This window comes from Salinicola acroporae (assembly GCF_003206615.1).
GTDB lineage: Bacteria > Pseudomonadota > Gammaproteobacteria > Pseudomonadales > Halomonadaceae > Salinicola > Salinicola acroporae.
In genome coordinates, this window is record NZ_PZJW01000006.1 from 688,818 (window position 1) to 734,116 (window position 45,299).

Here is a 45,299-nt window from a genome sequence, read left to right on the forward strand (position 1 = left end):
ACTCGCCGATGAACGGGTTTCTCCCCACCTCGTTGATCAGCCGCCCCCACTTGAGTATTTCCATCTCGTCCAGCCCATCCGCGCCGTGCAGCACCGCCGGGAATCCCAGCGCAGCCCACTTGTCCATGGGGTGCAGGATATGGAAAGTCGTCAGCCCCAGATCCCCCGGCATCTGCGCGTCCGCCACCACGTTGTCGCCGATGTGCAGGTGGCGATCGATACCCTCATTGGCCAGGTCCTGTTTCACCTTGACCCACATCGAACCGTTGTCCTTGCGCGCCTGCTCCTCGCTGGAGACCATCAGGCGGTAAGCCGCGGCGACACCGGCCTTGCGCAGCATCAGTCCGACCTGCTCGCGGTTGTAATAGCTGTCGGAGATCACCCACAGGATGTGTCCCTGCGCGGCGAGATGATTGAACAGCTCGACCATCTCATCCTTGGGCTGGATCATCTCCAGGTCGAGCTCGTACTCGAGCTCCATCCACTCCTGGGCGATGTCCGGAGCGACATCCAGTTGGTCCGCCAGCTCGTCGTAGACCGCCTCGATACGGACGTCGCCCTTGAAGTTGGCGCGCTGGCGAAGCGTCGATTCCGCCTCGTTACGCAGCTTGACGAAAGCCTGCGCCGACGGGACGAATCCCTGCTCGGCCAGCGTCTTGCCCAACTTCAGCTTGGCGTAGTCCGGCACCGTGTACTCGCGACGCACGAGCGTGTCGAAGACATCGAAGCTGATGCAGGCATGCGCCTGGATGCTGGCGATATGCTGTTCCAGGCGGCCGTGGTAACTCGCGGTGATATAGCCGTTGTCGGTAGTGAACTGGCCGGTGGGCGGGTAGAAGAACAGCTGGCGAAAGCCGTGGTGTTCGGCCAACGGCCCCAGGACGCGCTCGAGGGCATGCAGCATCGAGTTGTCGTTGGGCAGCGGCTCCTCGGGAAAGTCCTCGTAGGTCCAGGATTGATCCAGGACGCCCTGCATCGCCTGCGGACGCGACCAGAACATGCCGCCGGCGGGATAGCTCAGGAACTCGGGGATATGTCCGAGGCCGAGCTTCTGCTGCCATTCACGCATGAAGCCCTTGTTCATGGTCTGGTGATTGACCCAAGACGGCATCATCCAGAACGTGGTCGGATAGTAGAGCCCCAGCGAATCGTCGGCGGCGAACGCATTCAACAGCCGGGTCACCACCGAGACGTCGCGCAGCAGGTACTCGATCAGATACTCCGCCCACTGGGTCTGTTCCTTGCCGGAGTAGAGCGACTTCTTCGAATGCAGATGGCAGAAGAGGTCGTACTCCTGCAGGGCCTGGCCATACTCCACCAGCACCGGGCCGAAGTTTCGGCCGCGGTTGGGCACGACTCGCGTCTCCAGCTTGTTCACCCGCGCATGCTCGCCGAACAGTTGCCGCGCCCGCGTCTCGAAACTGGCGTCCGCCAGCGTCAGGTAGACGTCCACGGTCACCGGGAACCGCTCGATGGCCTTGGCGAAACGGTCCAGGAAATCGACGTAGAAGACATGCAGGCAGAGCGCGACCTTCAGCTTGCCGGCCGCCGGGGTCAGCGTCTTGCGGGGCGCGACGATCTCCCGGGGATACCACCGCACCGTCGCGGGTACATGCTGTCGACCCTCGCTCCGCCCGTGCAGCAAGTAGTGTTGCAGCGGGCTCTGCTGGGCGTGAAAGACATCGATGTACATCCGGTGGTAGGTTTCGCTGTCGAATTTCGGCGACGGGTTCACCGGCGCGAAGCGCGACTTGCGAACGTAGTCGTCGAACGCCTCCCGCTGGGTCGCGAAGCGCAGGCCGTAGGTGGCCTGATACCACTTGGGATCGAACAGGCCCGTGTTCAGCCCATCCATGAACGCCTGGCTCATCATCGCGGCGTGACCGCCGCCGTCGTTGGCGGTATTGCCCAGCGGGAGATCGACCACCTCGGGCTCGGCGGATTCCGACTCCGCACTCGGGTCGGTATCGACCGGGGAGACGGGAGACACCGCTGTCGCCGGAGCCTCTTCGTCGACGGGGGCGAGATCGTCGTTGACCGCGTCGCCGTCGGTGACGACGAAGGTCTCCGTCACGGTCACCAGGTTCTTGTCGTCGAGAGCCGGCTCCTTGCGCGGCTGATCCTCGACACCGCCCTCGGGTACGACGATATTATCGTCCATCCCCACCACCTCTTCCGCCGCCAGACGCCGCTTGCGCGCCTGACTCGCAAACTGGGTCTGAAATAGCCACGGTAGCAGCGATATCATCTTTCCCGTCGGTTTCATGTGGCCCCCGCCTCTCATTTATATTGCGAACATTTGCATCGGATTGACGATGCCATTGCCAGTAATGTCATCGTCGACACTGAAAAGGTGCCAGACATCGTGCGGAATACAGTTGGGTCGGGTCGCGAAAACTTCGTAGAGCGCCTGGACGTCCTGCTTCGTGTAAGTCACACCATGGCGCCGACACATCACGACGTGATCGATCGCACCATCGAAAACCGTCTTGAGATCCTGAAAATGGCGCTGGGTCGCGGCCTGTCTGCCGTAGAAATACTCGAATTCTCCGTTGCTTTTCTGCCGGATATCGACCATCTGGCCATGGGGCGCCGTCAGCAGACATTCGAATAACAGCGAGCGATCGAGCATGGTGCAGCCGTTTCGCCATCCCACGCCCTCATGGAAAACGCCTTTCAACAGCGCATGATGTCGGCTGACTTCCGCGTCGCCCGGTTTGGTGGCGATGAAATAGAGGCCCGTTGTATCCCGCTCCAGGATATGGGTCAGAATCTTCTGAATGGTCCCTGAATATCCCAGATCCAGCATCAAGGGACGTTTTTCCGGGTCCGCCAATCCGGATCTCCGCAAATAGGCGACGAGCGCTTTTCGGGTCGGAGATACCACTTTATTCAACGCTTCAAGATGGGGAGACAGCCACTGGAAGACCAGTTCCTTGTCCTTGGGAAGCTCGCAGTTGAACCGAAGCAGTTCGAACGGCAACGCCGCGAATATCTCGTGTAGCTGGAGACCGAACCGCTTGCGCATCAGATCCAGCACACTGCCCGAGAAATCATTGCCCAGTGCCATCGGGGTGATCGTTTCCGAGCCCAGCATGGCGCGGAACAGCAACGTCCTGGAAACCCGAAGATAGACAGGATCGTTGGCAAGCTCTATCGAGGATTCTTGCTGCAGACGGGTCAGTAGACGATGAAAGCACCACCCCTCTCGCGCCAGGCAAACCGGCAGATGACCATCGGCCTCGACTTCTATGGACTCGGCGTAGACGTGCAGCGCGGGACCGAGGAAGGTCGCCCCGAATTCATATAATGCTCGGCTCTTGGCTTGCATGATGGTGCCTCATCTCACATTTGATTTGTCACGATGAGTGACGCTTATCGTCTTCTTCGCGATCATCCGACACTGCCGGACTTAATAACATCGACATGTCTTGGTATAAGGTTCGCCGATTGACAATCGATCGCCCCTATCTTTGGCCAACTCCACACTGACCAAATGGGAAACTTTTCTATATTAATTCGGCAAAAGTCGTGCTTAGAGACAACCCCTCATTAAAACAAGGCCGCCTCCAGGAAATCGTTATTTAAACGGCAATGCTGTCGCCATATGACGACAAAGCAACAGAAAAATGACAATATCGTTTTATTATCGTGAAGCCGCCGCTCGCTGTTGCTTCGACAATCACCGTTAAGACTTTAGTCAGAGTAATCTCGACTCAGCTTCCGGTGAAGATGATTTTACTCATCGATATTCACCACCCTATTCCCCATGATTCCGCCGTCTCGGTGAAAACATGAAAAGCTTCATCACCTCGGGTACTAGTCTTGATTAATATCGATATTGAGTATTCTCATGCCATTCCAAGAGCGGACCTTTTCACAATCGCTCGAGGGCTTCCCTGCCCAGCGATTTCCAAGCCTCATGGCCCGTCGAATCCGGTAAGGATGGGTGTCAGGCAGTGATCGGGGATTGGCTGTTCTTGCCACGTCCCACGGCGTAATAGTCGATCCCGGCCGCCGACATGATGTCCGGGTCGAACAGATTGCGACCATCGATGACTATCGGCCGGGTCAACTGACCTCGAATCCATTCGCCATCCAGTGTGCGGAACTCTTTCCACTCGGTGCAGATCACCAGCGCGTCGGCCCGCTTGACCGCCTGGACGCGATCGGCCACCAGCACCAGGTCGTCCCGCTCGCCGTAAAGACGTCGGCACTCCTTCATCGCTTCGGGATCGTAGGCCTGTACCGTCGCACCGTGGGCCCACAGGGTCTCCATCAGTTCCCGGCTCGGGGCATCGCGCATGTCATCGGTCTCGGGCTTGAACGCCAACCCCCACACCGCGATCGTCTTGCCTTGCAGCTCGCCGCCCAGGGCGTGCGAGAGCTTCTCGAACAGCGTCGACTTCTGGCGCTTGTTGACCGCCTCGACCGCCTTGAGCAACTCGGCCTCGTAGCCGACCTTGCTGGCGGTTCGCGCCAGCGCCTGGACGTCTTTCGGGAAGCAGGAGCCGCCATAGCCGCAGCCCGGGTAGATGAAGTGGTAGCCGATACGCGGGTCGGAGCCGATACCTCGCCGGACATCCTCGATATCCGCCCCGAGGCGTTCCGCCAGATTGGCCATCTCGTTCATGAAGCTGATCTTGGTCGCCAGCATTGCATTGGCCGCGTACTTGGTCAGCTCGGCCGCGCGCACGCTCATCAGCATCAGCTTCTCGCGATTGCGGTTGTAGGGGGCATAGCACTCCCGCATCAGCTCGCTCACGCGGTCGGAGTCAGTACCGACGACAATCCGCGCACCGCGCGTGAAGTCCTCGAGCGCCGATCCCTCCTTGAGAAACTCGGGATTGGAACAGACATCGAACGCCAGCTCGACGGCGCGTTCCTGGAGGATGCCGGCGATGCGATCGCGAACCTTGTCGGCCGTGCCGACCGGCACCGTCGACTTGTCGATGACGACCTTGTAGCCGTTCATGTACTGGCCGATGGTGGAAGCCACGGCCAGCACGTACTGGAGATCGGCACTACCATCCTCGTCGGGCGGGGTGCCGACGGCGATGAACTGCAGAACCCCATGCTCGACTGCCATGCTCGCGTCCGTGGTGAACTGCAGGCGCTGCCCCTCGACGTTGCGCAGGACCATCGACTCCAGGCCCGGTTCGTAGATGGGGATCTCCCCCTGGACCAGGCGTTCGATCCGACTCTGATCGATATCGACGCAGACCACGTCGTGACCCACATCCGCCAGACAGGCGCCGGTCACCAGGCCAACATAGCCGGTGCCAAAAACGGTGATTTTCATACGGGCAATCCCCAAGAATGATCGAAGCCGCCCCCCACGGGCAGCACAGTTGAGTCCAAATGGCCTCGGCGCGCGGTCCAGCAACCCGCAGGTTGGCAGGCGCCAGGCCATGCCTGAAAAGTCCACGGGCGATGGCCATGCCGGGGCGTGTAGCCAGGGCAAGAATTGACGACAAATCGTCAGGATTGGCGATCTGGACAGCGCCGCTGCATGAGGCGCGAACGGCAAGGATGTCGTGAGTCAAAGAACGGTGCGGGCTGGCGTACCCGCTTGCGGGGCGTCAGTGAGCCCGTGAATCGCTCCACTCGCCCCTCAAGCCGCCCTGAGAAAGAGCTGAACGAGATTCAACGGGCCGATTTTCAACGCCCTGTGACCTAGCACGGTGCTTTTCGGCCATGACCTAGGCGAAGACGGCCGCGTCGGCCAGCGCACTGCCCGCGTCATCCTTCTCCGATGTCACCGGCCTGCCATTTACCAGCGGCCACTCGATGGCCAGTTGCGGATCGTTCCAGTGCAGGCTGTACTCGTCGCCCGGTGCGTAGTAGTCCGTGCATTTGTACTGGAACTCGGCCACGTCGCTGGTGACATAGAAGCCGTGCGCGAATCCCGGCGGGACCCATAGCATTCGTCGGTTGTTCTCGCTCAGCAGCGCACCGACCCAGCGACCGAAGGTGGGCGAGCTGCGGCGAAGATCGACCGCCACGTCGTACACCTCGCCCCGCGTGACGCGCACGAGCTTCCCCTGGGGCTGCTGCAACTGATAGTGGAGGCCGCGCAGGATGCCCTGGCCGGACTTGCTGTGGTTATCCTGCACGAACCGGTAGTCGCCGCAGTGTTCGACGAATTCGCTGTGGCGGAAGGTCTCGAGGAAGAATCCCCGCTCGTCGCCGAAGACCTTCGGCGTCATCAACACGACATCGGGGATGGCGAGCTTTTCGTAGTTCATGTCGTCCGTCTCTCGGGCTGCGATGATTGTCTTCGGAGGGTCAACGGTTGCTGCGGAGGCCGGCCACGGCGGCCTCGCCGACCGTCGCACCGCGCTGGGCGTCCTCGAGACGCTTCAGCAGGTACTGGCCATAACCGGTCTTTTTCAACGCGTTACCGCGTTCGGCCAGCGTTGCGTCGTCGATCCAGCCCTGGTTCCAGGCGATCTCCTCCAGGCAGGCGACCTTGAGACCCTGGCGGTGCTCGATCGTCTGCACGTACTGGCCGGCTTCCAGCAGACTGTCGTGGGTGCCGGTATCCAGCCATGCGAAACCGCGTCCCAGACGCTCCACGTGCAGGTCGCCCCGCTCCAGGTAGGCGTTGTTGATACTGGTGATCTCCAGTTCGCCGCGTTCGGAGGGCTTGACCTGATGGGCGATCTCCACCACGTCGTTGTCGTAGAAATAGAGTCCGGTAACCGCATAGGGCGACTTGGGCTTGATCGGCTTCTCCTCGATCGACAGCGCCTTGCCGGAGGCGTCGAACTCCACCACGCCGAACCGCTCCGGATCCTTGACCAGATAGCCGAAGACCGTCGCGCCCTTCTCCACGTCCGACGCTCGCATCAGCTGCTCGGAGAAATGTTGCCCGTGGAAGACGTTGTCCCCCAGCACCAGGCAGACCGAATCGTCGCCGATGAACGACTCGCCGATCAGGAATGCCTGGGCCAGTCCATCCGGTGACGGCTGCTCGGCGTACTCGAAACGCAGGCCGAACTGCGCGCCATCGCCCAGCAGGTACTGATACTGCGGCAGGTCGGAGGGCGTCGAGATGATCAGGATCTCGCGAATCCCGGCCAGCATCAGCACCGAGATCGGGTAGTAGATCATCGGCTTGTCGTACACCGGCAGCAGTTGCTTGGAGATGCCCTGGGTGATCGGATGCAGCCGGGTGCCGGAACCGCCGGCCAGGATGATGCCTTTACGTGCCATGGTGAAACTCCTTTTCGATCCCAAGATCGAGTCAGACATTCAAGATAACGGTATAAAAGCGGCCTCTCTCAGGACTCGCTTTTACGAGAGGACGCCTTCGCGCCTTGCGGCCTGCTACGCGGTCTCGAGCCACTCCGCCAGCGTCAGCCGTAACTGGGATTCCCAATCCGGCAGCGTGACGCCGAGCGCATGCTCGATTTTCTCCAGGGACAGTCGTGAATTGAGCGGTCGGCGGGCGGGCGTGGGGTAGCTGGCGGTGGGGATCGATGCCACCCCCTCCGGCCCCAGCCTCAGGGGCTGTCCGAGCGCGGCCGCATGCCGGAATATCGCCTGGGCGAAACCGTGCCAGCTGGTTTCGCCACGCGGTGCGAGGTGATAGATACCGGGGTCCAGGCGCCCTGCGCCCTGCTGCCGAACGGCCAGCAGGGTCAGATCGGCAATCAGCCGGGCGGGCGTCGGCGCGCCGATCTGGTCGCCGACGACACTCAGGGCGTCACGCTCCTTGGCCAGGCGCAGCATGGTCTTCATGAAATTGTTGCCACGCGCGCTGTAGACCCAACTGGTGCGGAAGATCAGGGCGTCCGCTCCGCTGCCCAGCACCGCGTCGTCGCCGGCGAGCTTGCTCTCTCCGTAGGCCGAGAGCGGACCTGTTTCGCTGGACTCCTGCCAGGCAGCGTTGCCGCCACCGGGATAGACGTAGTCCGAGGAGTAGTGGACGAGCCTCGCCGAGTGCGTGGCGCAGTAGTCGGCCAGTTGGGCCGGCAGTTCGGCATTGAGCCGGAAGGCTTCCCCCCGCGCCGTCTCCGCGGCGTCCACCGCGGTCCATGCCGCCGCGTTGGCGATCAGCTTCGGCCGGGTCTGGTCGAGCAGACGGGCGACGGCGTCGGCATTCATCAGATCGAGCGAACGACGAGCCGGGGCGACACACTCGCCAAGCGGCGACAACGCACGCTGCAACTCGAATCCGACCTGGCCGTTGCCACCAAGAATCAGCGTGCTCATGCGGTCGCTCCCAGACGCTCACCCTGATAGCTGCCGTTCTGAACCCGGCGCCACCAGGTGTCGTTCTCGAGGAACCACTGCACGGTCTTTCGCATGCCGCTTTCGAAAGTCTCGCGGGGGCTCCAGCCCAGCTCCCGCTGGATCTTGGAAGCGTCGATGGCATAGCGCTGGTCATGGCCCGGCCGGTCGACCACGAAAGTGATCAGGTCGCGATAGCGGACGACGCCATCGGGCTTGTTCGGGGCAAGCTCCTCGAGCAACTCGCAGATCGTCTCGACGACCTGGAGGTTCTGCTTCTCGTTGTGGCCACCGATGTTGTAGGTCTCGCCGATCACCCCTTCGCTGGCGACCTGCACCAGCGCTCGCGCGTGATCCTCGACGAACAGCCAGTCCCGAATCTGCTTGCCATCGCCGTAGACCGGCAGCGGCTGTCCCGCCAGCGCGTTGAGAATCGTCAGCGGGATCAGCTTCTCCGGGAAGTGGAACGGGCCGTAGTTGTTGGAGCAGTTGGTGACCACGGTCGGCAGGCCGAAGGTCCGATGCCAGGCACGGACCAGGTGATCGGAACTGGCCTTGCTGGCCGAATAGGGCGAGCTCGGCGCGTAGGGCGTGGTTTCCATGAACAGGTCGTCCACGCCATGAAGATCGCCATAGACCTCGTCGGTGGAGATATGGTGGAAGCGAAACGCCGCGGCCCTGGCCGGGTCGCTCTCCTGCAGCCCTTTGAAGTAGCCGCGGGCTGCCTCCAGCAGCACGTACGTGCCCACGATGTTGGTCTCGATGAAGTCGGCCGGTCCGTCGATGGAGCGATCCACGTGGCTCTCCGCCGCCAGGTGCATCACCACGTCCGGCTGGTACTCGTTGAAGATCCTGGCCATGGCCACGCCGTCACAGATATCGGCGAGGCGAAACTCGTAGCGTTCGTCGCTGTCCACCCTCGCCAGCGACTCCGGATTGCCGGCATAGGTCAATTTGTCGACATTGATGACGCGATGCGGCGTGTGCTCTATCAGTTCGCGCACCACTGCCGAGCCGATGAATCCGGCGCCACCTGTTACCAGAAATGTCTTGCTCATGGTGATTCCCCCGTCGAGCCTGTTGCGCCCTGCCTGAATACGCTCGTGTCTCGCCGAGCGGGGTCCAGACAGCGCTGGGTGGATCGATCGTGCGATCCATGGTTGGTCGTTGTTTGCTGCGGACGGCATGGCCCGGGGCGCGGCGACAGCCGGCCCCGGCCATGCCGGTCCGGTCAGTCGCGGTGATCCTTCACGATCAGGATCAGCATGTTGAGGATCAGGGTGATGAACAGCGCGATGACCGCGAATACCACCGAGTTGTAGAGCCGCTCGGGCTGTTCGGGGTATTCCGGCATTGTCGGCGTCTGGAGCACGGAGACCTGCTTCAGCTTGCGCGCCGCCTCGATCCGAGTGTTCTCGAGCGCGCCCAGCGCCCCGGAGTAGCTATCCTGGGCAAACTGCGCCCGCAGCATCAGGGTCTGGTATTCCGAGGAGATGCTGTTGAGCGCGTTGCCGGACTGCCTGGCCAGGCGAGCCTGCTCCTGTGCGATCTGATCGGTCAGCGCCTTGATCTCGCTATTGATGCGAACGATCTCCGGCGAACGGACGCTCTGGTAGCTGGCCAGCGCACTCTTGCGCGCCTTGGCAATGGCGAGTTGACCTTCCAGGCTCGACACGACCGAACTGAGGCTCTCCACGGTGCCTGTCGGCGAGACCAGCCCATTGGCGTTCTGGTAGTCGAGCAGTGCATCCCGCGTCTGCTGGAACTTGTCTTCCAGCAACGCGACCTGCTGTTCGAGGAAGCGCACCTGCTCCTCGGCCAGGCGCTGGCCCATCAGGTTCATGTGGCGCTCCCCCTCTTCCAGCAGCAGTCGGTTGATCTTGTTGGCTTCTTCGGGGGTGAAAGCCTCGACATCGACTCGCAGCACGCCGGCATAGTCATCCAGCTCCACCGACACCCGGGAAAGGTAATAGTCGTGCAGCTCTTCCAGCGGTGCGTTCTCGTCGCCCAGGGCGCTGAAGAAATCGGCACCGGAGTTGGCGTAGTGGTTGCGGAAATCCGCCTCATCGATGAGCAGCTTCAGCATGTCCACGGAGCGCATGTAATCGCGCAGCAGCAACATGTCCGCGAGATTGCTGGTGGCGCCGCCGCTGAGCAGTGAGCTGACGCTCAGAGTCGGCGCCGCGAGCTGCGGGCTCTCGAGCACCACATTGGCGTGAGAGACATAACGGTCGCTGGCCCACAGCGCCCAATAGAGCGACACCACCACGATCGCGATCAGGCACACGATCCAGTGGAGCGACTTGCGCAAGCGTGACTTCTTGTTGAGAGACGATGAGTTGTTCATGGCCGACCTGTCTTTTTCGTAGTCTTTGTCGTTCGTTTGCGAGGCTTGGCTTTCGCCTGCGACTGGAACTGCTGAACGTAACGGCGCGCCTCGTGCATCCGCTCGCGGGACTCCTCCACGCGCCAGCGCAGCGCGTCATCGGGATCGTTCCGGGCGGGGTCATCACTGGCTATCTGGTAGTCGAGGCGAGCCTGCTCGAACTCGAGATTCGCCTGCATCAACTGCTGCTTCGCTTCGGAGAGCGAGGTCGGCACCTTGGGAGGCTCGATCTTCTTGCCATCGGTTGCCTGGTGATAGGCGCCGATGGCCTCCTCGATATCGTCGAACCATCGCGCCTGCCCCTTCTCCAGCACGATGCCGGCCTCGCAGAACTCGCGCAGGACACCCTCGCCATGGGAGACCATGATCAGGCTGGCCTTGCCGACACGCGCCTTGAACGCTTCCTTGGCCTTGGCCTTGAAGGCGCGATCGCCGACGGCGGTCGCCTCGTCCGACAGGTAGACGTCGAAGTCGAACGCCAGGGAGAGACCGAACGCCAGCCGCGAACGCATCCCCGACGAGTAGGTCTTCACCGGGTCGTCGAAGGCGTTGCCGATCTCGGCGAAGGCCTCGACCTCCCGAACCACACGTTCGATCTCCTCCTCGGCGCCATGGATCCGGGCCACGAACTTGACGTTCTGACGACCGGTCATCGAGCCCTGGAAGCCCCCCGCCAGACCGATCGGCCAGGAGACCCGGCTATTGCGGACGATATCGCCACGGTCGGGGGAGTCCATGCCACCGATCAGCCTCAGCAAGGTGGACTTGCCGGCACCATTGCGCCCCAGCAGGCCAACGCTGACCCCGGTCGGGATGGTCAGGTTGATGTCCTTGAGCACCCAGGGGCTGTCATGATGGTTGTGATAGCGCTTGTAGAGATTGCGAATCTCGATCATGGGGCTGTCCTCCTAGTGCGCTTTCAGTTGATCGCGAAAACGCATGTGCAGGACCAACCCCAGCGATATCAGCGCCAGCGCCCAGAACCACAGGTAGGTCATGTCGATGCCATCGATCGTGTGGTAGCCGCTGAAGAAGTTCATCCGCATGCTCTCCAGGCCATGCACGATCGGGTTCATCAGCAGGTATTCCCGGTACTGATGCGGCACGTAGAGGACCGGGAAGATAACGCCGGAGAGCAGCAGCAGAGGCAGGTTGAGGATGCGTGCCACCTTGCCGATCTCAGGGACTAGATCGCCGAGCACCGACAGCGTCAGCCCCATGCCCCAACCCAGCGCCCACAGCGACAGCCAATCCATCATCGCGCCGAACGGATAGTCCGGCATCAGCTCGAACTTGAGCAGGCTGCCTATGGTGATGAACAGGATGAAGATCAGCGACTTGAGCATGCCCTCGAGAAAGCAGCGCACCAGCACCGGATCGATCGGCTTGACCTGGCGGTAGGCGAACAGGCCGCGATTGGCCTCGATCGCACCGATCGAGCGCATCATGTTCTCGCGGAACAGCATGAAGCCCATCAGCCCGACCACCATCCAGGCGACATAGTCGGCCCCTGCGATATGGCGGCCGGACATGAACAGCCCTCGCACGGAGACCATCACGCCGATGATCGCCAGCGGTTCGAAGATCATCCAGAACCAGCCCATGCGGTCGGCCATGGTGCGCGAGATCGTCTCGCGCATGAACAGGGCAAACCAGACGCTCCTGGCCACTCTCCACGAGGAACGGGCTCGTCCTCCGGACGGTCCTGCGAAATTCGGTTGCGATGAATCCGATCGTGAAATTTCCATAGCCATGGCGGATTACCCTCGAGAAGGCGCGCGCGACGCGTGCATCAGGTCAACGAGCCGACGATCGGATACGTTCACAGGTCGAGCGCCACGCGAGTCGCCACGGCGACCTGGAACAGGATCTGGGTGATCGCGGAAGCCAGTTCGATGTTGCTGGTGGGTGCGGCAGGTAGCACGATGATCTCGTCGCCGGCGCGCATTCGCGTCTGCCCTGCCTGGATCACCGCCCCGTTGCGATGCACCACCAGCACCTGGTCCTCGTCGGCCCTGGGCGTGAAGCCGCCGGCCTGACGGATGTAGTCCAGCGCGCTCATGCCCGGCGTGTAGACCATCGCCTGGGGAATGATGATTTCGCCGCTCAGCAGAATGGAGTCGGTGTTCTCGGGGATCGTCACGATATCGCCATCCTGCAGTCGGATATCGGCGACGTTGCCGTCCCTGGCGACGACCAGCCGGCCGGTCGGCTTGACCTGCGAGGCTTTCTTGACGAACCGTTCGATCAACTCCGCCTGGCGAACCTGGATCTCGCCCTCCTTGGCCGTGCGAGCCGGATAACCGAGGTAGGTCGTCTCGAGCCGGCGCAGGCTGTCCTTCAGCGACGACGCCTGCTGCTCCGCCACGCTGATCCGGCGAATGGAGACATCCTGATAGCTGGTCATCTCCTGGGGCACGCTGATCGCGTTCAGGAACTCACCCAACCGGGCATCCCGCGGCAGTGCATAGCGCGACGGCCCGTAATAGCTGCCCTCGACCTGGACCACGATGGTCTCGTCGCGCTGGTCGGCGCTGAACAGCACCTCATCGCCGCGACGAACCTCGGCGCCACGGAATTCCGCCAGCGGCAAATAGCGCGAGATCGGCCCCGACGGGCGGCTGCCGCGCAACAGCACGTGGGACACGCCCGACTTGAGGCGGGCCAGGTTGATCACGTCCTGCCCGGTCAGTGCGTCACCGATCAACTCGTAGCGGTAGTTCTTCTGGACGTCGCCGACGACGCTGATGGCGGGCCCGCGTTCCTCGACCACGATGGTGTCGCCATCCCGGAACTGCGGCCGCGCGATATCGCCGTTGATCAGGAAGTTGTAGAGATCGACGACATTGATGACCTGGTTGCCACGCTTGATCACGACCTGGCGATAACTGCCCAGCGCCTGATCGATGCCGCCCGCCTGATCGAGGAAGTAGAGCACCGAGTCGTTCGGCGTCCCGGAGTAGCGCCCGGGATTCATGACGTAACCGGTGACGAAGACGCCCACCGGCTGCACGCCCTGGAGATTGGTGTAAACGCTGACGTTCTCGGGATAGACGGACTGGATCGCGCCGCGTACCCGGGCGTTGAGCTGGGCGTTGGAGATCCCCTGGACCTGCAGCGGACCGATCCGCGGCAGGAAGATATTGCCCTGGGCGTCCACCGCCAGTACCCGGTCGATCTCGACCCCGCCCCAGACCCGGATCGTGATCTGGTCACCCGGCTTGATCAGATAGTCCGGATTGAGACCGTCGGCCATCATGCCCCGGAAGCCTCCAGAGAACAGATTTTCGCCGAACGGTGGCAGCGTGTCGGGGTTGACCATGGCCTGGACCCGGGGGTCGACCGGCCCGTAGGTGCCGCTGTCCCAATCCGCCCGCGGCGATGTCTCGATCGAATTCGCCTCGTCGGACTGCGAGGTCATTGCCTCTGCCTGCTGGTCACTGCCCAGCAGACCACCGCTGCTCAGCCCGATGTCCTGGCCGTGAGCAAAGTTAGCGTTGAGGCACGCTACCGCCACCAGGCACATGGCCCGGAAAGTCACTGATAACCGCTTCATGATGGTTCCCTTCCCTCACGTGTTTTTCAGGCCATCGAGTGCCGGCGTTCGCTCATGAGAGCGCCGGCGAAATGCCTTGGGGCATTTGTCGATTCGGTGGCGATCAGGTCGTTCCGGCATGGGGAACGACGGGTTTCGACGGCGCCGCCGAGAGGGTGTTCGGAATCCTCCCGAACCCCCTCTAGCGAATGATTTCCGTCACCAGGCGCTGGGCGTACCAGCCTTTCCCCGGGACCAGGCAGCTCACCTGACCCACCGGGACACCGGCCGGCGCCACGTTGCGGGTCACGTCGAGGCGAATACACCGCCGACCGCTGGCCGAGAAGTAGCGCTCGCGGGCATGAATGGAGACATTCGGCCCCCAGGGCGTGGTCGCCAGATTCGTCACGCTGCCCGTGGCGGCGCTATCGAGAAACGTTGCCAGCGGGCCATTGACTGGCATGGCGTCGTTCATGGGCATCACCGCCCCATCGCCGAAGCGTTGCTGGGACGAGGTTGCGCACCCCGACATGGCGGCAAGCATCAGCGCCAGCGCCAGCCAACGGGACGCACCATCGACCCTTCTGCGTTTTCTGATTTCGTTTTTCATCGTGCCCACCCTTCCCTCCGTTTCCCGCGCGTTATCGCCGGGAGCCTTGCTGCCTTTCGCCATCGGCCCGCCAACGCGGATGCCGTTCGGCGAATCGATTCGAACTGTCGTCAGATAATCCGGTGACGCCGCAGGGCGGCGATGAGCTGACCCACGGTCTCCTCGAGGTCATGGATCGAAGTGTCGATCTCGATTTCCGGTGATTCCGGAGCCTCGTAAGGAGAAGTGATGCCGGTAAACTGATCGATCTCGCCGGTGCGGGCCTTGCGATAGAGGCCCTTGGGATCGCGCCTTTCACAGACCGAAAGTGGCGTGTTGACGAAGACCTCGATGAACTCGTCGGCCTCGACCATGTCGCGGACGATGCGACGATCCTCACGGAACGGCGAGATGAACGAGACCAGGGTGATCACGCCCACGTCGACCATCAGCTTCGCCACTTCGCCGACCCGGCGAATGTTTTCCTGACGGTCGCGGTCGCTGAAGCCGAGATCGCGGCAAAGCCCGTGGCGAACGTTGTCCCCGTCCAGCACGTAGGTGTTGTAACCCATGCCGAAGAGCTGTCTTTCCAGGGCATCCGCAACGGTGGACTTACCGGCGCCAGACAGCCCCGTGAACCAGATGACGCTCGGCTTCTGGCGGTTGCGTTCGGCGCGTCTTCGCTTGTCGACGGCCATGTCGTGCCAGACCACGTGGCCGATATTAAGAGCATCGACGACCATGCCGGCGCCCACGGTCAGGTTGCTCAGCTTGTCGATGAAGATGAAATTGCCCGTCTCGGGGGAGCGCTGGTAGCTGTCCAGCACCAGCGGTTGCGTCACCTCGATCTGGCATCGGGCGATGCCATTGAGGGGCAACGCGTCGGTGGCGCTGCGCGCCAGGGTATTGACGTCGATCTGATAGACGATTCGCGTCACCCGGCCGGAAACGATCCGGGTACCGGCCTTGAACTCGTACTCCTGTCCCGGCGCCAGCGGGGTCTCGTGCATCCACACCACGTCGGCGGTGAACACCGAGCTGGGTTCGATATCGCTGTTCGCCGCCACCAGCATGTCGCCACGAGAGATATCGAGTGGGTCGCGGAGCGTGAGCGTTACCGACTGGCCGGGATAGGCAACGCTCAGGTCACCGTCGTTGGTGACGATTCGCTCGATCGTCGAGCGCTTGCCGGAGGGCTCCACCCGGATTTCGGTGCCCACCTCCACCGCGCCGGCGGCCAGCGTGCCGCTATATCCACGGAAGTTGAGATTGGGCCGATTGACGTACTGAACCGGAAAGCGCAGTTCATGCAGGCTCGGTGCCGACAGGATCTCGATCTGCTCGAGCTGGGCCAGCAACGGGGCGCCTTCGTACCAGCGCATCTCGCTACCGGGATTGACGACGTTGGCACCGGTCAAGGCCGAAATGGGCAAGAAACGCACGTCGTTGACGTTCAGCTTGTCGGCGAAGTCACGGTAGTCGGCGACGATCTCCTGGAATCGCGCTTCGGAGTAACCGACCAGATCCATCTTGTTGATCGCGATCACGAAGTGGCGGATCCCGAGCAGATCGCAGATGAAGCTGTGCCGCCGGGTCTGCAACTGCACCCCGTAACGCGCGTCGATCAGGATGATCGCCAGGTCCGCCGTGGAGGCGCCGGTGGCCATGTTGCGAGTGTACTGTTCGTGCCCCGGCGCATCGGCGATGATGAACTTGCGCTTGTCGGTGCAGAAGAATCGATAGGCGACATCGATGGTCATACCCTGCTCGCGTTCCGACTGCAGGCCATCGACCAGCAGCGCCAGATCGACCTGGCCGATCCGACTGCCGGGTGCCCCCGATTCGCGCACCAACGCCGCCAGTTGATCCTCCTGGACCGTCAAGGCGTCGTGCAGCAACCGGCCTATCAGCGTCGACTTCCCATCGTCGGCCCCACCGCAGGTCAGAAATCGCAGCAGCCCCTTGCTGGCGTTCGTCTTGAGATAGCGCTCGATGTCGTCGGCGATACGCATCATCTGGAGAGGCATCAGAAGTACCCCTCACGTTTCCTGTTCTCCATCGGGCCGGCGCCATCGTGATCGATGGCGCGGCCGAGTTGCTCGCTGGTGCGAGTCAGCAGCATCTCCTGGATGATCGCGGGCAAGGTGGTAGCGCGTGACTCGATGGCGCCGGTCAGCGGGAAGCATCCCAGTGTGCGGAAGCGGATCCAGCGCTCCTGGGGCACTTCACCGGCCGCCAGCGGCAGTCGCTCGTCGTCCACCGCCAGCAGTTGGCCGGCACGAAGCACGGTCGGTCGTGGGGCCGCGTAGTAGAGCGGCACGATGGGGATCGACTCGAGATGGATGTACTGCCAGACATCCAGCTCGGTCCAGTTGGAAAGCGGGAAGACGCGAATCGACTCACCCGGATTGACCTTGCCGTTGTACAGACGCCACAGCTCGGGGCGCTGCCGCTTGGGGTCCCAGCGGTGATGCCGGTCGCGAAACGAGTAGACACGTTCCTTGGCGCGGGAAGCCTCTTCATCCCGGCGTGCGCCCCCGAACGCGGCGTCGAAGCCGTACTTGTCGAGCGCCTGTTTGAGCGCCTGGGTCGTCATGATCTCGGTGTACGTGGCGCTACCGTGATCGAATGGATTGATACCTGCGGCTCGCCCCTCTTCGTTGACGTACTCGATCAGCTCCATGCCGACCTGCGCCGCGGTACGATCGCGAAACGCGATCATCTCGCGGAACTTCCAGGTGGTATTGACGTGCAGCAAGGGAAAGGGCGGCGTTCCGGGATAGAACGCCTTTCGCGCCAGGTGAAGCATCACCGACGAATCCTTGCCAACCGAGTAGAGCATCACCGGATTGCGAAACTCCGCTGCCACCTCCCGGATGATCTGAATCGACTCCGCCTCGAGCTGCCTGAGGTGAGTGTGAGCCGTGACTGTCAGTTCGCGCATAACGTTCCCGTGCACCCGATCGAGAGTAACGAAACAAAAGGTTTCCAACGGCGAAGATCGAATGGAGACCTTTGCAACGTCGCTTCCAGTTATTGTTTTCGAGACTCTTTTTCGATCAGTTACGGGGTCGAAGTCAAACCTTTAAAAGGGGGCAGGTAAAGTCCTGTAAAGGGCAAAATCGGGATTTAGAAAGGATGCTAAATAAAGTTACAAACCAGTGAATCACACAAAAATACGAACGCCTAATACTTAAGTCAATTTATTGTTTTTAAATGATAAAACAGAAATTCTAAAGTCAATTTAGGTCGATGACGGCGCTGCCGACGTCCTGGCTTGACGAAAGGTTTTTACTTTCCTGAACGAGAAATGCGTCATCTAACTCATCATTCGACCCGGAAACTCCTGAAGTAAATACCTCGAATACAAAACTGAAAGTCTGATTTTATTAATACCGCGATCATCGACTTTTCCCGCAGAAAAGTTTGTTTACATTTGCCATATTTACGCTTCGATCTTCGCTTACGCAAAATCCCGGCGCTTAGCAATTCGACACAGCCGAAAAGCGCCCCCGACTCGCGGGATGCGTTACACTGCGCCTCGGACTGCCTTGCACACCCCGGACTCGGGCCGGTGGCGTCGGACCAGCGCCCAGGGCAGTGACATGACAATTCTTCGACGGACCGCACCCGCTCTCTGTGACCCATGCATAACGATTCGACAGTCCTGCGACCGTCCTCCCATCGCGTAGCCGGTTATCTTTCCAAGGGCCTGGCCCGCTGGAACATCATCCGCTGCCTGCTGCCGGAGTATTCGCGCCAGATCCGCCTCAAGCCCGGTAGCCGCCAGCCCGTCGACGCCATTCTTGGCTGGGGCCTGAAACCGACGTCGAAACAGGCGCGTCGCCTGGCCACGCGCCGGGGACTGCCCTACATCGCGATCGAGGACGGCTTCCTGCGCTCGCTGGGGCTGGGGGTCAACTACTCCCAGCCCCACAGCCTGGTCGTCGACTACAGCGGCATCTACTACGATGCGACCCGCCCATCGGACCTGGAGACGCTTCTCGCCGAGGCGACCTTCGGCTCGGAGGAACTGGCGCGGGCGGACCAGGCCATGCAGCGCCTGCGGCGATTACGCCTATCGAAGTACAATCACGCCCCGGACCGGCCGCTCGCGCCCGCCGACCGCCCTCGCGTGCTGGTCATCGACCAGACCCGCGACGATGCCTCGATTACCCATGGCATGGCCGACGCCAGCTCGTTCCAGCGCATGCTGGAGAGCGCCATTTCCGAGCACCCCGATGCCGAGATCCTGATCAAGACCCATCCGGACGTGATCGCCGGACGCAAGCAGGGCTACCTGACCAAGGCCTCGTCACATCCGCGCTGCCGGCTGATCGGCGACGATATCAATCCGTGGTCGTTGATCGATGCCGTCGACGCGGTCTACGTGGTCACCAGCCAACTGGGATTCGAGGCACTGATGGCGGAAAAGCCGGTCCACTGCTTCGGTATGCCGTTCTATGCCGGCTGGGGCCTGACCCGGGACGCGCTGCAGTGCGAGCGCCGCCAACGCCCACGCACGCTGCTGGAACTGTTCGCCGCGGCCTACCTGCGCTACTGCCGTTATGCCAATCCCTACACCGGGAAGGCGTCGACACTCGAGGCCACCATCGACCTGATCGCCGACCAGAAACGTCAGCGGGATCGCCTGGCCGGACACTGGGTGGCCGTGGGATTCTCGAGCTGGAAGCGCGCCTTCATTACCGACTTCCTGGGTCCGGCCTCCAGCGTGCGCTTCATTCAGAGCGACCTGCCGCAGCCGCACGAGCTGGAGGGCCGCGACAGCCTCGTCGTGTGGGGACAGAAGGCCACCGACGAGCTCAAGGCCCGCTGTCGCCAACACGGTCTTGACCTGTGGCGGATGGAGGACGGTTTCGTCCGTTCGGTCGGGCTGGGAGTCGACCTGATCCGGCCGTTGTCGCTGGCGTTCGACTCCCGGGGGCTTTATTACGATGCCCATCACGACAGCGATCTGGAGCGACTGCTTGCCGAGACGGACTTCGAACCGGAGCTGCTGGCGCGCGCCGACCGCCTGCGCCAGCGCCTCATCGAGCTCAAGCTCTCGAAATACAACGTCCAGGGCAAGAAGCGCCCCTCACTGCCGACGGAGGCGATCGGCTCGCGCCCGGTCGTGCTGGTACCCGGCCAGGTCGAGAGCGACGCCTCCATTGCCCATGGCTCCCCCGAGATCAAGACCAACCAGGCACTGCTCGAGGCGGTCAGGCAAAACCGTCCCGATGCCTTCGTCATCTACAAGCCACACCCCGACGTCGTTTCGGGGGCCCGGGTCGGTCTGCTCGACAAGACGGCGCGAACACTCTACGACCTCGAACTGGTCGACTGCGACATCATCGACCTGATCGAGCTGGCCGACGAGATCCACACCATGTGCTCGCTGACCGGCTTCGAAGGTCTGATGCGCGGCGTCGAAGTGCATACCTACGGCCTGCCCTTCTATGCCGGTTGGGGGCTGACCCACGATCGGTTATCCTCCCCGCGGCGTCAGCGACGGTTGACGCTCGACGCCCTGATTGCCGGCGCGCTGCTGCTGTATCCGACCTATGTCGACCCGGATACCGGCGAGTTCTGCAATGCCGATACCGCCGTCGAACTGATGCAGCAGCAGCGTGACCAACGCTCGGGATTGCCCCTTCGCGTCCGCTTCTACCGGCTGTACCGCAATCTGTTTTCCAAAAGGCAATGACTTGAGCACGACGCGCAAACACTTTCTTCTGTTACAGGGTGTCTGCTCACCTTTTTTCGACCGGCTCGGCGCGCGATTGCGGGACGCCGGACACTCGGTCGTCAAGGTCAACTTCACCGTCGGCGACAGCGTCTACTGGCGTCAGAAGAACACCTACGCCTATCGCGGCCAGGCCAAGGACATTCCCGAATATCTTTCCGGCATCTGGGACCGACACGAGATCACCGACCAGATCGTTTTCGGCGACCGTCGCCCCGTTCACCGACGCGCGATCCTCGCCGCCAGGCGCCGGGGCATTCGCAATCACGTGTTCGAGGAAGGCTACTTTCGGCCCTACTGGGTGACGCTCGAGCGCGAGGGCGTGAATGCGCATTCCCTGTTGCCCCGGGATCCCGACTGGTATCGCGAGGCCGGCGAGCGCTTGCCCAGCGCCGGCCGACCCCACGCCTTTCCCAACCAGTTCCATATGCGGGCACGTCACGACGTGCTCTATCACCTGGCCGGGGTCGCCAACCCGTTCCTGCACCCCCATTACCGCAACCACGCCCTGGTGACCGCCCCAGTGGAGTACGCCGGCTTCGTGCTGCGCAAGGTCCGAATGCCCTACCTGAAGCGCCGGGACGAACAGCGCGTCAACGCGCTGATGGCCTCCGGACGTCCGTTCTATCTGCTGCCACTGCAGTTGAAGAGCGATGCCCAGATCCGCTATCACTCGGACTACAAGAACATGCAGGAGGTGATCGGGAAGGTCGCCGCGTCCTTTGCCTACCACGCGCCGCGAGACGCCCTGCTGGTGATCAAGAACCACCCGCTAGACATGGGCCTCGCCCAGTACGCGCGGCTGATCAAGGTCCTCTCCCACGAGTACGACCTGGCCGAGCGCCTGGTCTATCTCGAAGGAGGGAGCCTCGAGGCACTGCTCAAGCACGCCAGTGGCCTGGTCACGGTCAACAGCACCGCCGGCAACGTCTCGCTGGGCTTCGGCTGCCCGACCCACACCCTGGCCTCGCCGATCTACGACATGGCAGGGTTGACCCATCAAGGCACGCTGGACGATTTCTGGCACAATACGCCCGCCCCGGAAGCGGAGCTCTTTCGGGCCTATCGGCGAACCGTCGCCCAGACGGTTCAGATCAACGGCGGGTTTTACTGTCGCCCGGGGATCGAGCTAGCCTCGGAGAACGCCCTGCACACGCTGCTGCGAGAGCGCTCTCCGCTGCAACAACTCATGGATGAGATCGCATCATGACCCGAATCGTCATTACCGGTGCCACCGGCGCCATCGGCCAGGCGCTCGCTACCGGCTATGCCAGGCCCGGCAACCGGCTGGTGCTGCATGGTCGCCAGCGCGAGGTGCTCGAGTCACTGGTCGCCGACTGTCGCGGCGCCGGTGCCGAGGTCGAATGCAGTAGCGTCGACCTGGGCGAAGACGGGGCGCTGTTCGCGTGGCTGGAGTCTCTCTGCGATCCCACGCCACCGGACATCGTCATCGTCAACGCCGGCATCAACATCAACATTGGCGAAGACGGCAGCGGCGAGTCGTGGGACGACGCCAGCCGCCTGCTGGAGATCAACCTGCGCGTCCCGATGGCGATAGGCAACTTCCTCGGCAAACGCATGCGGGCGGCGGGCCGCGGCCAGCTGGTGCTGATGAGTTCGCTCGCCGCCTATCACGGCCTGCCGGTCACGCCGAGCTACAGCGCCAGCAAGGCCGGCGTGAAAGCCTACGGGGAGGCGCTTCGCGGCTGGCTGGCACCTCACGGCGTCGGCGTCACCGTCGTCATGCCCGGCTACGTCAGCTCGAAGATGTGCCACGAGATGCCCGGCCCCAAGCCGTTCCTGTGGCAGCCTGAGCGCGCCGCCCGGGTCATTACCCGAGGCATCGAGAGGAATCGCGCTCGGATCAGCTTCCCGTTTCCGCTCGACTTCGGTTGCTGGTGGCTGGCCGTGCTGCCGGCCGCGATATCGCAGCGCCTGGTCAAAGGGTTCGGCTACCACATCGACCCGCATGACGGAGCCAAGCGATGAGTCATGGATTCTGGAACGGGTTCTGGGCCGTGGTGGCCTCGCTGTTCATCACCAGCCTGTTCGAGCTGCTGCTCAAGCCGCGCCCCCAACCGCTGTGGCAACGGGCACCGGCGGCAGTGGCCGTCCACCTGGCCACTGCCACGCTCCATTTCGCGTTCTGGCTGCTGGTGGTACAACGCCCCTGGTTCGCGCTGGTGATCGCCGCCTCGCTGCAAATGGTGGTCATCCAGGTCAACAACACCAAGTCGACCTCCCTGCGCGAGCCTTTCCTGTGCCAGGACTTCGAGTACTTCGTCGATGCGGTTCGCCACCCCCGGCTCTACATCCCGTTCTTCGGCATCGGCCTGACCGTTGCGGCCAGCCTGGCCGGCGCCATTGCCATCGCCATCGGCTTCTGGCTGGAGCCCTCGCTCTATGGCCGTGCCGACGCACCATGGTCGCTGCTGGGCACGCTGGTGCTGGTCGCGGCGTCCACGGCCACGCTGGCCTGGCAGTTGCCCCGGCTACCCGCCTGCACACTGGAACCCAACGACGACCTGGTCCGGCTCGGTCTCTATCCCTATCTATGGGCCTACGGCCGCCTGACCCGGCTGCCCATCGATCGCCAGGAGAACGATGGCGCCTTCGCCCCGCCGGCCGATCTCGACCCGGCTGAGCTCGACCCCGCCACGCTGCCGAACGTGGTGCTGGTCCAGAGCGAATCGTTCTTCGACCCCCGCGACTGGCACCCGGCCATTCGCCGCGAACTGCTCGGCACCTACGACGCGCTCATGGCCGAAGCGCTGCAGGCCGGCCGTTTCGACGTGCCCGCCTGGGGCGCCAACACCGTACGCACCGAGTGCGCGGTACTGACGGGATTCACGCCGTCCCGGTTGGGTGTCCATCGCTTCAATCCCTACCACCAGCTATCGAAGCTGCCGGTCAACAACCTGGCCGGCGCGCTCAAGCGACTGGGCTACCGGACGGTCTGCATCCACCCTTATCCCGCCAGCTTCTATCTGCGCGACCGGGTCTACCCCAACCTGGGCTTCGATACCTTCGTGGATATCGCCGACTTCGATATCACCGAGCGCGACGGCCAGTACACCGGCGATCTCGCACTGGCGGAACGGGTGCGCACGCGGCTGGCGGAGACCGATGAGAAACCGCTGTTCATTTTCGTGATCAGCATGGAGAATCACGGCCCGCTCCACCTGGAGACCGCGGATCCGGCCGTCGCCGAACGCTGGGTCGAGGGCGGCGTTACCGACGGTTGCGAAGAGCTGACGGTTTATCTGAGGCATCTACGCAACACCGATAGTATGCTGGAGCGACTCAGGGACTCTCTCGACCAGGGCGGACGACCCGGGATTCTGGGTTTCTACGGAGATCACGTGCCGATCATGCCGAAAGTCTACGCACGGCACGGCGAGCCGGATGGTTTCACGAACTATTTCATCTGGCGGACCGCGCCCCGTTCGGGGGATAACGTGCGGATGACGCTCCCAGCCGATAAGCTGGGAACAACAATCTACGACAGGATTATCGACCACGCTGGAAAGCGCGGTGCGAATTGAGAAAGGCGTAGCCCGTGCTACGAAGCAAGGAGTCCCAATGACCAAACGCGTTGCCATCATCGGCGCGGCTCACCGGTTCCCGAGCGCACCGACATCACAACGTTTCTGGCAAGCGCTCAAGACCGGCGAAGACCTCGTCACCACGGTCGCAGAAGACCGTTGGGGCCTGGAAGCCTATCGCCACCCGGACAAGCAGCATCCCGGCACCAGCTACACCTTCGCCGCCGGCAGCCTCGGCGACATCTCCGGCTTCGATGCCGGTTTCTTCGGCATCTCGCCGCGTGAAGCCGCCCAGATGGACCCGCAGCAGCGGCTCCTGCTGGAGATGACCTGGGAAGCCATGGAAGACGCCGGCATCCCGCCGCAGATACTGCGCGGCAGCCAATGCGGCGTGTTCCTCGGCATCGCCAGCCTCGACTACTCCTATCGCATGGCCGACGACATGTCGGTCATCGATACCTCGACGGCGACCGGCAATACCTCGAGCATCGCCTCGAACCGCATCTCCTACGTGTTCGACCTGCATGGCCCGAGCATGTCGATGGATACCGCCTGCTCCTCCTCGCTGGTCGCCTTCCACCAGGCGTGCCAGTCGATCCGTAGCGGCGAGACCGATATCGCGCTGGCCGGCGGCATCAGCCTCCACCTGCACCCGTTCGGCTTCATCATCTTCTCCAAGGCGAGCATGCTCTCGCCCACCGGACGCTGCCAGGTGTTCGACGAATCCGGCGACGGTTACGTGCGCTCCGAGGGCGGCGGGGTCTTCCTGCTCAAGGATTACGACAAGGCGGTCGAGGATGGTGACCGCATCCTGGCCGTCGTCGCCGGCAGTGGCGTCAACACCGACGGCTTCAAGAAGGGCCTGACGGTGCCCAACCCCGACGCCCAGGTCGCGCTGATGACCCAGACCCTGGATCGGGCCGGCCTCACCCCGGACGACCTCGACTATCTCGAGGCGCACGGCACCGGTACCGCCGTCGGCGATCCGCTGGAGACCCGCGCCATCGGCGCGGCGATCGGTCAGTTGCGCCAGACGCCGCTGCCGATCGGCTCGGTCAAGAGCAACCTCGGCCACCTGGAAACCGCCTCCGGTATCGCCGGGCTGGCCAAGGCGCTCTATGTGCTGCGTGAACGCGAGGTGCCCGCCACCATCGGCATCCGCAAGGTCAATCCGCGCATCGACCTGAAGGGCTGGAACCTCGACATCGTCGACCAGCCGCGCAAGCTGAAGGCCGAGGGCCAACTCACCATCGGCATCAACTCCTTCGGTTTCGGTGGCGCCAACGCCCACGTCATCCTGCAGTCGCCACCGGAAGCGCCTCCGGCCGAGCGCGTCGAGACGCCCGCGCGGCGACTCCCGCTCTGCCTGAGCGCTCGTAGCCCGGAAGCGCTGCGCGAGTTCGCCGCGCGCCTCAGCGACAACCTCACGGCTGGCGACGTCACGCTCTATGACACCGCCTACAGCCTCGTCTTCCGCCGCGAGCGGCATCATCACGCCGCGGTGCTGCTGAGCGACAACGCCGCCGACGCGATCACCCGCCTGGACGCCCTGGCCGCCGCCGAAAGCGTGCCCGGCGCCGCCCTCGGCGAGCGCGTCGACACCGGCTACGGCCCGGTGTTCGTCTACGACGGCAATGGCTGCCAGTGGACGGCGATGGGTCGTACCCTGCTGCAGGAGTCCCCGGTCTTCGCCGCCGCCGTCGACGAGGTCGACGCCCTGTTCGCGAACCACGCCGACTTCTCGCTGCGGGCCGAACTCGATGGCACCAACCAGCAGGCAGCCGCGGAAGGGGTCGATCGCCTGGCCCTCACCGAGATCGCCCAGCCCGCGTTGTTCGCGCTGCAGGTCGGCGTGACCCGGCTGCTCGAATCCGAGGGCGTGCGCCCCGCCGCCGTCACCGGCCACAGCGTGGGTGAAGTCGCCGCGGCCTGGGCCTGCGGGGCGCTCAGCCTGGCCGACGCCGTCAGCGTCATCTACTACCGCAGTGCCGGTCAGGGCCGCACCCGTGGCAGCGGTGAAATGACCGCCGTCGGCCTCGGCGCCGAAGCCATGCAGCGCTGGCTGGACGACCCGGCTCACGCGGAGATCGTCATCGCCGGCGTCAACGGTCCCAAGGGTGTCACCCTGGCCGGCCCCGCGGCGGCGCTGGAACGCCTGGAGGCAGCACTTTCCGCCGAGCGGATCTTCGCCAAGCGCCTGGCGCTGGACTACGCCTTCCACAGCCCGGCCATGGACCCGATCCGCGATGAGGTCATCGACGCCCTCTCGCACCTGAAGCCCTCCGCCGCCCGGATACCGTTCATCTCGACCGTGGCCGGCAAGTCACTGGACGGCCGTGAACTGGGCGCCGAGTACTGGTGGCTCAACATCCGCGAACCGGTGCAGTTCGCGCCGGCGGTCGATGCCTTGATCGAAGCGGGCGCGCGCGCCTTCGTCGAGATCGGTGCCCAGCCGATCCTGCGCCGCTACCTGAGCGACGCCCTCTCCGCACAGTCGGTCACCGGCAGCGTCATCGGCACGCTGAGTCGCGATCACGACGACGCCACCGCCATGGAAGCCAGCCTCGCCGCGTTGCTGGTCAGCGGTGCGGTCTCCGCCGAGGCGTGGTTCCCGGTGACCGGCCGCTTCGTCGACCTGCCGCGTTATCCATGGCAGCGCGAGCGGTACTGGGTCAAGACCACCGGCGACTCCCAGGGCCTGATGGGGCGCCACTACGAACACCCGCTGCTGGGTTATCGCCTGGCACGCCAGGGGATGGCGTGGGAGAGCCAGCTCGATACCCGCCGCCTGCCCTGGCTGGCCGATCACCGCGTCGGCGACGCCACCGTCTTCCCGGGGGCGGGCTTTGCCGAACTGGCACTCGCCGCTGCGGCGGCGGCCAAGGCCTCGCCGGTGCTCGATATCGAGGCGCTGGAAATTCTCGGTCCGCTGCTGCTAGACGCCACTCACGGCAAGAAGCTGCAGTTGGAGATCCAGGATGCCGACGGCACCCTGACCATGAAGAGTCGCGAGCCGGCCAGCGAGGACGCCTGGACACTCAATGCCCGCGCCCGGATCACCGCACAGACCCGCGGCCTGCTGCTGACGCGACGTGGCTCGCCGCTGCCCGACCGGCCGGCGGACTTCACTCGCGATCAGCATCTGGCGATGGCCGCTCACGTCGGGCTCGAGTACGGACCGGGCTTTCAGGCGATCAGCGAAGTCTGGGTCGAGGACGACCGGGCGTTGGGTCGCATCGATCTGCCCGCCGCCATCGCCGAGGACCAGCGCGACTGCCTGCTGGCCCCGGGCATTCTCGACAGCGCCTTCCAGCTGTTCATCCCGCTGCTGGCCGACGAGCTCGCCAAGGCGGGCGGTCTGGCCTTCGTGCCGGTGCGCCTCGAACGGCTGCAGCTGCAGGTCGATGCCGCGCCGCCGGCCTGGATGGAAGTACGCCTGACCAGCCGCGCACCGCATTCGCTGTGCGCCGACGTGGCCCTGTTCGATGCCACCGGCAATGCCGTTGCCGTGGTCGAGGGCGCCCGTTTCAAGGCCGCCCGCCTGCGCCACGCGGTGCAGCATCGACTCAGCTATCTCGACCACCGCCTGGTGCCAGCCCCCCGCGAAGCCGCCTTGCTGCCGCTGGACGAGACCACCGCCGAGCTGGCGCTGGCACAGCTGGTCGACAATTATCGCAGCGTTACCGACAGCCGCTATGGCGACGAGGTCGAACCGCTGCTGGAAACCCTGGTCTCGGCGTTTCTCGACGAGGCATTGCGCGGCCACGCCGACAGCGATGGGCAACTGCTGGCGGGCCATTTCGATGCCGGCGCGAGCGAGGTCCGCCAGCGTCGCCAGGCGCTGGTCGAACTGGCGCTTGCCACCGGCATCGTGACCGAAACCCCGGCCGGTTGGCAGTTGCAGGAATCGCCGGAGATCGACGCGGCCACGGTCTGGAATCTGTTGATCCGGGACTACCCGGACTATGCCGCGCTGACCCACAGCATCGGTCGCTTCGGCCTGCACCTGACGGACTGGCTCGAAGCGCGTCTCGACGTCACCTCGCTGGGTCTGGATGCCCCCCGCCTGACGCGGCTGGTCCAGACGGCCGTCGGCGAACGCGGTTGGCACGCCCTGGCCGACACCTGGCTGTCCCAGTACGCCATGTCGCTCGAACTGCTGCCGCCCCACCAGCGGCTGGTGATGCTCGAAGCCTCGGCGCTGCGCCCGCAGCTCGGCGAGCGGCTGATGAGCGGATTGAGCGGCGACCGCGCCGAGTACCGCTTCGTCGCCCTGCGCGACAGCGCGCTGAATGACGCCGAATCGCTGGCGGAGCACGACCCACGGGTCGATCTGCTGACGGTTGACGCCGCTATCCCCGCAATCGGTGCCAATGTCGCGCTGGTCACGCTGGACGGTACCCAGGACGAGATCGACGCGCTGCTGCAGTGGTTGCCGGGGCAACTGGCGGACGACGCCCAGATCGCGCTGCTGGCGCTGGGTGACACCGACTGGCAGTCGTTCCTGTCACTGGCGGTGGCGACCGATTCGCGCCCCGCCGATCTCGAGACGACCCGCCAGCGCCTGGAAACGCTGGGCTATCGTCAGCTCGAGCGCCATGCGCTGGAGAACGACCAGGGCGGCCTGCAGTTGCTGACCGCCCAGGCTCCGTTGCCCTCCGCTGCAGCGGCGGCGTCCGGCAGCGATCGCGACGACTCGACTCACGATGACCAACAGTGGCTGGTGATCAGCGACGACGGTGCCCAGTGGCTGGCTTCAAGACTGGTCAGCCGTTTCGAGACCCTGGGCCAGGCCGTCCATCACCTGGCCGGCAGCGAGCTGCCCCCCCGGGAACTGCTGCCGCTGGCGCTGGAGTCCTTCACACCGACCCAGATCGTCGACCTGCGCGGCCTGGCCAGCGCGGCCGAGGATCGCTGCGTGCTGGCCGCCCAATGGCTTCAGATGCTGGAGTCGGCGGAATGCGATGCCGCGCTGTGGTGGCTCACGCTCGGCGTGGGCGCGCATTTCTCTACACTGTCCGGGGCCGCTACCGACCCGGCTTCGCGGTCTGACGCTTCCGGGCAGTCCAAGCTGCCCGAAGACGCGGCGCAACGATCCAAGCTGCCCGAAGAGGCAGCGCAACGATCCAAGCTGCCCGAAGACGCAGCGCTTTGGGGCTTCGGCCGGTCGCTGCAGAACGAGGCCGGTAGCCGCCAGGTCCGGCTGCTCGACCTGCCGCTGTCGAGCCGCGACTCGCTGTCGAGCGAACTGCTGGATGCGCTGCTGTTGGAACTGAGCGTGCCGGATGCGGAAACCGAGATCGTGCTCGATGCCGACGGCCAGCGCTGGGTCCCCCGCCTCGGCCTGGCGCCGGCACCGGGTACCGGCACCGGCGAGACGCAGCCCGAGCACGACCGCGCCGTCAGCCTGGGCTTCGAGCTGCCGGGGCAACTGCGTCATCTGCGCTGGCAGCCCCATGCCCTTCCCGCGCCGCAACCCGGCCAGGTCGAGATCGCGGTCAAGGCCACCGGCCTCAACTTCCGCGACGTCATGTATGCGCTCGGCCTGCTCTCCGACGAAGCGATCGAGAACGGCTTCGCCGGACCGACGCTGGGCCTGGAGTTCGCCGGGGAAGTCGTCAGCGTCGGCGACCCGAGCGGCTCGCTGCGTCCGGGCGATGCCGTGGTCGGCTTCGGCCCGGCGAGCTTCAGCGACCGGCTGATCGCCGACGTCAACGCGGTGGCACCGATTCCCGCCGAGATCGGCTACGCCGCCGCGGCAACGATCCCGACCACCTTCTTCACCGTCTACTACTCGCTCAAGCACCTGGCCCGCGTGCAGCCCGGCGAGCGGCTGCTGATCCACGGCGCCGCCGGCGGCGTCGGCCTGGCCGCGATTCAGGTCGGGCGCTGGCTGGGAGCGGAGATCTACGCCACCGTCGGCTCGCCGGAGAAGCAGGACTTCCTGCGCTTGATGGGCGTCGACCGCATCTACGACTCGCGCAGCCTGACCTTCGCCGAGGAGATCCTCCATGACAACGCGGCCGAACGTCAGGCCTCGGACGATGGCAGCAACGGGCAGCGCCTCGGCATCGACGGTGTCGACGTGGTACTCAACTCGCTTGCCGGCGAGGCGATCAACCAGAACCTGCGGGTACTCAAGCCGTTCGGCCGCTTCATCGAGCTCGGCAAGCGCGACTTCTACGAGAACACCAAGGTCGGCCTGCGCCCGTTCCGCAACAACCTGAGCTACTTCGGGGTCGATTCCGACCAGCTCATGAGCGAACTGCCCGACCTCACCGGCGAGCTGTTCAGCGAGATGATGACCCTGTTCGCCGACGGCACGCTCGCGCCGCTGCCCTATATCGCGTTCGGCAGCGATCGCGTGGTCGAGGCCTTCCGCTACATGCAGCAGGCGCGCCAGATCGGCAAGGTCGTCGTTACCTACGAACGGCCGCCAACCATGGCGCCCGCGCCCGCCAGGGACATTCCGTTGACCCTGGACGCGGCGGGTAGCTACGTGGTGACCGGCGGGCTCGGCGGCTTCGGCCTCGCCACCGCCGAGTGGCTGGCCGCCAAGGGCGCGCGCCGGCTGCTGCTGCTGAGCCGTCGCGGTGCGGTCACCGAGGAGGCCAAGGCCGGCATCGAGCGGCTGGAAGCGCTCGGCGTGACGGTCGCCGCTCGCGCCTGCGACGTGACCGATGTCGCGGCGCTCGAGGCAGTGCTGGACGAAGCCCGGCAGGACCTCGGCCCGATCTTCGGCATCGTCCATGCCGCCACCGTCATCGACGACGGCCTGATCCGTAACCTCGACGAATCGCGCATCCGCCAGGCGATGGCGCCGAAGCTCGAGGGCGCCCGTCACCTGGACTCGCTGACCGCGAACGATGCGCTCGACTTCTTCGTCGTCTACTCCTCGGCCACCACCCTGTTCGGCAATCCCGGCCAGGCCAGCTACGTGGCCGCCAACCACTGGCTGGAGGCCTTCACCGCCAACCGCCGCGCCAATGGGCGACCGGCGACGGTGGTGCGCTGGGGCGCGATCGAGGATGTCGGCTTCCTGGCGCGCAATACCCAGACCCGCGACAGCCTGCAGGAACGCCTCGGCGGCCAGGCGTTGACCTCCAGCGACGCGCTGGCCGTGCTCGAGCGGATGCTGGTGGCCGACGTGGCCTCGCTCGGCGTGTTGGAACTCGACTGGCGAGCACTGGCGCGTTTCCTGCCCACGGCGGAAGCGCCACGCTATCGGGAAATCGCCCGTACTGCCGAGGACGACGGCAGTCAGGAAGGCGACGATGACCTGCAACAACTGCTGGCCAGCCTATCACCGGAAGCGCTCCACACGACCCTGATCGAAGTCCTCAGCAAGGAGCTCGCCAAGATCCTGCTGATCGACGAGGAGAAGATCGATATCCACAAATCCGTCTACGACATGGGGTTCGACTCGCTGATGGGTGTCGAACTCGTCACCGCCCTGGAAGCCCGCCTGGGCATCCAGGTGCCGGTGATGGTGCTCAGCGAGGCCGGCACGCTGGCCAAGCTCTGCGACTACCTGATGCTCAAGCTGCGTGGCGACGGTACCGAGACCGACAGCGACGAGGACGCGCTCAGCGGCCTTGCCGCCCAGCACGGGGTCGACGCGTTGCAGAACGGTGACGGTTCCCGGGGCGATGGCGAAGCCGACGGGGGCCGATCATGAGCCAGCCCCGCGACGCCCTCAAGCAGCGACTGCTGCAGGAAGCGCGCCAGCGCCGCCAGCAGCGGCCGGAGGGGGACACCGCTCCCAGGCCCGCCGCCACCAGCGTCGACGAGCGCTTCACCCGCTTCGACCGCCACCCGGGCTACCAGCAGCTCAAGATGATGCGCGAGGGCGGCAAGCGGCTGGGTATCCCCGACCCATTCTTCAAGGTCCACGAAAGCACCGCCGGCGCTACCACGGTGATCGGCGGGCGGGAGTGCATCAATTTCGCCAGCTACAACTACCTGGGGCTGGCGCACCATCCCCGGGTGATCCAGGCAGGTATCGACGCCCTGGAGCGCTACGGCAGCTCGGTCTCGGCCAGCCGCCCGGTCTCCGGCGAGCGCCCGATCCACCATGAACTGGAGCGGGCGATCGCCGAAACCTACGAAGTCGAGGCCGCCGTGGCCTTCGTCAGCGGCCACGCCACCAACGTCTCGACCCTGGGCTACCTGCTCGGGCCCAAGGATCTTCTCCTCCACGACGAGTACATCCACAACAGCACCGTGGTCGGCGCGCAGCTTTCCGGCGCGCGGCGGATGAGCTTCGCGCACAACGACCCGGTGGCGCTCGAGACCCTGCTGGCACGTCATCGCCGCCAGTTCGAACGCGTGATCGTGGTGATCGAAGGGCTCTACAGCATGGATGGCGACGCCCCGGACCTGAAGCGCTTCGTCGAGATCAAGCGCCGCCACCAGGCTTGGCTGATGGTGGACGAGGCCCACTCCTTCGCGGTGATGGGCGACCGGGGGCTGGGGCTGCGAGAGTACTGTGACGTGGCGCCCACCGATGTCGACATCTGGATGGGCACGCTCTCCAAGACGCTCTCCGGCTGCGGAGGCTACATCGCCGGCTGCCGGGAGCTGGTGGAGATGCTGCGCTACTTCGCGCCGGGTTTCCTCTACAGCGTCGGCATGCCTGCCCAGGTCGCCGGGCCATCCCTCGCCGCGCTCCAGGTGATGAAGGACGAACCCGAACGATTGAAACGGCTGCACGACATCTCGCGCTACTTCCTCGAGCAGGCCAGGCTCAAGGGCTTCGACATCGGCGAGAGCATCGGCGTCGCCGTGGTGCCGATCATCGTCGGCAGCTCCGTGCTCGCCGCCGGCCTGTCCGATGCCCTGCTCCAGCACGACATCAACGTGCAGCCGATCCTGCACCCGGCGGTACCCGAGAAGAGCGCGAGGCTGCGGTTCTTCCTCAACTGCGACCATACCCGCGAACAGATCGACCAGACCCTCGACGTGCTGGAAACGGAGTGGAAGGCGCGGGCCAGCTAGCCAGGCCCTGTTCACACTAGCCTCACGGAAAACCGGCTCCATCGCGGCGGTGTGGGTAGTGTGAACAAGCCGTCAGTAATGGTATCGGAGCTGGGCGAGAAGCAAGGCGTCCTCCATGACCTTGTAGACCATGCGGTGCTCGTCGTTGATTCGGCGAGACCAATAACCAGCGAGACTGTGTTTAAGGGGTTCCGGTTTGCCAACACCCTCGAATGGCTCTCGTTTCGTCTCCTGGATTAATTTATTGATTCGGGTAACGAGCTTCTTGTCGGTTTTCTGCCAGTACAGATAATCTTCCCAGGCATTCTCGGAGAAGATGAGTTTCATTCGAGAAGTTCCCTTTCCTGGCCGCCGCCGTGCTCCAGCTCGGCGACGGATTCCAATAGGCGACGGGCGTTCTTAGGTGCGCGCAGGAGATAAGCGGTTTCTTGCAACGCCTCATAGTCTTCAAGAGAGATCATGACGACGGACTGCGACTTGCTTCGGGTTATGATGACCGGCGAGTGGTCCTCGCAGACCTGCTCCATGGTTTTTGCCAGGTTGGTTCTGGCGGCTGTATAGCTGATGGCATCCATTTGACCTATCCTGTACATAATATTGAACATGATCAGGATATCGTACACGGTCGGATTCAGCAATCGGCTGCGCGGCGATCGAGTTTCCGCCGCCTTGCGGCTTCAAGATGGCGCGTGAACCGGGCGATCGCCGGCACCCCGAATACGGCCTCACCACCTGACGGGTGACAAGGCCGTTTGCGTGTCGGGCGATAGTCAAGACCCAGGGCGAGATGATCGCGAGGCGGATGGGGTTTCAACCCTGCTGTTGCCCCGCCGCCTGTTGAATGCTGTCGATCAGGTCCTCGCCGTATTCATCGATGAAGCCCTGCCAGACTGGCTGCACCGCTTTCTGGAACGCCTCGGTGTCGACGTCGCGATTGACCTCCATGCCATCGGCCTCGAGTTGCGAGATCATCTGCTCGGCCTGATCGATGTTCATCTGCCGCTGCATCGCGGTGGCGTCGTCGGCGGCCTTCTGCACGATCTGCTGCTGCTCGGGCGTCAGGCTGTCGAAGCGATTCTTGTTCATCGCCAGCAGCAGCGCCGCATAGGCGTGATTGGTCATCGACAGATACTTCTGCACCTCGTCGAAGTTGAACGACACCACGATACCCAGCGGGTGGTCCTGGGCGTCGACTACCCCGGTCTCCATGGCGGTATAGAGTTCATTGACCTGGATCTGCTGCGGGTTGGCGCCCAGCAGCTCGAACATGTTGTTGAGCACGATGGAGTTGTTGACCCGCATGCGCAGCCCTTCCAGATCCCCGGGCTCGCGGATCGGCCCCCGGTTGTTGGTCATCTCTCGGAAACCGTTCTCGGGAAACGCCAGGCCCTTGAGGCCGGCGCTCTCGAGCTCGCTCATGACCCGATCCCCCGGTTCGCCATCGAGGGCGTTGAAGGCGGCCTGATGGTCGGAGAACATGAATGGCAACGTGAAGGCGGCAGCCTCGGGCACCAGCCCGGTGAAGTTGTTGAGTCCCGAAAGCGTGATGTCGATGATGCCCGAGCGCGTACCGTCGATCATCTGCGAGTCGTTGCCCAACTGGCCGTTGGGAAAAATCTGCACCTTCAGCTCGCCATTGCTGGCGCTCTCCACCTCCTCCTTGAACTTCTCCGCCAGGGTCTGCTGCAGATCGCTCTGCGGCGCCGGATGCGCGAAACGCAGCGTCGTCGCGGCCATGGCGGAACTTGACACGAGCGCTAGCCCGAACAGCGTGGCGGTGGTTGCCTTGATGATCTTGTTCATGACACCTCTCCTTGCCTTGTTGTGCGCTTTCACGCCTTCAGGCGCTAGCCGATCAGCCAATGCATCGGCACCGTGATGATCTGAGGCACCAGCACGAACAGCGCCAGCAGACCGATATAGACCAGAACGAAGGGATAGACGCCGCGAACGGCGTTGGTCATGGTCGTGTTACCCACGCCGCACACCACGTTGAGCACCGTGCCCACCGGCGGCGTGATCAATCCGATGCAGCAGTTGATGACGAACATCAAGCCGAAGTAGATCGGATCGATGCCCGCCGCTTTCACCAACGGCATGAACAGCGGCACCAGTATCAGGATGGCGGGCGCCAGATCCATCACCATGCCCACCAGCAGCACCACCACCATGATCGCCGCCATCAGCAGCTTCGGATCGTCCGCCAGCGGCCCCAGCAGACCGGCGAGCTGCTGAGGCAACTGGGCGATGGTGATCACCCAGGAAGCGACCATCGCCGCGCCAACCAGGAACATCACCAGGGCAGTCGAGCGCCCGGCGCGGATCAGCACGGCCAGCAACTTGCGCGCGTCCAGCTCGCGATAGACCACGGCGGAGACGGCAATGGCATAGACCGCCGCCACCACCGCCGCCTCGGTGGGCGTGAAGACCCCGAAACGAATACCGACGATGATGATCACCGGCAGCAGCAGCGCCCAGACACTGTCGCGCAGCGCCTTCAGCCGCTCGCCACGGGAGGCCTTCGGTTGCGGCTCGAGGTCCGATTTACGCATCATGAAACGCCAGGTGATCATCAGTGCCAGGCCCATGAAGAGCCCCGGCACGATCCCGCCGATGAACAGCTTGGCGATGGACAGATTGCCCGCCACCCCGAGGATGATCAGCGGCAGCGAGGGCGGAATCACCGGCGCGATGATGCCGCCGGCGGCGAGTAGCCCCACCGAGCGGGAGGCGGGATAGCCGCTCTTGCGCATCATCGGGTACAGGATGCTGACCAGCGCCGCTGCGTCCGCCACCGCCGAGCCGGAAAGCCCGGCCAGCAGCAGCGAGGTAATGATGGCCACGTAGCCCAGCCCGCCGCGCCAGTGCCCCACCAGCGCCATCGCCAGGCGCACGATACGATCCGACAGACCGCCCACGGCCATCACTTCGCCGGCCACCATGAAGAACGGAATGGCCAGCAAGGCGAAGTTGTCGACGCCATTGACCAGCGACTGGGAGACGATGTCGGCGCTGAACATGCCCATCTGCAGCATCAGCGCCCCTGCCGCCGCCAACAGGGCAAAGGCCACCGGCAGGCGCAGCAGGATGGCGCCGATCAGCACCGCCAGAAACAGTGCAAGGGTCATGGCCTGGTCTCCTCGTCACGGCTGCGCGGCGACGCTTCGCTCGACATCGCGCTTGGCGCATCCTCGATACCAGGCGCTATCACACCGGCAGTCCCGACGCCGGGCGCCTCCGAGTACCCCGGGCGTAGCAGCCCGAGCGTCGCGGTCACGCTCATCAGCGCGCCGGAGACGACGCCAGCGAGATAGAAGAGCCCCGTGGGCAGGCCGGTGAGCGGCGAGATGTTGTGCCAGTTGGCCAGCGTCTGGCGCCAGCAACCGATCAGCAGCATGAGCGAGGCGATCAGGATCACCAGCCACAGCAGCCGACCCACGACTAGGCGTACGGGGCGCGGCAGGCGGTCGAACAGCTCGCCGACCGCCAGGTGCTCGCCCTCTTTCAGGCAGAGCGACGCCCCCAGCATGACGATCCAGACGAACCCCAGCCGAGACAGCTCGATGCCGGGGCGCAGCCCGGAAGCGAACCCGTAGCGCAACACCACGTTGACGAACACCAGGATCATCATTGCCGCCATCAGCGCGGCGATGGCCCACTCGATCCCACGCCAGAAAGTTCGAACCGTCGTCATGGTTGCCTCCCGCCCTCTCGGGTCAGCCTGTCATCGCTACTGCCCGCCATCGGGTAGACGATCGAGCTCGGCGATATAGCGCTGTGTCACGGTAATATCCTGGTCGCCGAAGCCGCGCCGGCCCAGATCCTCGTAGAGCGCCGCCAGGGTGGTCAGCTGGGGCGCCACCACCCCACCCCGCGCCGCCTCGTCGGTCGCGAAGCCGAGATCCTTGATCATGTAGCGGGCCAAGCCGGATGGGGTGTAATCCTTGTCGATCAGGCGCTGGCGTCGCGACGCCAGAAAGCGTCCACCGGCATAGCCGCCCCCGAGGCAGTCGAGCAGTTTGGCCAGATCGAGCCCGGCGCGCTCGGCGATCACCGTGGCCTCCGCCAGCGCCACCATGGTCGAAGCGACCACCATCTGGTTACACGCCTTGGCCACTTCGCCGGCCCCCAGCGGACCCAACAGCGTCGGCGTGCCGAAAGTCGCCAGTAGTGGCCGGGCCACCGCGAAGGCAGCTTCGTCGCCCCCGACCATGACCGAGAGCGTGCCCGCCTCGGCACCATCGGCACCGCCGGAGAGCGGCACATCGAGCAGCCGGATCCGGCCACCGGTGCGCGACTCGAGTTCGGCGGCCAGCTCGCGGACGCCAGCCGGCGAGGAGGTCGAGCAGATCACCAGCAGCAGCGGCCCGGAGAGCCCCGCCAGCAGGCCCTCCTCGCCTTCGAGCAACGCCCGCAGCTGCGGCAGATCGGGTAGCACGGTGATGATCACGTCGCTGGCGGCCGCCAGCTCCCGAGGGCTGTCGCACCATTCGGCGCCGGCATCCAGGGCCGGCCGGGTCCGCTCCCGCGAGCGGCCGTGAACGCTGACCCGGGCGGCGACGCCCGCTGCCAGCAGGTTGCGGGCCATCGGCATGCCCATGCTGCCAAGCCCGATCATGCCCACCCGGCACCGGCTGCCGGCGCCAGGATCGGCATCGGATCCGGAACTCTCCTCGAACGTCGCCATGGCATCGTTCTCCTAGTCGCGACCGCCGCCATCGGCGGCAAGGTTCATGGGATTGGCAATACGCTCCGCCATTGCCTGGAGCGCTTCCACCGCCCGCATCTCGATGTCGTCGTCGCAGCGCTCCTGCATCAGCGACGTCCCCAGGGCGTAGGCCTGCTCGCCGCTGTACTGGGGCGCGACCGTCACCGCCAGCCCGCGCACGCCCGGGAAAACCTCGCCCACGTCGCGACCGTAGCCACGGCCGCGCACCGCGCGGATCTTCTCCACCAGGCCCTCGAGATCGGTCACGGAGCGGTCGGTCCAGCCGGGACGCGTGGAGGGATCGTGAAAGCGGCGGCGAATCTCGTCGTCGTCGAGTCTCGCCAGCAGCGCGTTGCCCACCGCCGTGATCGAGGCGGGAAAGCGACTGCCGATACTGGCGGTCATGCGAAGTGGCATGCGTCCGGCGTGGGCGGCAAGGTAAAGCACCTCGGTCCCGTCGAGCACCGCCAGTTGGCAGATCTCGTCATGCAGCAGCGGGGTTTCGTTGCAGGCCTGGTAGAACGCCTGGACCGGGTCATCAGTGCGGAGATAGGCGCCGCCCAGCTCCACCAGCCGCCGTCCCAACCGGTAGCCATTGCCGCTACGGGCGATCAGCCCGTCCGCTTCCAGCGTCAGGCAGATATTGAACAGCGACGAACGGGCGACCGAGAGCTGGCGCGCCATCTCGCTGACGCCCTGCGGGTTGCCGCCGGACTTCTCCAGCAGCGCCAGCACCCGAATCGCCCGGCTCACCGCCGGCGTTCGCTCGCCCTCGCCCGCCATCAGTAGAATTCCACGGTATCGACACGGTTGAGCAGCGGCTCACCATCGAGATAGCGACGCGCGTTGTCGACGAACAGCTCGGCGATGAGGCGGTCCTCCGCCTCGCTCAGCGCCGCGGTATGCGGCGTCAGCAGGACATTGGGCAGATCCCACAGCGGCGAATCGGACGCCAGCGGCTCCACGGCGGTGACGTCGAGCACTGCCAGCCCCACCTGGCCGCGCTCCAGCGCGCGGATCAGCGCCGGTTCGTCGATCACCGTGCCGCGCCCCACGTTGACGAGAGTCGCGCCGGGCTTCATCGCCGCCAGCATGGCATCGTCCACCATGCCCAGCGTGGCAGCCGTGCCGGGCAGCGAACTCACAATCGCGTCGGCACGGGCCGCCGCCTCGTGCAACCGGTCGGGGGAGATGATCTCGTCGACATGCTCGACTGGGCGCTGGTGGCGCGAGACGCCCATCACGTGCGCGCCGAGCAGCGACAGCTTGCGTGCCACCTCGCGACCGATACCGCCCAGCCCCAGCAGCAGCACGCGCTGTTCACTGACCTGCCCCATCATCCAGCGTCCGCTCCAGTGGTGGGCACGCTGCTGGTCAAGAATCCGCGGCAGTTGCTTGGCGCCGGCCATCACCCCGAACACGGCGTACTCCGCCAGTGGCCCGCCGTGGACCCCGGCGGACGTGGTAAAGCGCACCCGCGCCAACTGCTCGGTGGACAGATTCGCTGCCTTCACCTGGCCGCCGCCGCCAGCCGCCATGACGTGCACCCAGCGCAGCGCCAGGTTGGCCTCGACGACACGGGCCAACCGGGCTGGATCGACATCGGGTATGCCGTAGAGCACCTCGGCATCGGCGAGCAGCGCATCGAAGCGGGCTTCCTGCTCCGGGGTACGCCGGAAGGCAGGATCGCCGCCAAAGTCCGCCGGATGGCGCATCGGCGGCAGTAGCGACTGATCCCGCATCAGCGCGAGGCGAGGCTCGCGGGCCTCGATCCATTCGCACAGTTCCTCGCTCAGCGGTGTCGCGACCGCTACCCGCAGCTTGCCCTCGTTCATGAACCGTCCGCCTCTCCAAAGCCCCACTATCGTCCAATGAGCTGAACGTCGTTCAGCAGAATGTACAGTGGTATTCTGGGGTCGTAAGCACGCCTTTGGTCGCGAATAGAGACTGAGCGGCTGGTACATTGGTCTGAAGCATCGATGGAGGTAGCGTCATGAAAGCCCTGGTCATCCATGGAAAGCAGGACCTGCGCAGTCAGGAGTGGGAAACGCCCCAGCCACGCCAAGACGAGGTGCGCGTGCGCATCGCCTGGGGCGGGATCTGCGGTTCGGACCTGCACTACTACCATGACGGCGCCAACGGGGCGTTCGTGGTGCGCGAACCGCTGATACCCGGCCATGAACTGTCGGGCACCGTCGATCTCGATCCCTCGGGGGGGCTGGCGCCGGGTACGCCGGTCACCTTCCATCCCGCCACCTTCGGCGAGTGCCGGCCGGGACTCGAAGGGCAACCGCACCTGTGGCCAAACGGCGGCTACCTGGGTTCCGCCTCCACCACCCCGCACACCCAGGGTGGCATGAGCGAATACCTGGTGATGAAACGGGAGATGATCCGGTTACTGCCGGCGGGCCTGCCGCTCAGGCGAGCCGCGCTGGCCGAACCGCTGGCGGTGGCCCTGCACGGCATCAACGTGGCCGGCGGGGTCGAGGGCAAGCGCGTGCTGGTCTGCGGCGCCGGGCCGATCGGGCTGCTGGTCGCGGCCGCGGCGCTGGCCAAGGGGGCACGCGAGGTGACCGCGACCGACCTCCACGAGGGGCCGCTGGAGCGGGCGCGAGCGCTGGGAGTGCATCACACGCTGCGGGTCGGCGAGCAGACGCCGGAGCCTGAGTCCTTCGATGTCGCGCTGGAGTGTTCCGGCGCGCCGGCGTCGATCGACACCGCCATCCGGGCGGTACGCCGCGCCGGGGTGATCGCGCAGATCGGGATGATGGGTGCCGGCCCGCAACCGCTGGAGCTGGCGCTGCTGATCTCGAAGGAGATCCAGTTGCGGGGCTGCTTCCGGTTCAACGACGAGGTCGACGACGCCATCGCCCTGCTCGCCAGCGACGCGCGTTTCGACCGGGTCATCACCCACGAGAGGCAAGCCGACGACGCCGTCGAGGCGTTCACCATCGCCAAGGACGCCCAGGCCTCGGGCAAGGTCCTGATCCGGCTCTGGCCACGGGAGTGACGATGTCGTTCTGAACGAGCGCGACCTTGCGGCCAACGGTCGACTGCCAGGCTTTGTCTGAAAAGTCGACGAGCGAAGGCCAGACAAGGCAAAAATCGGCGAAGACGGACCGGGCTGGCGCACCAGTTTACGGGGTGTAAATGAGTATCTTGACCGGGCTGGCGCACCAGCCGATTTTTAACGCCGTATAGGCAAGCGCAGTACTTTTCAGGCATGGCCTAGGTTTCGGTGACGTTCAAAATCGTCATCTAACCGATACGCCACTCCGGCTGCAGCTCTCGCCAATGGCGGCGCAACTGGGCCTTCTGCTCGGGCAACATCGGGCTCTGCGCCAGCAAATCGGGCCAACGCTCGCGCGCACGACCCAGCGTGTCTTCCAGCACCACACGGATGGCCGGCCAGGGTGTGCCAATCGCGCGCGCCCAGGCCTCGAAATCGGCCCAGCCGATGCGGTACCAGCGCTTGTTGCCATGGAGATTGAGCGCCATCTCCTGCTCATCCGCGATCCAGGCCCGGGTGAACACGATGTCATAGGCGGGAGACAGCACGGGGTTGATACGATCCGGATACAGCAAGCTCCAGTTCTTCAAATGCGCATCGCCATTGGCAAGCAACACGTTCACCAGCAGCCGTCGGGCGAACTGCTGCACCGCCGCCAGCCCATCCTGGGTATAGTCGCGCAACAACTTGCCCACCTGCTCATAATTGGCACCGCTGTACTTCTCGTGCGGATACTGGAACAGCACCTGCGCCATGTCTTCCGCATGCACGCGTGCCTCGCCATCCCTGTCGTAGCGTCTGATGGCATAGGCCCAAGGTTCCTGTGGCAGCGCGATGTCGGGCAACCCCTCCAGTGCGGAAAGATTCACCATTCTGATTTCGGGAATGTCGACGCCGGCCGCCTGGGCCAGCGTCATCGCGGTAAACTCGTTGGCGGGCACGCCCCGGTGGCGAGTCGATGGGGTCTTGACGATCCAGTTTCCCAGCGCATCTTCATGCCCGAAGTGAAACCTCCCCTCACGTTCGCGCATGGAAAACTTCATCTGCACACCAGCCAGCGAAAATCCGCGCGCAGGCGCGAGAGACCTCACGACGGGCGTGATGCTCGTGCGATGCACCAGCACGTGTTCAGGAACCTCGTCAGGCTGGACGGGCTCGGCCTCGATGGCACCGGGGAGATCGTGACCCAGCTGTGCAAGCAGGGGAAATTCATTATCGGGATGAACCTTCAAACCCTGTGCCAGCCACTCCCTGAGAGCGCCTTCCGGCAGGAGGTTCGACAGCCAAGGGTGTAGTCGCTGCTGGCGTATCCAGGGCGAGCCCAGCACGTGGGCCGCTCTCGGAGAAGCAGGGTGAGATGACAGCGTCAACGTCGGTCGATCCGGATCGCCGCGGAACGATTCGTCGAAAACCATGACGTTGCGTCCCCCCCGGTATCCCGCCAGATAACCCACGGGCCTCGATGACAGGCTGACTCGCAACACTGAAACCGATTCGGACGCCATCATGACTCCTCGTCCAACAATCCGTACCAGGGGTTCTCGTCCGCCGGCGGGTTAGCCTCATGGTCGGCCTCTTTCAATAGGCGCTGCACGGCTAGGCGTTTCTCCCGCGGGATCAGCATCAGCTCGGCATTGAGACCCTCCGCGACCAGCGAGAGCGTGTCCAGACGCGGGTTGCCATCGCGCTCCAGGCGCTGGTACTGCTGACGCGTCATGCCAATACGCGACTGCATGTCCTGCTGGGTCAGTCGAAGCTTTCGCCGTCGCTGAAGGATCTGTTCCAACACGGGCTTTCGATTCATACCTCGACCCCCTATTGTCTCACCTCGCAGAAAGCATCATATAAGCTGCTTAAAAACAGAAAAGCAACTTATTGATTGCATAAATTCCCATACTACTCTTGCGCTCCCCTCTGAGCAAAAGCACGTTTTCGTCGCCCGGCCCTGGAGCTGAAATCCGGCATCAGAATCGCTTGAGCTCAGTGCGACATATCGGCGAGCGACGGCAAGGCAAGGCAACGACCAGCGAAAGGAGACCGGGGGCGAAATAGCCGCCACTATCCAGCCGGGGCCGGCTGGCAGATTCTGAACCGTGGCGGCGTGACGCTCACAGCAAGGCGCGTTTCTGCTCCCAGGCCCAGGCGTGCTGGACGATCGTATCGAGATCCGCGTAGCGGGGGCGCCATCCCAGAGTCGTCTTCGCCGCGCCGGCATCGGCCACCAGTCTTGCCGGGTCGCCCGCCCGGCGCGGCGCATCGGTGAACGGCACGCGGCGGCCGGTCACCCGCTCGACGCTATCGAGGACTTCCTGAACGCTGAACCCGGTGCCACTGCCCAGGTTGAATCGCGCCGTCGGCTTGCCCTCGAACAGGTACTCCAGGGCCAGCAAATGGGCGTCGGCGAGATCGCAGACATGGACGTAGTCGCGGATACAGGTGCCATCCCCGGTCGGATAGTCGCGGCCGAACACCTTCAGCGCCGGCCGCACGCCCATTGCCGTCTGCAGCGCCAACGGCACCAGGTGGGTCTCGGGGTCGTGGCGCTCGCCGATCGCACCATCCGGGCTCGCACCCGCCGCATTGAAGTAGCGCAGCGATACCGAACGCAGGCCATGTGCCGGCTCGAAATCCGCCAGCACACGTTCGATCATCAACTTGCTGGCGCCATAGGGGTTGAGCGGCTGGGTGGGATGGGACTCGTCGATCAGCGGCCGGCAGGGCTCGCCGAAGACCGCCGCCGTCGAGGAAAACACCAGCGCCCCGACACCGTGCTCGATCATCGCCTCGAGCAGGGTCAAGGTCTTGGCGACATTGGTACGATAGTAGATCGCCGGATTGCTGACCGACTCGCCGACCTCGATCAGCGAGGCGAAATGGAGCACGCCATCGAACGCGTGCTGGCGAAACAGCTCATCCAGCAGCGCCCGGTCGCCAACATCGCCGATGCAGGTCGTCGCCCCGCCACTGCTCTCCCGCCAGCCGCTGGAAAGATCGTCCAGCACCACGACATCGTGCCCGGCACGCTGCAGGCTAGCGACCATATGCGAACCGATGTAACCACAACCGCCCGTCACGAGTAGCTTTTTCATCACCAATCTCTAGCCACGGAACGCGCGCCCTGATGGAGGCCAGTGCCTCCGTTGTCATCGACGCGACGCAAAAGCGCCATCTTAGCGCACCATGGCTCGATCCCCTCAATGACAGCGACAAAAGCCGGCCCCGCAACCTCGCTTGTGGGCAAAGGGTGAGCGACCTGCCGCCGACTCGACCTCAGGGCATTCGATGTCGCCTCGAAAGCCCGAACCATCCGGCCAGGATCGACAGCCAGGATCGCGTCCTCGGGGCCTCTCGACCGGGCACTGAATGGTCCCGTCGTGTCACGCTTGCGGGCGAGGGCTCACTCGCCGCTTTATCCTCATGCGGGACCACGACCACTTCATGCCGAGTCCCCCTCAGGAACGCCACCGCCTTGTCCCGCTCCGGGGTATCGAGCTTTTCCTTGATCAATACCGTCGCCCGTTCGGCCCGCTCCAGAATGGCCAGCTTGTCGGCCGCGATGAGCGTTTCGATATCGAGCTCCGACAGAAAGCGTTCTCGATCACGGTCGTAGGCCCGGAACTCCTCCTCGGGCCAGAAGAAGCGACGGTGCACGGTCACGTTGCGATGAGAACGATAGCCGGGGCGATTCATTTTCAGCAGGCTTCTCTGGGAGGGGCGGCCTCTCAACGACAGCGACAGGTACTCCGCCTCCGAGCGATACATCCGATGGATGATATAAGCGCTTTTCGGCTTCATTACGCTCTGGGCTGCCAGCTCCGACTGCTGCTCATCGAAGATCATCGGCGCGCCATCGGCATCCAGCGGTGTCACCTGTGCGCCGAAGATGGGGTGGTGGACTCGCACGTGCCTGATATCGATGCCGTCGAGCGGAAACAGGGTCTTCAAATGGGAGGAGAGCTCGTACCCCGCGCCACGCTGAAGCGGCGTGAACGGGGCGCGCTGGCCCAGTTCGCAGTGCCATAGATGGCAGATTGGTTGCGGCTGCCCGTCGCCGGTGATGGCGGCCACGAAACGATCGACGGGCGTGGCAAAGTCGTTGGGCACCCAGAACTCATCGACATCCAGGAACAGCAGCCAGCCGACCCCTTCCTGGCGCGAGCGATCCAGCTCCTTGGCATAGGCGATGGTCTGCAGCTTGGCGCCGACACCCGGGTCGCAGAGATCGACCCAGTCGATGAACTCGTAGCTGACCTGCGGATAGGTGCCACGGATTCGCTCCAGCACGGCGGCCGAGGCGTCAGAGGTGCGATTGATATAAACGTGAATCGCGTCGAAGCCGAAATGAAGGTGGTGAAAAACCCACTCCGCCAGGTAAGGCCCCTCATCCTTGGCGACAGCGCAAAGCTTGAACGTAGGCTTCATGAACTTTTCCCTTGGAGCGCTATCGCCCCTTGTTATCGTTGGCACTTGCGATTTAGGCTTCGCGGTCGTAAGCGCGAGAGCCACGGCAGCCCGGCAGGCCACGGATTGATCTTGCCCAGCAGC

Annotated in this window: 33 protein-coding genes (1 of these 33 only partly in view); 7 read left to right on the top strand and 26 right to left on the bottom strand. The window is 64.3% G+C overall.

Annotation, left to right across the window (positions count from 1 at the left end; all coding sequences use genetic code 11):
• From DOM54_RS12505 to cysD, 14 genes are all read right to left on the bottom strand, one after another.
• Positions 1-2,266 carry the 5' portion of a rhamnan synthesis F family protein gene (locus tag DOM54_RS12505; protein ID WP_206019084.1) on the bottom strand. The gene continues 2 nt to the left of window position 1, outside the view, so only the first 2,266 of its 2,268 coding nucleotides appear in the window; it begins with the start codon at positions 2,264-2,266; the stop codon is cut by the window's left edge — 1 of its three bases falls inside, at position 1.
• A gap of 18 nt (positions 2,267-2,284) precedes the next feature.
• Positions 2,285-3,070 carry a hypothetical protein gene (locus tag DOM54_RS12510; RefSeq protein ID WP_206019085.1) on the bottom strand — a complete coding sequence of 262 codons (786 nt, stop codon included), beginning with the start codon at positions 3,068-3,070 and terminating at the stop codon, positions 2,285-2,287.
• A gap of 882 nt (positions 3,071-3,952) precedes the next feature.
• Positions 3,953-5,302, bottom strand: a complete 1,350-nt coding sequence (locus DOM54_RS12515) for a UDP-glucose dehydrogenase family protein (RefSeq protein ID WP_110716605.1) — start codon at positions 5,300-5,302, stop codon at positions 3,953-3,955.
• A 400-nt stretch (positions 5,303-5,702) separates the two neighbouring features.
• Complete coding sequence (rfbC, locus tag DOM54_RS12520; protein WP_110716606.1) at positions 5,703-6,248, bottom strand: dTDP-4-dehydrorhamnose 3,5-epimerase; 546 nt, start codon at positions 6,246-6,248, stop codon at positions 5,703-5,705.
• Between the two features lie 40 nt (positions 6,249-6,288).
• Positions 6,289-7,218 (bottom strand): glucose-1-phosphate thymidylyltransferase RfbA, encoded by a 930-nt coding sequence (rfbA, locus tag DOM54_RS12525; RefSeq protein ID WP_110716607.1) that lies wholly within the window; start codon positions 7,216-7,218, stop codon positions 6,289-6,291.
• A gap of 114 nt (positions 7,219-7,332) precedes the next feature.
• Complete coding sequence (gene rfbD, locus DOM54_RS12530; RefSeq protein WP_110716608.1) at positions 7,333-8,220, bottom strand: dTDP-4-dehydrorhamnose reductase; 888 nt, start codon at positions 8,218-8,220, stop codon at positions 7,333-7,335.
• Positions 8,217-9,296, bottom strand: a complete 1,080-nt coding sequence (gene rfbB, locus DOM54_RS12535) for a dTDP-glucose 4,6-dehydratase (RefSeq protein WP_110716609.1) — start codon at positions 9,294-9,296, stop codon at positions 8,217-8,219. Before rfbB ends, rfbD begins: the two co-directional genes overlap by 4 nt.
• 173 nt (positions 9,297-9,469) lie before the next feature.
• The gene (locus DOM54_RS12540; protein WP_110716610.1) at positions 9,470-10,585 is read right to left on the bottom strand and encodes a KpsE/RkpR family capsule polysaccharide export protein; all 1,116 of its coding nucleotides are present in this window, start codon (positions 10,583-10,585) and stop codon (positions 9,470-9,472) included.
• Entirely contained in the window at positions 10,582-11,520 is a 939-nt protein-coding gene (locus DOM54_RS12545) for an ABC transporter ATP-binding protein (RefSeq protein WP_110716611.1), read from the bottom strand. The genes DOM54_RS12540 and DOM54_RS12545 overlap by 4 nt, the downstream gene beginning before the upstream one ends.
• 12 nt (positions 11,521-11,532) lie before the next feature.
• Complete coding sequence (locus tag DOM54_RS12550; protein WP_338067023.1) at positions 11,533-12,378, bottom strand: ABC transporter permease; 846 nt, start codon at positions 12,376-12,378, stop codon at positions 11,533-11,535.
• Between the two features lie 68 nt (positions 12,379-12,446).
• On the bottom strand, positions 12,447-14,180 hold the full coding sequence (locus tag DOM54_RS12555; RefSeq protein WP_110716613.1) for a polysaccharide biosynthesis/export family protein: 1,734 nt from the start codon (positions 14,178-14,180) through the stop codon (positions 12,447-12,449).
• 181 nt (positions 14,181-14,361) lie between these two features.
• On the bottom strand, positions 14,362-14,769 hold the full coding sequence (locus DOM54_RS12560; RefSeq protein ID WP_162619853.1) for a DVU3141 family protein: 408 nt from the start codon (positions 14,767-14,769) through the stop codon (positions 14,362-14,364).
• 110 nt (positions 14,770-14,879) lie between these two features.
• Positions 14,880-16,775: a sulfate adenylyltransferase subunit CysN gene (cysN, locus tag DOM54_RS12565; RefSeq protein ID WP_110716615.1), complete on the bottom strand. Its 1,896-nt coding sequence runs from the start codon at positions 16,773-16,775 to the stop codon at positions 14,880-14,882.
• Entirely contained in the window at positions 16,775-17,692 is a 918-nt protein-coding gene (cysD, locus tag DOM54_RS12570; protein ID WP_110716616.1) for a sulfate adenylyltransferase subunit CysD, read from the bottom strand. Before cysD ends, cysN begins: the two co-directional genes overlap by 1 nt.
• 702 nt (positions 17,693-18,394) lie before the next feature.
• Here cysD and DOM54_RS12575 point away from each other — a divergent pair.
• The 6 genes from DOM54_RS12575 to DOM54_RS12605 are packed head-to-tail and all read left to right on the top strand — an operon-like array spanning position 18,395 to position 33,036.
• On the top strand, positions 18,395-20,455 hold the full coding sequence (locus DOM54_RS12575; RefSeq protein WP_110716617.1) for a capsular polysaccharide biosynthesis protein: 2,061 nt from the start codon (positions 18,395-18,397) through the stop codon (positions 20,453-20,455).
• Position 20,456: 1 nt separating this feature from the next.
• Positions 20,457-21,704: a capsule biosynthesis protein gene (locus DOM54_RS12580; protein ID WP_110716618.1), complete on the top strand. Its 1,248-nt coding sequence runs from the start codon at positions 20,457-20,459 to the stop codon at positions 21,702-21,704.
• Positions 21,701-22,483: an SDR family NAD(P)-dependent oxidoreductase gene (locus DOM54_RS12585; RefSeq protein WP_110716619.1), complete on the top strand. Its 783-nt coding sequence runs from the start codon at positions 21,701-21,703 to the stop codon at positions 22,481-22,483. The genes DOM54_RS12580 and DOM54_RS12585 overlap by 4 nt, the downstream gene beginning before the upstream one ends.
• Entirely contained in the window at positions 22,480-24,039 is a 1,560-nt protein-coding gene (locus DOM54_RS12590) for an LTA synthase family protein (RefSeq protein WP_110716620.1), read from the top strand. The genes DOM54_RS12585 and DOM54_RS12590 overlap by 4 nt, the downstream gene beginning before the upstream one ends.
• Positions 24,040-24,076: 37 nt before the next feature.
• Positions 24,077-31,717, top strand: coding sequence for a type I polyketide synthase (locus DOM54_RS20430; RefSeq protein ID WP_240613882.1), 7,641 nt, complete (start codon positions 24,077-24,079; stop codon positions 31,715-31,717).
• Positions 31,714-33,036 carry an aminotransferase class I/II-fold pyridoxal phosphate-dependent enzyme gene (locus DOM54_RS12605; protein WP_110716621.1) on the top strand — a complete coding sequence of 441 codons (1,323 nt, stop codon included), beginning with the start codon at positions 31,714-31,716 and terminating at the stop codon, positions 33,034-33,036. The genes DOM54_RS20430 and DOM54_RS12605 overlap by 4 nt, the downstream gene beginning before the upstream one ends.
• Before the next feature lie 72 nt (positions 33,037-33,108).
• On the opposite strand, the gene DOM54_RS12610 is transcribed toward DOM54_RS12605, so the two are convergent.
• From DOM54_RS12610 to DOM54_RS12645, 8 genes are all read right to left on the bottom strand, one after another.
• A complete protein-coding gene (locus DOM54_RS12610) occupies positions 33,109-33,363 on the bottom strand; it encodes a Txe/YoeB family addiction module toxin (protein WP_110716622.1) in 255 nt (84 codons plus the stop codon).
• Positions 33,360-33,611, bottom strand: a complete 252-nt coding sequence (locus tag DOM54_RS12615) for a type II toxin-antitoxin system Phd/YefM family antitoxin (RefSeq protein ID WP_110716696.1) — start codon at positions 33,609-33,611, stop codon at positions 33,360-33,362. Before DOM54_RS12615 ends, DOM54_RS12610 begins: the two co-directional genes overlap by 4 nt.
• A gap of 235 nt (positions 33,612-33,846) precedes the next feature.
• Positions 33,847-34,839: a DctP family TRAP transporter solute-binding subunit gene (locus DOM54_RS12620; RefSeq protein WP_110716623.1), complete on the bottom strand. Its 993-nt coding sequence runs from the start codon at positions 34,837-34,839 to the stop codon at positions 33,847-33,849.
• A 44-nt stretch (positions 34,840-34,883) separates the two neighbouring features.
• Positions 34,884-36,164 (bottom strand): TRAP transporter large permease, encoded by a 1,281-nt coding sequence (locus DOM54_RS12625; protein ID WP_110600325.1) that lies wholly within the window; start codon positions 36,162-36,164, stop codon positions 34,884-34,886.
• Positions 36,161-36,730 (bottom strand): TRAP transporter small permease, encoded by a 570-nt coding sequence (locus tag DOM54_RS12630; RefSeq protein WP_110716624.1) that lies wholly within the window; start codon positions 36,728-36,730, stop codon positions 36,161-36,163. The genes DOM54_RS12625 and DOM54_RS12630 overlap by 4 nt, the downstream gene beginning before the upstream one ends.
• A 36-nt stretch (positions 36,731-36,766) precedes the next feature.
• A complete protein-coding gene (locus DOM54_RS12635; protein WP_110716625.1) occupies positions 36,767-37,723 on the bottom strand; it encodes an NAD(P)-dependent oxidoreductase in 957 nt (318 codons plus the stop codon).
• Positions 37,724-37,735: 12 nt separating this feature from the next.
• Complete coding sequence (locus tag DOM54_RS12640) at positions 37,736-38,527, bottom strand: IclR family transcriptional regulator (protein ID WP_110716626.1); 792 nt, start codon at positions 38,525-38,527, stop codon at positions 37,736-37,738.
• On the bottom strand, positions 38,527-39,579 hold the full coding sequence (locus tag DOM54_RS12645) for a D-2-hydroxyacid dehydrogenase (RefSeq protein WP_110716627.1): 1,053 nt from the start codon (positions 39,577-39,579) through the stop codon (positions 38,527-38,529). Before DOM54_RS12645 ends, DOM54_RS12640 begins: the two co-directional genes overlap by 1 nt.
• Positions 39,580-39,737: 158 nt before the next feature.
• On the opposite strand from DOM54_RS12645, the gene DOM54_RS12650 reads away from it, so the two are divergent.
• Positions 39,738-40,754, top strand: a complete 1,017-nt coding sequence (locus tag DOM54_RS12650) for an L-idonate 5-dehydrogenase (protein WP_110716628.1) — start codon at positions 39,738-39,740, stop codon at positions 40,752-40,754.
• Between the two features lie 248 nt (positions 40,755-41,002).
• Here DOM54_RS12650 and DOM54_RS12655 read toward each other — a convergent pair whose 3' ends face one another.
• From DOM54_RS12655 to DOM54_RS12670, 4 genes are all read right to left on the bottom strand, one after another.
• Positions 41,003-42,262 (bottom strand): type II toxin-antitoxin system HipA family toxin, encoded by a 1,260-nt coding sequence (locus DOM54_RS12655; protein WP_110716629.1) that lies wholly within the window; start codon positions 42,260-42,262, stop codon positions 41,003-41,005.
• Positions 42,259-42,558 carry a helix-turn-helix domain-containing protein gene (locus DOM54_RS12660; protein ID WP_110716630.1) on the bottom strand — a complete coding sequence of 100 codons (300 nt, stop codon included), beginning with the start codon at positions 42,556-42,558 and terminating at the stop codon, positions 42,259-42,261. The genes DOM54_RS12655 and DOM54_RS12660 overlap by 4 nt, the downstream gene beginning before the upstream one ends.
• 304 nt (positions 42,559-42,862) lie before the next feature.
• Positions 42,863-43,843 carry a UDP-glucose 4-epimerase GalE gene (galE, locus tag DOM54_RS12665; RefSeq protein ID WP_110716631.1) on the bottom strand — a complete coding sequence of 327 codons (981 nt, stop codon included), beginning with the start codon at positions 43,841-43,843 and terminating at the stop codon, positions 42,863-42,865.
• 181 nt (positions 43,844-44,024) lie between these two features.
• The gene (locus DOM54_RS12670; RefSeq protein WP_110716632.1) at positions 44,025-45,176 is read right to left on the bottom strand and encodes a glycosyltransferase family 2 protein; all 1,152 of its coding nucleotides are present in this window, start codon (positions 45,174-45,176) and stop codon (positions 44,025-44,027) included.
• Between the last annotated feature and the right edge of the window lie 123 nt (positions 45,177-45,299).

What these genes read in the sequence shown, in the direction of transcription:
- DOM54_RS12510 (WP_206019085.1), bottom strand. Translation starts at nt 3,070, where the DNA reads ATGGCACTGGGCAATGATTTCTCGGGCAGTGTGCTGGATCTGATGCGC.
- DOM54_RS12515 (WP_110716605.1), bottom strand. Translation starts at nt 5,302, where the DNA reads ATGAAAATCACCGTTTTTGGCACCGGCTATGTTGGCCTGGTGACCGGC.
- rfbC (WP_110716606.1), bottom strand. Translation starts at nt 6,248, where the DNA reads ATGAACTACGAAAAGCTCGCCATCCCCGATGTCGTGTTGATGACGCCG.
- rfbA (WP_110716607.1), bottom strand. Translation starts at nt 7,218, where the DNA reads ATGGCACGTAAAGGCATCATCCTGGCCGGCGGTTCCGGCACCCGGCTG.
- rfbD (WP_110716608.1), bottom strand. Translation starts at nt 8,220, where the DNA reads ATGAGCACGCTGATTCTTGGTGGCAACGGCCAGGTCGGATTCGAGTTG.
- rfbB (WP_110716609.1), bottom strand. Translation starts at nt 9,296, where the DNA reads ATGAGCAAGACATTTCTGGTAACAGGTGGCGCCGGATTCATCGGCTCG.
- DOM54_RS12540 (WP_110716610.1), bottom strand. Translation starts at nt 10,585, where the DNA reads ATGAACAACTCATCGTCTCTCAACAAGAAGTCACGCTTGCGCAAGTCG.
- DOM54_RS12545 (WP_110716611.1), bottom strand. Translation starts at nt 11,520, where the DNA reads ATGATCGAGATTCGCAATCTCTACAAGCGCTATCACAACCATCATGAC.
- DOM54_RS12550 (WP_338067023.1), bottom strand. Translation starts at nt 12,378, where the DNA reads ATGGCTATGGAAATTTCACGATCGGATTCATCGCAACCGAATTTCGCA.
- DOM54_RS12555 (WP_110716613.1), bottom strand. Translation starts at nt 14,180, where the DNA reads ATGAAGCGGTTATCAGTGACTTTCCGGGCCATGTGCCTGGTGGCGGTA.
- DOM54_RS12560 (WP_162619853.1), bottom strand. Translation starts at nt 14,769, where the DNA reads ATGAAAAACGAAATCAGAAAACGCAGAAGGGTCGATGGTGCGTCCCGT.
- cysN (WP_110716615.1), bottom strand. Translation starts at nt 16,775, where the DNA reads ATGCCTCTCCAGATGATGCGTATCGCCGACGACATCGAGCGCTATCTC.
- cysD (WP_110716616.1), bottom strand. Translation starts at nt 17,692, where the DNA reads ATGCGCGAACTGACAGTCACGGCTCACACTCACCTCAGGCAGCTCGAG.
- DOM54_RS12575 (WP_110716617.1), top strand. Translation starts at nt 18,395, where the DNA reads ATGCATAACGATTCGACAGTCCTGCGACCGTCCTCCCATCGCGTAGCC.
- DOM54_RS12585 (WP_110716619.1), top strand. Translation starts at nt 21,701, where the DNA reads ATGACCCGAATCGTCATTACCGGTGCCACCGGCGCCATCGGCCAGGCG.
- DOM54_RS12590 (WP_110716620.1), top strand. Translation starts at nt 22,480, where the DNA reads ATGAGTCATGGATTCTGGAACGGGTTCTGGGCCGTGGTGGCCTCGCTG.
- DOM54_RS20430 (WP_240613882.1), top strand. Translation starts at nt 24,077, where the DNA reads ATGACCAAACGCGTTGCCATCATCGGCGCGGCTCACCGGTTCCCGAGC.
- DOM54_RS12605 (WP_110716621.1), top strand. Translation starts at nt 31,714, where the DNA reads ATGAGCCAGCCCCGCGACGCCCTCAAGCAGCGACTGCTGCAGGAAGCG.
- DOM54_RS12610 (WP_110716622.1), bottom strand. Translation starts at nt 33,363, where the DNA reads ATGAAACTCATCTTCTCCGAGAATGCCTGGGAAGATTATCTGTACTGG.
- DOM54_RS12615 (WP_110716696.1), bottom strand. Translation starts at nt 33,611, where the DNA reads ATGGATGCCATCAGCTATACAGCCGCCAGAACCAACCTGGCAAAAACC.
- DOM54_RS12620 (WP_110716623.1), bottom strand. Translation starts at nt 34,839, where the DNA reads ATGAACAAGATCATCAAGGCAACCACCGCCACGCTGTTCGGGCTAGCG.
- DOM54_RS12625 (WP_110600325.1), bottom strand. Translation starts at nt 36,164, where the DNA reads ATGACCCTTGCACTGTTTCTGGCGGTGCTGATCGGCGCCATCCTGCTG.
- DOM54_RS12630 (WP_110716624.1), bottom strand. Translation starts at nt 36,730, where the DNA reads ATGACGACGGTTCGAACTTTCTGGCGTGGGATCGAGTGGGCCATCGCC.
- DOM54_RS12635 (WP_110716625.1), bottom strand. Translation starts at nt 37,723, where the DNA reads ATGGCGACGTTCGAGGAGAGTTCCGGATCCGATGCCGATCCTGGCGCC.
- DOM54_RS12640 (WP_110716626.1), bottom strand. Translation starts at nt 38,527, where the DNA reads ATGGCGGGCGAGGGCGAGCGAACGCCGGCGGTGAGCCGGGCGATTCGG.
- DOM54_RS12645 (WP_110716627.1), bottom strand. Translation starts at nt 39,579, where the DNA reads ATGAACGAGGGCAAGCTGCGGGTAGCGGTCGCGACACCGCTGAGCGAG.
- DOM54_RS12650 (WP_110716628.1), top strand. Translation starts at nt 39,738, where the DNA reads ATGAAAGCCCTGGTCATCCATGGAAAGCAGGACCTGCGCAGTCAGGAG.
- DOM54_RS12655 (WP_110716629.1), bottom strand. Translation starts at nt 42,262, where the DNA reads ATGATGGCGTCCGAATCGGTTTCAGTGTTGCGAGTCAGCCTGTCATCG.
- DOM54_RS12660 (WP_110716630.1), bottom strand. Translation starts at nt 42,558, where the DNA reads ATGAATCGAAAGCCCGTGTTGGAACAGATCCTTCAGCGACGGCGAAAG.
- galE (WP_110716631.1), bottom strand. Translation starts at nt 43,843, where the DNA reads ATGAAAAAGCTACTCGTGACGGGCGGTTGTGGTTACATCGGTTCGCAT.
- DOM54_RS12670 (WP_110716632.1), bottom strand. Translation starts at nt 45,176, where the DNA reads ATGAAGCCTACGTTCAAGCTTTGCGCTGTCGCCAAGGATGAGGGGCCT.